This window comes from Adhaeribacter pallidiroseus, assembly GCF_003340495.1.
GTDB lineage: Bacteria > Bacteroidota > Bacteroidia > Cytophagales > Hymenobacteraceae > Adhaeribacter > Adhaeribacter pallidiroseus.
Map to the genome: position 1 here is coordinate 519043 of NZ_QASA01000001.1, position 57671 is coordinate 576713.

Here is a 57671-nt window from a genome sequence, read left to right on the forward strand (position 1 = left end):
TTTGGCCCGCTTTAGTAAAAACCTGACCCCTGCTGCGCAAAAAGATTTACCCGCCATTAAAAAACAAATCGGGCAGTTCGCCGATGAGTTGTTAGCGGGAGTGGCCGAAAGATCTTACCGTACCGTCATGGGAAAATCCGAAAGAGATTATATCTGGGGCAGTAGTGCCGTAGCAGCTAACCAGGGCATTGCCTTAGTTCAGGCGTATAAGTTAACCAACGATAAAAAATACCTGCAAGGCGCGCTGAGTAACCTGGATTATTTGCTCGGCCGCAATGCGGTAGGTTATTCGTTTTTAACCGGCTTTGGTAAAAAATCAACCATGCACCCGCACCATCGGCCCTCCGTAGCCGACGGCATTGTTGAACCGGTGCCAGGATTGCTTTCCGGTGGTACCAACGCCCGCGCCAAAGAACAAGATAAATGCCCCGGTTACACCGCCACTTCCCCCGACGAAGTATACCTGGACCAGGATTGTTCGTATGCTTCCAATGAAATAGCTATTAACTGGAATTCGCCGTTTGTGTATCTGGCCTCGGCTATAGAAGCTTTGCAAAATCAGGTAGGTGCCACGGCTTCCGTTAAGTAGCCAGATGCAGGTTGCCTATTTTTAAAAAAAGCCCTTGGTTTACAAGTAGATCAAGGGCTTTTTATATAAAGCCAACCGGGAATTAATTCCTGGGAAAAAGTATTTTAAAAGGTAAGAGCTTAGTGCTTTTTTAAAATTTAAATTATTGAATGCTTTGCGAAGCCGTTGTGCGTTTTTATTGCTGATTATCGGATTTAGTTTATGGGGTGGGTGTAAAAAAGCGGAGAAAAAACTCCCGGTAACTCAGCCGGAAGCTAACTCACCGAATGCTTTGTTTACCTTATTATCGCCGGCACAAACCAAGGTAAATTTTATTAATACCCTCACCGAAAGCATGTACGGCAACGTGCTCATGTACCAGTATTTTTATAACGGCGGGGGAGTTGCCGTGGGCGATGTCAACAACGATGGCCGGGAAGATATCTACTTTACCGGCAACATGACGCCTAACCGTTTGTACTTGAACCAAGGCAATATGCAGTTTACCGAAGTGGCCGAGTACGCGGGCGTGATCGGGCGCCTGAACGCCTGGAAAACCGGGGTAACCATGGTGGATGTAAACGGCGATAACTTGTTGGATATTTACGTTTGTTATTCGGGGCACCTGCCTGCCGAAGCCCGGGTAAATCAGTTATTTATCAATCAGGGCGTTACTAAACAAGGCCACCCGCAATTTCTGGACCAGGCCCGGCAGTACGGCTTAGCCGATTCGGCCTACAGCACCCATGCCAGTTTCTTTGATTACGACCGCGATAACGACCTGGACCTGTTGCTGCTGAATCATAATCCGCGGATATTTAACAACCTGGACGAAGTAAGCATTGCCGAAATTTTAAAAAAACCAGAGCCGAACATGCGGGTGAAGCTCTACCAAAATAACCAGGGCCATTTTAAAGATGTATCCGACCGCGCCGGTTTAGCTAAGTCGGGTTTGTCGTATGGTTTAGGAGTGGGTATTGCCGATATCAACAGCGATGGTTGGCCGGATATTTACATTTCCAACGATTACTCCGCCCCCGATTACCTGTATTACAATAATGGCAACGGTACGTTTACCAATAAATTAAAAGCCGGCATCGGGCATATCCCTATTTACTCCATGGGCAACGAAGTAGCGGATATTAACAACGATGCCCGCCCGGACATTTTAACCCTGGACATGCTACCGGAAGACAATAAACGGCAGAAACTGTTATTTGCCCCGGATAATTACGAAAAATTTGAAATTAATACGCGTTCGGGCCTGCACTACCAGTATATGCGCAACATGCTGCAGGTAAATAACGGCGATGGTACCTTTAGCGAAGTAGGGCAGCTGAGTGGCCTTTCGAACACCGACTGGAGTTGGGCGCCGTTAATTGCCGATTACGACAATGATGGTTGGAAAGATGTATACATTACCAACGGATTTCTGCGCGATTTTACCAACATGGATTTTCTGAAGTACCGGGGTGGTTACCTGCAACTGAAAGGCAATAACATCAGCGAGCCGGAAATGATGGCTTTGGTTAAAAGCATGCCTTCTTCCAACGTAATAAATTATGTATTTCAGAATACCGGAGGAACGCAGTTCCGGAATCGCGGTAAGGATTGGGGCATTACCCAACCTTCTAACAGCAATGGCGCCGCTTACGCCGATCTGGATAATGATGGTGATTTAGATTTAGTAATCAACAATATAAATCAACCGGCTTTTATTTATCAGAATCAGAGTAATAATTTTAAAAAAAACCATTACCTACAAGTAAAACTGCAAGGAGCCGGTAAGAACACGGCTGGTATAGGAAGTAAAATCTGGGTGTATGCCCAAGGAAAACAGCAATACCTGGAGCAAATGCCTTCGCGCGGTTATCAATCGAGCGTGTCGCCGGTGCTGCACCTGGGTTTAGGAATTAGCACCTTCGCGGATTCGGTACGGGTAATCTGGCCAAGCAGTAAGCAACAAATCCTCCGGAATATAAAAACCGATCAGGTAATCACTTTAAAAGAATCGGCAGCCGTTGAAGCGGTACAGCCCATCCGGCAAAATATTATTCCCGTTTTTTTACCTATTAAATCTTCGCTGGCCTTTACCCACCAGGCTACAGCAATAAACGATTTTAAACGGCAACCGCTTCTGGTTAATCCATTGTCTTTCGATGGGCCTTGTTTAATAAAAGCCGATGTAAACCAGGATGGCTTAGAAGATATTTTTGCGGGCGGCAGCGCCGGCCAGGCGAGTCAAGTTTATTTACAACAAAAAAATGGTTCGTTTAAGCCCAAAGCTAACCCCGATATAACAACCGATAAAAACAGCGATGATGTAGATGCTTTGTTCGTGGATGTAAACCAGGATAAAAAACTGGATTTGTACGTGTGCAGTGGGGGCTACGGTAATTTTACTCCCGATGATCCTTTGCTCCAGGACCGGCTTTATTTAGGCGACGGGCAGGGAAATTTTAAAAAAAGCCAAAATGCCTTACCCGACATGCGCACCAGTTCGAGCTGTGTGCGCGCCCAGGATATTAACCACGATGGCGCTCTGGATTTATTTGTGGGCGGCCGGGTTATTCCGGGTCGTTACCCCGAAGCGCCCCGCAGTTATATATTACTTAACAACGGCCAGGGGCAATTCCGCGATGCTACCAAAGAAATAGCGCCACAACTGGAGCGTGTGGGTTTAGTTACCGATGCCGCTTGGGTGGATTTAAATCAGGATAAAAAATCAGAATTGGTACTAGTGGGCGAGTGGATGCCCATAACCGTATTCAGCAATACCAATAACAAACTAATCGAAAATACTTCTGCGTACTTTTTTAAGTCGTGCCGGGGCTGGTGGAACAAACTGCTGGTCGGTGATTTTAACCAGGACCAGCAGCCCGATCTGCTCATTGGTAATTTAGGCCTGAACAGCCAATGTAAGGCCAGCGATAAACAACCCGCTACGTTAATTTTTAAAGATTTCGACGATAATGGTTCCGTAGATCCTATTTTGTGCTTGTATATGCAAGGCAAAAGTTACCCGTACGTTAGTCGCGATGAATTGCTGGACCAGATAAGCGTGATGCGTACCCGGTTTCCGGATTACAAAAGCTACGCCGATGCCGGATTAAAAGATATCTTTACACCGGAGGAACTCCGGGGAGCGAAAAAGTTGTCGGCTAACTGTTTCAGCACAAGTTTGTTTCTCAGTGCGAGTCAGCATAAATTGCAACCGGTAGCATTACCCTTGGAAGCGCAATATGCGCCGGTGCAGGCGCTAAGTGTTTTGGATTATAACCACGACGGCAAGGTAGATGTGCTGCTGGCCGGCAACCAGAACCAGGCCCGCTTACGCTTTGGGAAAGCCGACGCTAACTACGGTGTGCTGCTGCAAGGCAATGGCCAGGGAAAATTTACGTACGTGCCCCAGCCAAAAGCAGGTTTGCAACTAAAAGGCGACGTACGAAGCATTTTGTCCGTGAATAATCTCTTGCTGGTTGGGATCAATCAGCAACCGGTGAAAGCATATAAATGGAAATAATAACCCTCATGAAGCAATTTTTAAATTTTTTGGTCACGCTGCTGGTAGTTGTTAGCTGTACGCCCAAAAAATCAGAAGTTCAGTTCAGTAGTCAGCAGATCAGTCAGGTATTGGCCCAAATGACGGATATAATGGTGCACGATGTCACCAATCCGCCGCTGGCTTCCCGTTTTTTTTCTTATGCCTGTTTAGCGGGGTACGAAGTGGTAGCCCAAAATAATTCCACGAGTAAAAGCATGCACGGTATTTTAAATAAATATCCCCAAATTGAGAAGCCAGCTGTTTCGGGTTATGCTTACCAATTAAGTACTTTGCTGGCTATGATGGAAACAGCTAAAAAAATGCAGCCTTCGGGTCCCTTACTGGAAAAGTATGAACAGCAATTTTTAGATTCCTGCCGCCGCGAAGGTATTTCGGACGAAGTAATTACGGCTTCCTTAACCTACGCCCAAGCCATTAGTAAAAACATACTGGCCTACGCCAAAGCCGATAAGTACAACCGCATCAGTAATTATCCGCGTTATACCCCCACCAACCAGGAAGGCACCTGGTACCCGACCCCGCCCGGCTATTTTGCCCCGGTAGAACCGTATTTTAATACCGTGCGCGCCTTTACCCTAGATACCTGCATACAGTTTAAACCGGCACCTCCCGTGGCTTTCTCCAAAGAAAAATCTTCCGGGTTTTACCAACTCATGCAGGAGAGTTACCAGGAAGGCGTGCGCTTACCAAAAGAACATCAGGCAATTGCCGCTTTCTGGGATTGTAATCCGTTTGCCTTACAGGATAACGGGCACATGCTGGTAGGGATGAAAAAAATATCGCCGGGGGCGCACTGGTTGGGCATTACGGGTATTGCGTGTCAGCAAGCCAAAGTTTCTTTTGCCGAAGCCATGCAAATAAATACGCTGGTTTCCATTTCGTTGATGGATGGCTTTATTGCGTGCTGGGACGAGAAATTTCGCAGCAACCGCATTCGGCCGGAAACCGCAATTCGCAAATACCTGGATCCACGGTGGAAACCGCTGCTGCAAACGCCGCCTTTCCCGGAGTATTTAAGCGGTCACTCTACTATTTCGTCGGCGGCGGCTGTGGTGCTCACGCATTATTTGGGCGATAATTTTAAGTACACCGATACTGTGGAAGTACGTTTTGGTTTGCCGGCCCGCCAGTTTAAATCCTTTCAGCAAGCGGCCGAAGAAGCGGGTATTTCGCGTTTTTACGGTGGCATCCATTTCCGCGACGCCATTGATAATGGCCGGAAACAAGGTTTGCAGGTAGGCGCGTGGGTGGTAAATAAAGTAAAATCCAAAACAAATGGGCCGGCTCTGGCTGAAGTACAATAAAGTTAATGCAGGGGCAAAATTTACCTGAACTGAATTGCCTTTCGGAGTAAAAAATTAAAAAATGGGTTTGCGCTCTTGTGGCTGGCTAATTTAAGGCTTATAATGCTGAATTACTGATTTTAGCTCCATTTAAAACGGGTAACGGCAACTTCGCTACGCAAAACGGTTGGTGCTTTATTGCGGGACGAATCTGAAAAATAAAGTATATTTCAGGGATAAACCAGAAACCTGCACCATGGCCGTCTTCTATAATCCTCAAAACCTAGCCCGGTTATTTATTTTTACTTTGTTTATAGCCTTTCCCGTGGTAACCCACGCGCAGGCACCAGGTAAAAACGAGGTGCTGCTTTTTGCTTATTTTAAAGGCAACGGTGACGGCTTGCACCTGGCCGCCAGTACCGACGGCTTACATTGGGAAACGTTAAAAAATGACAGTATATTTTTAAAACCGCAGGTTAGCCAAGATAAACTCCTGCGCGACCCCTGCATTGTAAAAGGACCGGATAACTTGTACCACCTGGTCTGGACGGTAAGCTGGAATGCCAAAGGAATCGGTTATGCTAATTCCCCGGATCTGATTCATTGGTCGGCGCAGCAGTATATTCCGGTAATGGAGCACGAAGCCGGCGCCCGCAACAGCTGGGCCCCCGAAATAACTTACGATCCAAAGCAGAAGAGCTATCTTATTTACTGGGCCACTACCATTACGGGCTTGTATCCGGAAACGCAATCGAAAGAAGAAAACGGTTATAACCACCGGATGTATTACACCACCACCCCGGATTTTAAAAAATTTAGCCCCACTAAATTGTTATACGAGCCCGGCTTTAACGTAATCGATGCCACCATAGTACCGGATAAAAACCGCTACCTGCTGTTTTTGAAAGATGAAACCCGGGAACCGCCCCAAAAAAATCTCCGGATTGCTGAAAGCCAAAACTTGACCGGCCCTTATAGTGTGGCCGGACCACCCATTACCGGTAAATATTGGGCCGAAGGTCCCACCGCACTAAAAATGGGCAACAACTGGATTGTTTACTTTGATAAATACACCGAAGGAAAAATGGGCGCCGTTACTTCGCCGGATTTAAAAAACTGGACCGATATTTCTGAAAAAATCCATTTTCCGGCTGGCGTACGCCATGGTACGGTGTTCAAAATTTCCCGCCAGGAATACGAAAAATTAAAAAAAATCTGATTGCGGTCCGTTCTTACCGGTTACATAGCGCTACTAGGCATCTTCCATAAATGATAAAACAAGCCCGCGCACTTTCTCACCAGGATTAACGTTTCATGTATACTTACAGGAATACAGTGTTGCGGGAAAGAAATTGTTTAAAGGTAATTCCACGAAATCCCAACCTCGATGGCCTGCGTACACTCAGAATGAATTTTAGGATTTTTCTAGCCTTTATATTTCTAACTTTTACTTTTTCAGGGTTGTCTGCCCAGCCAAACCGCTACAAATTTGTTCGGGTAGGCAATGATAAAGGTTTATCGAATAACCAGATAAATTGTATTCTACAGGATAGTCAGGGATTTATGTGGTTTGGCACTATGACGGGCTTGAACCGTTACGATGGCAACACTTTTAAAACTTTCCGACACGATATCCGGGATAATACCTCGCTGCGCAGCAACTACATTCTGGCTTTTCAAGAAGGGCCCGAACAAAAATTGTGGGTTTTTACCCGAGCAGGTTTAAGCATTTATAATCCGTTAACCGAATCTTTTTACCCGCATTCAACCCGGTTAGTACAAAAATACGCTCTACCGGATTCGGCTATTACGCAGGTGGTAAAGGATAAGGCTGGTAATTTTTGGTTCGTGCACCAAACCAAAGGTTTGTTTTGTTACAATACCGCTACCCAGCAAACCCAGGTATATACAGACCGGCTAAAAACCGGACCTGCTCTTCATTCCAACCAACTAGCCGATATAGCTGCAGATGCAACCGGCCATATCTGGCTCATTTACACCGACGGCATTTTAGAAAAACGCGACAGCAAAAACGGACAGGTTCTATTTACATCCAACTATTTACAATCCCAAATAGCTGCCTCCCCGCAAAAATTTAAATTATTTGCCGATAACTCCGGCGACTTGTGGATTTACGGAGAAGAAACACCCAATGGTTTATTTTACCTGAACGCGCAAGAACAGGTATTTAGCCATTATTACCGCAATGCTCCGGCCTTAAAGTTAAATAACGACTTGGTGCGGAGTGTGGTGCAGGAACCAAACGGTAAAATTTGGGTAGGCACCGATCATGGCGGCATTAACGTGATTGATAAAGCCACTAAAACCGTCGACTATCTCCTGCAAAACCTGGATGAGGAGCAAAGCATCAGCCAAAATAGCATTTACGCGCTGTACCGCGATCGGGCCGGAATTATGTGGGTGGGTACTTTTAAGGCCGGAATAAGTTATTATCACCCCAACAGCATTAAATTTCCGGTATACCGCCACCAGGCTTCCAATCCGGGTAGTTTGCCTTTTAACGATGTGAACCGGTTTGTAGAAGATGCGCAGGGTAATATTTACATTGGTACCAACGGGGGTGGTTTGCTCTACTTTAACCGGGCTACTAACCGCTATCAGCAATTTACCCACGATCCGCAGAACAAGAACAGCCTGAGTAATGATATCATTGTCGGATTATACCTGGATAAACAACAAAACCTGTGGATTGGTACTTATTACGGGGGGCTGAATAAATTTGATGGTAAAACTTTTACGCATTACCGGCATAATCCAAAAGATCCCCGCAGTATTGCGGATGATCGGGTTTGGGAAATTTTCGAAGATTCGCAGCAAAATTTATGGGTAGGTACGCTGGGCGGGGGCTTAGATGTGCTGGACCGGCAAACGCAGCAATTTCGCCACTACCGGGCTTATGAACCCGGTTCGGTTCATTCCAATTATATTTCGTCCATCACCGAAGACAAAGCGGGTAACTTGTGGGTGGGCACCGCTTACGGCATTGATAAGCTGGATCGTAAATCCGGTAAGTTTACGCAGTACGTTAACAACAATAACGATCCGCAGGGATTAAGCAATAACAACGTTATTACTGTTCTGGAAGATAGTCGGGGGCTTCTGTGGATCGGGACAAACGAAGGTTTAAATATTTTTGATCCGGGTAAAAATAAATTTTACAGTTTCCGGCAAGAAAATGGCCTCCCCGATAATTCCATTCAGGGAATTGTAGAAGATAACCAGCATACCCTGTGGTTATCTACCCAGAACGGTATTTCTAATGTAACTGTCCGGCAAGCGCCTACTTTTTCCGGGTATACCCTTCAATTTAAAAATTTTGATGTATCAGACGGATTGCAGGATAAAGCTTTTAATACCAACGCGATGCTTAAAATGCGTTCTGGCGATTTAATATTTGGGGGTAGTAATGGTTTTAATCTGTTTCATCCGGGTAAGCTGCAAGCAAACAAACAAGCGCCGGTGGTGGTACTTACCGAATTTCAGCTATTTAATCAGGTGGTGCAGGCCGGAGATACGCTGAGCGGCCGGGTATTATTAGCCAATGCCCTTAACCACGTGCCCGAAATAACGCTGCGCTATCACGAAAACATGTTTACCATTGCTTTTGCCGCGCTCGATTTCCTGCAACCCGAAAAAAATCAATATGCCTATAAACTGGAGGGCTTCAACGAGCAATGGTTATCCGTGGACAATAAGGTGCGCAAAGTTACTTTTACGAATCTAGATCCGGGTAGTTATACTTTCCGGGTAAGAGCCGCCAATAACGATGGGGTTTGGAACCCCAATGGCGTGGCACTGCGCCTCACTATTTTGCCGCCCTTCTGGAAAACCAATTGGGCCTTTGCACTTTATTTTTTAATTATTTTACTGGCTTTATGGCTGGCACGGCAAATTTTGTTAGGGCGGGAGCGGCTAAAATACAAACTAGCCCAAGAGCGCCTGGAAGCTCGCCGGCAACACGAGCTGGATATGCTCAAAATCCGGTTTTTTACCAACATCAGTCACGAATTTCGCACCCCGCTTACGTTGATTTTATCTCCCTTAGAAAGATTATTAAAAGAAAACAACAGTACCGGCTACCAGAACAAACCATTGCAATTAGTTTACCGCAACGCCCGGCGTTTGCTTAATCTGGTAAATCAGTTGCTCGACTTTCGTAAGATGGAAGTGCAGGAAATAGCCTTGCATCCTACCGAGGTGGATGTTATTCCTTTTATCCGGGAAATAGTGTATTCCTTCTCCGATATTTCGGAAACCAAAAATATCCAGCTTACTTTTCAGGCCGCTGTAGAGCACCTGCTGACGCAGGTAGACCAGGATAAATTGGAGAAAATTCTTTTTAACCTGCTTTCCAATGCTTTTAAGTTTACACCCGAAGGCGGCAAAGTGGCGGTAGAAGTTACCATTGCCGATTTTACAACCGATCCTAAAAGCAAGAACCTGGTGATTCAGGTAAAAGATACGGGCATTGGCATTCCATTAGAAGATCAGGAAAAAGTATTCCGGCGCTTTTTTCAAAGCGATGTACCCGGTACCATGATAAACCAGGGCAGTGGCATTGGCCTGGCTATTACCAAAGAATTCGTGAAACTACACCAGGGCCAGATTACGATGGAAAGCTCGCCCGGGGCCGGCACTTGTTTTACCATTATGCTGCCGGTGGTGCAACAAGAAATAGTGGTTATACCGGAAAGTAGCCCAACGATGAACGAAGTCCGGATGTTAGCTCCCAACAACCTGGTAGATAAAGGCAATCAACCCTCTAAAAACGGCCGGAAAAAACCATTGATTTTACTCGTGGAAGACAACGAAGATTTTCGGTTTTACCTGAAAGATAATTTAAGTATGGTTTACCACATAGAAGAAGCAGCCAATGGCAAACAAGGCTGGCAGCAAGCGCTTACTACGTTACCGGATTTAATTGTAAGTGATGTAATAATGCCCGAAATGGACGGCATAACCTTAAGTCGGAAATTAAAAAAGATCCCCGTACTACTCATATTCCGGTAATTTTGTTAACCGCCAATGCCACCGAAGAACAACGTTTAATGGGTTACGAAACGGGTGCCAGCGATTATATTACCAAGCCTTTTAATTTTGAAATTCTGCTTTCCCGGATCAAGCATTTAATAGCCCAACAGGCTGCTTTCCGGTCGGCGTTGCAGCATAAGATAGAAGTAAAACCGCAGGATATTGCGATTACCCCGCTCGATGAAAAACTGATTCAGAAAGCTATTGCGTTTACCGAACAAAACATCGCTAACCCCGACTTTTCGGTGGAAGAACTAAGCCGCGAGTTGGGAATGAGCCGCGTGTATTTGTACAAAAGATTAGTAGCCTTAACCGGCAAAGCACCCCTGGAATTTATCCGGACGGTACGTTTAAAGCGGGCTGCGCAGCTATTAAGCGAAAGCCAGCTGACCGTAGCCGAAGTAGCGTATGAAGTAGGTTTCAATAATCCCAAGTATTTTACCAAGTACTTTAAACAAGAGTTTAAAGAATTACCTTCGGCGTATGCAAATAATAAACGGGTAAAGGTGTAAGGCGGAATCTGGTCGGGGAATAGTTGGCTAAAGTGAGTATTAAAACGGATAGGCTCCTCTACAACTTTCGCGTATTAAAGCTTAAATCCATAAATTTAAGTATATTAAATGGCGCCCATTTTTTAAATTTAACTACCTGCAGGAGCTTTTTTTAAATTTATTCTTTAAGTTACCTGAATAGTATTCCCGAGCCAACCGACAACCAGTAGCTGACGAGAATTTTAACCTCTTATTCAGGTGAAAAAAATAAAATCAATAGGGATTGTAATTGCCCGCAGAAGTACATTTAATCCGTATAAATACTGGCTTGCCGCATGGAATACTTAGTTACCTATATTGCAGATGCTGGCTGTAACCCGTATATTTGTTAAATAACAACTTATTCGTTTCATTTAATAGCTTTTCTTTTTTAAGGATGAGCTTAAACAAGTTTGAACAAATTGAAATGAGCGTATATTTTGTATGAACTAGCAGATTAGTAAAATTTAAAAAATTAAACAACGAACAACTAAAAATTAATAACACACGGCTTTAACCAAAGAATAAACATTTGATTTTGCTGAAACAGGCGGATTTACACTCCCTTCATTTCCGATATACTCTTATAGAATGTGATTGTATTCCAATTTCTCCTGTTTAGCTGCGTAATTATTTAGGAAATTTACCGGAATTTTTTAAATAAATTTTACGGGCGTGCGTAAGTAAAAGCACCATAAAGTAATGAATAGTTTACGAAGTACCACCGGGAAGTGGTTTAAAATTATGAAAGTTCTTTACCCTTTTTTATGTTTGTTAAGCTGTCTGCTGAGCAGTTTAACCCTCCTGGCCCAAACGCAAAAGAACATTTATTTAGGTTCGGTTGCTAACGTAACAGCCGCCTACAGAGCCAATTTTAGAGCTACCCAAACCGCCGCTCAAACCAGTAAAATCAATTATGCTATTCCGGGGCAAAAAGTCCTGCAACTAACGGTACGTAAAGTATCCAGGTTAGCTAATGAGGAAGTGTTTACCGGATCTGTTGGTACTGGTAAAAACAACCCTTTCTTTCTGAAAGTGAGTCAGAATAAAGCATTCGGGTATGTTGTTTTAAAAGATCAAAAAAAAGCTTACCAGTATACTTCTACCCCTACCGGTGAGGCTTATTTGCAAGAGATAGATATCGATAAAGCTATTTGCTTTGATTACAAACGCTTTAACAGTAAAACTGCCCCAGCACCTCGCCAAACTTCGGCACTTACGGCTGCTATTCCGGAGCTGCAAAGTTTACCCGGTGCCCAGGCGGTAGTATACCTCGATTTTGATGGCGGAAAAGAAACCCATAAATATTGGAACGATAGTGTAACCATTGATGCCAAGCCCGCCAACTTATCGCAATCCGAAATAGTAGCGGTTTGGAAGAAAATAAGTGAGGATTTCCGACCATTTGCTCTAAATATTACCACTAGCCCGACCGTTTATAAAAATGCGCCGGCTAAACGCCGTATGCGGGTAATATTTACGCCTACCGATACTGTTTATCCGGGGGTAGGTGGCGTAGCGTGGCCCACTTCTTTTACCTGGGGCGACGATACCCCTTGCTGGGTATTTAATAGCGGCATTATAACAGCTGGCGAAGCGGGTTCCCACGAAATTGGGCATACTTTGGGCTTAAGCCACGACGGCAGAATCTTAGCGGATGAAAGAGTTGAAGAATATTATGATGGTGGACAGTTTGGTAATTGGGCGCCTATTATGGGAATAGGTTATTACAAAAATCAGGTGCAATGGAGCAAAGGCGAATACCCGCAAGCGAATAATCAAGAAGATGATTTAAAGATTATTACATCCCGGAACGGCTTTACTTACCGTACCGATGATCATGGTAACTCCAGCAGTAATGCCCGGCCACTCGTGGCTTCCAGTACCGGAATAGTGTTAGCGGAGAAGAATAAAGGAATGATTACCACGCAAGCCGACCAGGATGTTTTTTCTTTTACGTTGAGTAATAGTGGTTCTATTAATCTGCAAGTAAAACCACCCTCAGAATATATTAACGCAGATACTATATTCACTAACTTAGATCTTTTACTCACTCTTAAAAACAGCGCCGGTACCACGGTGGTTACGGCTCCTTACAATTACAAAATCCAGATGGCTTCCTTAACGCCCTTACTACCGGCGGGTACGTATTATTTATTTGTGGCGGGAGTAAAAGGCGAACAAGGGGCCCAATCAGATTATAGTTCTTTAGGGGAATACACTATTTCGGGTAATCTATCGGCTACTTATTGTTTGCCGGTAGTTACCGGCGATTGTAGTAGCGATTACATTAATGATTTTAAATTTAACAGTTTAGTAAACAGCAATTCGGGCTGTAACGGGCAGAAAAATGCTTACAACGTTTATGCACCAACGGGTACTTTAACTACGCAGGTAAATCGAGGTCAGACTTATAATATTAGTTTAAAGGCTGGACCGGAAAACCCCGAAGGGTTTGGCGTTTGGATTGATTATAACAACGATAATGATTTTAATGATGCCGATGAATTTGTTTACCAATCCCCTTCAGCCATAGTAAACGAAACTTATACGGGCAAAGTCACTATTCCCAAGAATGCCGTACTGGGGCAACGGCGGTTGCGGGTGCGGGCGCGTTATTATGAGCGGGTTACTAGCACTGATTTTTGCTCCGAATTTGACTATGGCGAAACAGAGGATTATACCATTACAATCGCTAATCCGTCTACAGCTTCGCAATGGGATGTACGCTACGGGGGTTCCGGGTCAGAGGGGTTAGCCGAAACCATTAAAACCACCGATGGCGGCTATCTTTTAGCGGGTTATTCGGGCTCCGGCGTAAGTGGGGATAAAAGCCAGGCCAGTAGGGGCAGTAATGATTACTGGGTACTAAAGACAGACGCATTAGGTAATAAAATCTGGGATCAGCGGTACGGTGGTACCGGGCAGGATTATTTAAACCGGGTTATTCAAACGCAAGATGGCGGTTATCTACTGGCTGGTAGTTCTGAATCTGGTTTAAGCCGTGACAAAAGCCAGAGCAGCCGCGGCAACCGGGATTATTGGATTGTCAAAATTTCGGGTTCGGGTGCCAAGCAATGGGATAAACGTTATGGTGGTTCTGGTTACGATGAACTCAAGAAAGTCATGCAGCTCTCTACCGGCGAATATCTTCTGGGAGGATACAGTGATTCGCCGGCAGGCGGCGATAAAAGCCAGGACAGCCAAGGCGGTCTTGATTATTGGCTGGTAAAAATAAATAGCGCCGGCGGTAAAATCTGGGATCAACGGTACGGTGGCAATATGGCAGACAGCCTGGAAAACTTTATCCTTACCAGTGATAATGGCTTCTTACTAGGAGGTGCTTCCCTGTCGGGGCAAAGCGGTGATAAGAGTCAGGCCAGCCAAGGAGGAGAAGATTTCTGGCTGGTGCGCACCGATAAAGACGGTAAAAAACTTTGGGATAAGCGCTATGGCGGAAGCCGGGCCGATCATTTATACTCCATAAGTAGTTTACCAAACGCCGAATTTTTAATTGCTGGTTGTAGTGTCTCGGGTAACGATGGCGATAAAAGTCAATCTAGCCAGGGCGGGAAAGATTTTTGGTTACTTAAATTGAATAACAACGGGGCTAAAATTTGGGATAAACGCCTGGGTGGTACCGGTGACGATGAGCTCCGTTCGGTTGTTCGCACCTCAGACGGGGGCTTTTTGCTGACTGGTAAATCAGCCTCGGGAGCTACGGGTGATAAAAGCCAGAACAACCAGGGAGGCACGGATTACTGGGTAGTGAAAACAACCGCCGATGGCACCAAGCAATGGGATAAACGTTTTGGTGGCAGTGGGGCAGAAGAGCTTCGTAATGTGCTTATTACCTCGGATAATGATTATTTACTATGCGGGCGTTCGGATTCGGGTATAAGCGGTGATAAAACGCAAAGTAGCCGGGGCAGCAGCGACTTCTGGTTAATTAAAATAAATGCTAACATACCCAGTGGCAGCAGTATCGCCCGCGCGAGTGAGGTTTCCCCTTCCGCCATTGCGCGTTTGGGTAATCCGGAGCAAGCCTGGAACACTGGTTTAATAGCTTACCCAAATCCTTTTACCGACCAGATAACGGTACGCTTTGCTTTAGAACAAACCGAGCCGATTGTTGTGCAATTATATAATAGTTTAGGACAATTGGTAACTACGCTTTACCAGGGCGAAGCCCGGGCTATGGAACCGTATACGCATACCTGGCAACCTGCCCAAAAAGCAACCGCCGGCATGTATTTTATACGCCTGACCACTCCAACCAAAACCTACCAACAAAAAGTATTGTTGCAACGTTAATATTTAAAAAATTACTTAATTGTTTCCCCATTATGGTACCACACACCATAGTGGGGATTTTTTATGCGAAGCAAAGTAGCGTTTCAGGATCTGAACCAAGCAGAATATAGTAAAATTCTAAATTTGATTGGTTTAGTTAGTAGATAAACGCCTTTTTTGCTGGCAGTAAGGTGTCCCTTACCATTCTAAGTACTTCTTATTAATTGGTGTTGCTCTATAAATAGCTAATTTATAAACACTTATGACCTAATAAAGCTTTATGTGAGATGCGCTGCGGCAATCAAATATCTTATTTTAATAGCAATATGAAATAGATTGTAGACTTTATCTTAGAAAAATTATGGTTATTTTAGAACAAAGATTTTTTTTAATAGTATCAATACGTATCTTTCTTGTATAACTACGCTCTAAATCTACGCTTATGGTTGTTTTATTAGATACTATCCGTGGTAGTAATACCCGAATATCTCCGGATTTATTATTTTGTTCTGATTTTATTAAAATTTGGTACGAAGCTAAATATCAATGGCTCTACGTGGAATGGATGGGGCCTCAGCACTTATATACCGTTCGTAAAGGTGGCCAGCATATTCTGCAGTTTTTAAAAGAAAAGCAGTGTGCTAAAATATTAAATAATAATTATCAAGTAAAAGGTCCTTGGTTAGATGCTTGCCATTACTTGGCAGAAGAATTATTGCCGCAACTTGCCGAAGCCGGTTTACAATATTTGGCCTGGGTGCTATCACCTAATCCGTATAGTCAGTACTCTACTGAGCAAACGTTGGAGGCAACCAACCTGGCTATTAGGAATCATATTAATACTTTTCATTCATTACCGGTAGCCCGGGAGTGGTTAAAGTCAGTTTAAGCCTAACAGGCTCCGTGGATTAGTAAAATTTAAAAAAAACGCCTGTAAGTATGAGCAGGCGTTTTTATTTTTATATGGAAAATCAACAAATAAGGCGAGCTTTTTCTTCACGCGGCTGTTTTTTTCTTTTATTGCCGGTAGTTCTTTCTTTATAAATTAAGATAAACGATCAAACGCAACCTATTTTACTCGTGCTTTCTAAAGCTAAATGTGAAAAGTAAGAATCTGGTTGTGCTTCTCCCGTATAAATGATTCGATTAAGTTTGATGGAAGAAGTTAGTAACCGGACAAATATAAAGGATACCATAGGGTTGTTATTGTGGAAGTGTTTTCTGGCAACGAAGGGGTAAGAGTAGAAATAGAAATAAGTTTATTTCCTCTCTACCCCTTACATACTTCTGATTTCATCAGCTGCTAGTACTTGCTACTCCCAAGATTCTTCCAGAATAACATAGAAAAAAGAACTAGTAACACCATCTATTTGGGGCCACTTACTTAATCAAAAAAAATTAATTCTAATTTTTAATTCAGCATTTTTAATGAGGCAAGCAAAAATATAAAAAGCCCGGTAAATAGTGCCTCAACAGGAAAATACTTACCGGGCCGCTAGTTAAAAAAGAAGAAAGTAATTACAATTTTAGGCGTTTAAAGTATTTACAACGAGCCGCCCTTAAGTATACGGCCGGTTTGTACCTGATTATTTTGATGCACTTGGTACAAGTATAAACCGGGTTTTACGGGTGCCTGATTCGTGTCCGTGCCGTCCCAAGATAGGCGATGCTGACCGGCTTTTAACATGCCAAAATCTAATTCTTTCACTTTTTGGTCAGCGTTGGAGTAGATGCTGATAGTAACCGCCGCCTGTTGGGTTACTTGTACCTGAATAGTCAAGGCACCCGAAAAAGGATTAGGAAAAGCAATTGGTTTGGTAGCAATACTATTATTTTCTTGTATGGATTTTTCCGGCTCGGAACTAGCAACCACTGGATCGGTAAAGGCCGGAACAACGATAAAATCAGCATCAGAAGTGGCTTTGCCGCCGCCCGCTAACAGCACGCTTATTTTACCCGAAGTGGCGTTTTCGGGTACTTCGGCAATTACCAGCGCTCCAAAGTACACGTTAAAATCAGCGGCTTTTACGCCGTTAAAGTATACTTCCTGCGTAGTGCCCAGGTGTTCGCCCCAAAGCACCACCTTGGAGCCAACTGCACCAAACTCGGGCGCAAAAAAGCTCATGGTGGGTTGTAACACCGTAAAGTCTTTGCTGCTGACCACCGTTCCTCCAGCCGTTTTTAGAGTTATTGGCCCGGTGGTAGCACTGGCTGGTACGGTGGCTAGTACCTCCGTATCGCTCAAAATTTTAAATTTTGCCTCTTGGCCGTTAAATAAAACCTGGGTAGTAGTGCCTAAGCCTTTATCGGTGAGCGTAACGGTAACCCCCGGTAAACCTTTTTGCGGCGCAAAAGAAACTAAGGTCCGGGCGGGCGGATTTTCCTTTAAGCCATAAAGGATTATGGTACCGCTAATCTCGTTGGCTACGGCAATGTAATTTTTCTGATCCGGGCTATCCTGTTCCGAGATGTAAATAATTCCTTCCGGTCCATGATCGCCGGCAAACTCTGTTAAGCTGCGGTTGTTTTTGTAATCTATAAATTTAACTTTATTCGGATTGGTAACGTCGTAAACCATAACCCCACCAATGCGTTCCAGGGTAATAAAAGCGTAGGTTTTATTTTTGATGGTGGCTATTGTTATACCTTCCGGCTCCGGACCCTTGGCGCGGCTGCGGCCTTTAAAATCATTATCTTCGTTATCGGCGTTAAAAATTGGCGCTACGCTGGGGTCGGTGGCGGTGATAAACTCAAAATTATCTTTGCTGTCGTACACTAAGGTTTTGGTAGCAGCATCCCAGATCGAAAAAGACCGGGCACCCACCATGTAGAGTTCATCTTGGTCGCCATCATTATCAGGGTCGCCTTGCAAATTGGTAATACGTAAGCGACCCAGATTATAATCTTGTTGCAACTCAGCGGCATTCGGAAATTTTACGGGGTCCAGTACCACATCGCCCACGGTAGTGCGTTCGTTCAGGCCTTCGTATTCTTTTTCGTCGCCTTCGTTGGCCGTAACCAGGTAGGTTTTATTATTAATTTTAAAATTTGCCACGGCATCGGGCAGGTAAAACGATTTAACCGGGTAATTGGCCAAATGTACTTCCTTGCTCTTATCTGAGGCATCGAATCCATTGCCGAACAGGCTAAAATCTTTGGTGCCGAAAGCCCAAACCGAAGTAATGGTTTTGTTTTCCAGGTTTATTTCGGCCATGGCGTTATTTTCCTGCAAAGTAACCCAGGCTTTTTTAGAATCGGCGGCCACGGTAACGTATTCTGGCTCAAAATCGCGGGATAAGGTGCTGGTAGCTTTGGTTTTGCGTACCCCAGCCGCCAATAAACTTGCTTCTTTGGCGTTAAAACCCGTAAATAAAAGCGTGTTCACTTTACTTTGATTTACACCGGCCAAACCACCGCTGATATCAATGATGCTAATCGATCCTTCTGGGTCAACCGTGTATTCGTCGTTGGGTTGGCCTTCGTTGGCAGTTAAGATTTTTTTGCCATCGGGTGTAAAGGTAATCATATCGGGTAAGGCCCCAACCGTTACTTTTTGCTTAAAATCCCCGTTAGTGCTAAAAAATACGACCGATCCGTTTTTCTGTTCGTCGGCATTAGGGCTAGCTACCGCTACTACTCCGTTTTTCACCGCCACGCTCGTAATCCCTCCGTAAGGAGTCATATCAATAGATTTAATCAACTTAACAGCGGCCGGATTCGAAAAGTCGGCAATATCTAAACGGTTCTGGATGGCACTGGTCATAAACAAGCGCTGGGTGGCCGGGTCGTGTACCACAATTTCGGTGGTGCTGCCTTCGGTGGAGTTAGGCTTAAAGCTGCTGATGTATTCTAACTCTAACTCTTTGCTGGCATGGGGCCCTTGCCTTTCGTTGTCTTTAATGTAAACCGTCAGGTATGGTTTCCCCGCTAAGCTGATATTTTTTAAATTTTCGAGGCTCAATACAAAATATTCATCCATTTCCCGAATGGCATCGTTGCGCAACGGGATCGTAATAGTTTGCGTAGCGTTACTGTTACTGGTAAAATGCAGGGTTTGCCTGGTAAAATTGACGTCAGTGGCATCGGTAGTGCTAAAAGGCGCTCCTTTTAGTACCAGGTCCACGCTGGCAACGCCCGGATTTTGTAGTAACAAGGTTATCTGCACCGAACCTTTCGTTTCTTTTACTGACAAATACTCGTCTTTAAAAGAAATCTGAGGCATTGGGCTTGGCTGCATTGCCAGTAAGGAAGTTGGGCCAGTAACTCCTAAAAAGAATAATAATAGCCCATAAAGCGTAATGAATAAATTTTTTCTCATAGTGTAAACATTGCGTAGTAAGTTAGAATAGGCTAAGTTGAATGTAGTGTGTTAAGAAATAGTAAACAATTCATCATCAAATTGTTAAGTTATTCGACTTACCCGTAAATAAGTAGCTGACGCTGACTACTAAAAAGCAGCTAGCAAGATAAAAATTTAAAAAATAGAATTTCAGCTTAAGCAGAAGGAGAAACTAAGGATTAGTCTGTTGGCAGAAGATGCTAAGAGCCTCATAGCTAAAAGATAAGGATGTGTTTTGTTAGTTGGTATATTCTTAAACACGCTCTATTTAAATAGTCATTTTCCTTTCTGGTCGTATGGCATTAAAGGAAAAGTAACAATTTAGTAATCTAACGGCAGGAGCTCTTCTTTGCGGATTGTGCTTACTTTGCCGAAGTAACCTTGTAAAGATTAAAATAAACAGAAACTTGTTCTGCTTGCTTTAATTTTTACATAATAGTTGCTGATTGTTCTAATGGCATCTGTTATCTACATCGCTTATAAGTTTAAATTTTTAAAATTTTGATGAAAATTACTTATTCCTTGCTCTGCCTTTTTTGTGCATCCACTAAAATTTCCGGATAAGCCTTGTTGTAACTGGTTACAGGCTTGCCTAAAGATTAAACCGCCCACAGATTAACGGATTCCTTTAGTTAAAAATGCTTTTATCCTTACAAACCTTCTGAATGACAATCTTGTATCATGAAACAAAAACTACCTCATTTTTTTAAATTTTTGCTGCTGCTTTTCACTTTGATGAGTGGCAAGGCATGGGCACAGACCGATTTATTTTTTTCGGAATACATAGAAGGCTCCAGCAATAATAAAGCCTTAGAGATTTACAACGGAACGGGGAGCGCCATTGATTTAGCCGCCACTGGCTATGTTATTCAAATGTATTTTAATGGCGGTACTACGCCAACTACCTTTACCCTTACTGGTACGGTAGCAAATAATGATGTATTTGTATTTGCCTCCTCCAGCGCTAACGCTACAATACTGGCGCAAGCCGACCAGGCTACCGGGGCAGGTCTTTTTAATGGCGATGATGCGATTGTGCTTCGCAAAGGGGGCGCTACCGGAACTATTTTGGATGTTATCGGCCAGATTGGCGTAGATCCAGGTACCGAATGGGGGTCCGGTTTAACCTCCACCGCCGATAACACCTTGCGCCGAAAATCGGCGGTAAATAGCGGTGACCCAATTGGGAATGATGCATTTGAGCCTGCTGACCAGTTTGATGGTTTTGCCACGGACACTTTTGATGGATTAGGCCAACACCAGGTAAGTAATTCTCAAAACCCAACTCTATCGGTGGCCAGTGTTACCCAATCCGAAGGAAATAGCGGAATTACTAATTTTAGTTTTACCGTCACTCTTTCCAAACCGACCGCTGGAGCGGTTACGTTTGATATAGCTACCGCCGATGGTTCTGCCACTGCTGGCAGCGATTACACCACTACAACTTTAACGAACCAAACTATACCGGCGGGTAATACTACCTATACGTTCTTGGTACCAGTAGCTGGTGATACACAGTTAGAGTCTGATGAAACCTTTGCGGTAAATATTACCAATATTAAGGGTGCTTCGCCGGGCAGCCTTACGGCTACCGGCACCATCACCAACGACGACGGTACGGCTATCACGTCCATTTATACCATTCAAGGCAGCGAAGCCGCTAGTTTCTTGGTTGGATCAGTTGTAACTACTTCCGGGGTAGTGGTGGCAGATTACCAAGGCAATACGGGCCTGAACGGCTTTTTTATCCAAGATATTCTGGGCGATAACAATACGGCCACGTCCGATGGTATTTTTATATATGCTCCTAACAGCGTGGAGGTAGCCGTGGGGCAGGTGGTGCAGGTAACCGGTACGGTAGCCGAAACTTTCGAGCAAACGCAAATTCGTTCCATAACCAACATTTCGATCAATGGCAATGCCAGCGTAACACCTGCCACAGTTAATCTGCCGGCAAGCAACTCTACCGCTTTAGAACAATACGAAGGCATGCTGGTTACAATTCCGCAAAAATTAACGGTAACGGAAAACTTTACCCTGGCTCGTTATGGCGAAGTATTACTATCCGCAGATTTAGATTACCCGTTCGCGGAAGCAGACGGCCGTTTGTATAACCCCACCAACTTCATCGACCCTACGGATAACCCGGCTACTGGTGTCGCAAATAACGAAAACAATAAAGCGGCCGTTACCGCGCAGCAAAATTTACACAACCGCGCCACTATTTTGTTAGATGATGCCAGCAGCGTGCAAAATCCGGGTACTGTACCCTATTTAGGCTCTGATTTTACTCTGCGCGTCGGCAGCACGGTAAATAATTTAACCGGGGTTATCAATTACGATTTTGGCGTATACCGGCTTCAGCCTACCCAAACGCCCTCCTTTACTTACGCGCCACGGCCCTTAACTCCTCCAAGCGTGGGTGCCGCTAACGTAAAAGTTGCCAGCTTTAACGTTTTAAATTATTTTAACGGCGATGGTAATGGCGGCGGGTTTCCTACAGAACGGGGAGCGAACACGGCATTAGAATTTGCACGCCAGCGTACCAAAATTGTGGCGGCCATTAAAGGTTTAAATGCCGATATAGTGGGATTGCTGGAGATTGAAAACGACAATGACGGTTCAACTTCAGCAATTGCGGATTTAGTAAACGGCTTAAACGCAGCTACCAGCCCCGGCACTTACGATTACATCCGCGACCCCGGTAATGGCGGTACCGGTACCGATGCCATTAAGGTAGCGTTTATCTACAAACCCGGCGTGGTTACGCCCGTGGGAGCCGCACTTGCCGATGTAAATGCGGTGCACAACCGGCCGCCTTTAGCCCAAACTTTCCGCTTAAATGCTTCCGGAGAAGTAATCACGGCTGTTATCAACCACTTTAAATCGAAAGGAGGCTCCGCCTCCGGCGCCGATGCCGATCAAAATGATGGTCAGGGTTCTTTTAATGCTACCCGGGTAAAACAAGCCCAGGCCTTAGTTGCTTTTATAAATAATACCATTATTCCGGCCGCGCAGGATAAAGACGTTATTTTGCTGGGTGATTTAAATGCTTACCTGGAGGAAGATCCCATTGATGTATTACGCCAGGCTGGTTTTATCAATCTTTTCGGCCCGGAAAGCTATTCGTATGTTTTTGATGGGCAATCTGGTTCTCTGGATCATGCTTTGGTTTCGCCCAGCTTATACCAGCAGTTTACCGCGGGTGGCAAATGGCACATTAACGCCGATGAGCCGCTGTTTTTAGATTACAACACCGAGTTTAAAACAGGTACCCAAATTAATCAATTTTATCAGGATAACGCATTCCGCTCTTCCGACCACGACCCGGTAGTAGTTGGATTTAAGTTGTCTACCCCCAGCATCAGCTTTGCTACTGCCACTGCTACCGTAAGCGAAGATGCCGGTACGTATAAAGTAAATCTCACTTTAACGGAAGCCACCCGCGAAGATGCAACGGTTACTTTATCATTAACTGATGGACCCGGGGCTGTTTACAGCACGGATTATACGACTACGCCCGATGGCTCGGCCAATAATTTTACAGTATCTATTCCGGCGGGCAGTACCTCCGCTTCGTTCGCGGTTAACTTAATTAATGACCAGGTAGACGAGTTTAACGAAACAATACACTTTGCCATAACGCAGGTAAGCACCGGACTTAAGTTGGGCAGTCAAACTACGTCATCTTTAATTATGGAAGATAACGATGTGCCGGTGATAAGCTTTACGCAACCATGCGCTACTATTAACGCGGGATCAGGTACTTACACGATTACTTTAACAAGTTCTATTGCCCCAATCACCGCGCAAACCGTAACCGTTAGTATTAACGATTACGCTTTTGAATACGGAAGCAAAAAAGGTTACGAAACCAATCCTAACGGAGCGAAAGGTAGCTTTGCTGTAACCATTCCGGCAGGCCAAACTACGGCTTCCTTTACTATTACCACTGATAAAAACATGGTAAAAAAGAACAATAGTCCGCAGAAAATTGATTTTGCTATCAGCCAGGTTAGTGCGGGCGCCGCTATAGGTTCACCGCAAATTTTTGACTTGAATATTAATGACAAAAAAGGAGTTTGGGCGAGCCGCGTAGTAACTTATCCCAACCCGGCTACGCAGCAGGCTACCGTAGAGATAGAGAATGCCGGGGCTGGTGATGTGTTCGTAACTTTATACGACCAAACGGGTAATGTGGTATTAACTAAAAAGGTGCTATCTGCCACCGAAAACCTTCAAACGCAACTACAAGTAAGTGAGCTGAAAAGAGGTAATTATATATTACTGATAACCACACCCCACGGAATCAGCAAACAACATTTACTGCTGCAATAAACTTAATTAACCCATTTTATTAAAAGCCCGGCTATGCAATAGCCGGGCTTTTTTATGCCTACACTATGATGCTTGAAGAGGTGAAATTTTTAAAAATTTAAAAATTCTGCTGATTGAAAGGCGTTTAAATCAGAGCTTATTTCAGTTTTGAAGGTTATATAGAGCTATCCCCCTCAAAATCTAGCAGCCAATCAGATGCTATTTTCCTGCGCGTTAATTAATTCTATGCGGCAGTTCCGTTGTACTTAAAGATCAACCAGCTGGTAATCTGCTCAGAAGTTAATAATTGCTTAATTCCAAAGTAACACTCCGATAATACTGACTTTACAACTTTGTGTAAATCTTAATTATCTCTGCTAAACTATAAATGCCGAGCGGAGAAGTTACAAAAAACAGAAAAATTTAAAAAAACAAGCCTTTGTAGCCTGCCTTTCTTCCTAGAGCCTATTCTTTATTTTATTATATATGAAACACTTGTACCCTGCATTGCCTAATACTTTTTTTAAAAAAATTACCTTCGTCTTGTTTCTGCTTGCCTGCTGCGCCCAGCATAGTTTCGGGCAAGCCGCAGTGGGGATGATTACCGGTAAAATCCGGGATAAACAAACCGGCGATTTCTTGGTAGGCGCTACCATCGTTATTAAAGGAACCTCCATTGGTGCCAACACCGATATAGAAGGAGCTTTTCGGGTAACCAACGTGCCCGTGGGGAGCCACACCTTAGTCATTTCTTACCTGGGTTTTACCAACCAGGAAGTACCCGTTACCGTGCAAGGCCCCACCATTTTGCCGGATGTGCAATTAGAAACGAATAATGCGGCGCTCGGCGAAGTTTTAATTACCGGCTTGCGCCGCAGCCAATTGCAAAGTATCAGCCAGAAACGCGAAGGCTTAGGGATTAAAGAAGTAATTACCGCCAGCGAATCAGGTCGTTTGCCCGATATAAACGTGGCCGAAGCGACGCAACGGGTTTCCGGGGTCTCTATCGAAACCAATCGCGGCGAAGGGCAGTTTGTGTCAATTCGCGGTATTCAGCCTTCGTTAAATAACGTTACGCTGAATAATACCACTTTAGCTTCTACCACTGATAGCCGGGCTACGGCCCTGGATTTAATGCCCACCGAAGTTATTTCGAGCATCGAAATTATTAAAACCACTACTCCCGATATGGAAGGCAACGCCATTGGCGGTACCGTAAACATTAACACGCTTTCGGCTTTTTCCAAAGACAAACCTTTTGTTACGGCCGCGCTGGACGGTATTTACCAACCGCAACAAGTAGATTTATCGAACTTTGATAAAACCAAAATGCCTTTCCGGGCCGCGGTTACGGCGGGGCAACGTTTCGGTAAAAAGCAAAACTTTGGCGCGGTGGTTTCGGCCAACTTTTTCCGCCGCGATTTCAGCGCTTCCATGCTGGACCCCGATGGTTGGGAATGGAACAAATACTTTTACCCGAACGAGATTGAGTTACAAATTGAAGACATCGAACGGGATCGTTTAGGCTTATCCGCCGATTTTGAATTCCGGCCCACCGATAAAAATTCTATATATTTTAAAACGCTGTATACCCACACCAACGAAATTCAGAAAAACTCGGAATTTGAGCTAACCATGCAAATTGGTGACGCGCTACCTTTAGAACAAACGCCATACACCGGCCGCTTTGCCCGCGGTTCCGGAGAATTAGACCAGGCGTATACCGATCAAAAAGAAAATTTATACAGTTATACTTTGGGTACCCGCAACCGTTTCGGCCGCTTATCCACGAATGTGTACGGTACCTTTTCCCGGGCTTTTACCAGCTTAAATAATTTCGATGCTACTTTCGAGAACCCTAAGAGTACCGAGCCGCAACTATCCTTAAAGTATAATACCCAACCGTTTTTCTTCGAGATTTTGCCGGAAAACCCGGAACTGGCCAGTAATCCCGAAATTTACAAACTGCGCAACCTAAACTTTACCGACGGCATTATCACCGAAAATGTGTACGAAGTAAGTGCTGATTTAACCTACGATTTTAAACTGGGCGCTACCCCGGGTTATATCAAGTTCGGTGGCCGCCACCGCGATCGTTCTAAATCCGTGGATCAATCCCGGGATGCCTACGATTTAAGTTTTGGCGATGTTACCGCGGAAAACCCGTATTCGCTTACGCCATTTTTACTGCCCACTTTTGAGCCGACTCAGGGCGGAGCCAGTCCGTTTGTGCACGGCATTGTAAACAAGTTCCGGGATTTTGCCCGGAACCCCGTTAACTTACAAGACCCTACCCGTTTGGTTTATGATCCGGTGGTTTCCGAAACCGAATCGTATACCAATGATTTAAAAAACAGCGAAACCGTAACGGCCGGATACGTAATGGGTGTGTTAAATTTTGAAAATTTGGCGTTTATAGCCGGGGCCCGCGTCGAAAGAACGCGTACCGAGTCGAACAACGCCGTGGTTACCTTGGACGATGATGCCGAAGAATTAACCGTGGGCAACTCTCGATTAGTAAATACCTATACGAACTTCTTGCCGTCGGTGCAGTTAAAATTTAACGTAACCGAAGATTTCCTGATGCGGGCCTCCTGGACCAATACTTTAGGTCGACCCAATTACGCGGAGTTGTCCGGTACTACCAACTTGTCTTTTGCCGAAACCAGCGATGCGGGGCTTTACGAAGGTAGCTTAGAAATTGCGAACCCGAATTTAAAACCGTACATCTCCCGCAATTTAGATATCTCGCTGGAGCATTATTTCCCGAAAGGCGGTATTATTGCCGTGGGCGGATTTTACAAGAATATTTTAAACCAAATTTACACCGTGGAGAATGAGTATAACGATACTTTGTACGCGGGTAAGCAATACGCCGAATTAGAAACTGTACAGGTTCGCAACGCCGATGCGGCTAAGTTGTACGGCATCGAGTTCTCGTACGACCAAGCTTTTACCTTTTTGCCGAAAGCTTTAAACGGGCTAGGTTTCAGCGCCAACTTTGCCTTAATTGGTTCGAAAGTTAATTTACCGAATCGCCCCGGCGAAGATTTGCCGTTGTTCCGGCAAGCCAAAAACGTGTACAACCTGGCCTTGTATTACCAGAAAAAAGGTTTTGAGTTCCGGGCCGCCAGCAGCCACCGCAGCGCTTTCTTAACCGAAGCCGCCAGTGTTTCCAGTTACGAAGACGCCATAGAGGCCGGCATTGCCGTTAAAGAGTTTGACCGTTACGACGCTGCCCGCACCACTTACGACTTATCCGGCAGTTACCAGTTTTATAAAAAGCGGCTGAAAATAACCGCGCAATTGCGTAACCTCACCAACGAACCGGAGCAAGGTTACCAAGGCAATACCAGCCGCTACGACCGCCACGATTTAACTGGCCGTAGCTTCTTTTTAGGCGCTTCTTTTAACTGGTAAGTAAAAATACACAAGACTGATTTGCAGATAATCTGCTGATTTAAAATTATCCATAAAAAGTACCTGCTCTGGTGCCAATCTTCGCAAAGCGAGACGAGTGCCAGAGTAGGTCTATTAACAAGATACTATTAAACAAGTTGGCTTAATGAGGCTGATTGGCTAAGAAAAAGCGATTAAGCCAATAAGTAGAAATTTTTAAATTTTAATGCTGATTACAATCTTAAACTAATTAACTTTCATCTACTTACAGACTGAATTTTTTTAAATTTTTCAAAATTCTATACATGAAGAAATTAATTTTTACCCTTTTTACCGGCTGCGTGTTGCTGCTCCTGGGATGGAATTTCCCCGAGAAGAACATAGCAGGGCAGGAGGGTATGGTTAGTTATTTTCAAAAAGAAGCCAAAAACTTTTCTGCTTCGGCCGTGGCCTTAGAGCAAGCCGTTATAGCCTTGCAGGAAAAAGATCCGACCTCGCTACTTAATGTAAAAAACGCTTTGGCACAATGCCGGCGTGATTACAAAAAGCTGGAATTTTTCCTGGAATATTTTTTTCCGAGTACTTCCAAAGTTTACAATGCGCCCCCCGTGTTTGAGGTAGAAGAACCGTTTTTGGAGTTTCAGGAACCCATGGGTTTACAGCAACTAGAGGCTTTGCTTTTTGCCGAAAACCCCTCAACCAACAAAAAAGAATTGCTGTTGCAAGCCGAAGCCGTGCGTACTTCGGCCAGCGATTTGCCGGCACTTTTGTATCATTTTAAAGCTACGGATGCCCAAATTCTGGAAGCCTTGCACCTGGAATTAGTGCGAGTGATTTCGCTATCTATAACGGGCTACGATGCGCCGGAACTAAAAACGGGCATTACAGAAGCGGCGGCTGCTGTTTATTCTATTCAGCAAATTTTAAATTTTTACCTGGAACCTGGCCACGCAGAACATAATCAGTTAAAAGCCACTACTACGGCGGCCTTAACTTATTTGCAGGCGCATCCTGATTTTGACTCTTTTAACCGCTTGCATTTTTTAAAAAATCTGGCTTTGCCCCTGCAAAAACAATTAAGCAGACTGGCTACCGATTTAGGTATAGTCTTAAACCCGAATTCTGTTTTAAATTACCAGGCCGAAAACTTATTCCGGAAAAATGCTTTACGGGCAGCCGCTTTTTCGGGCCACGATTCGGTACCAACGGCTATGGTAGCGTTAGGCGAAAAGCTGTTTTTTGAAAAAAATCTGTCGGGTAACAATACCCGCAGCTGCGCTACCTGCCACAATCCGGAAAATTACTTTACCGATAAATTGCCGAAAAGCGTGGCCCTGAACGGACATTCTTTGGTAAAACGCAATGCACCCAGCTTGCTGTACAGCAGTTTGCAGCACAATCAATTCTGGGACGGTCGCTCCGAGAGTTTAGTAAACCAGATTCAAACGGTTCTGCAGGATTCTTTAGAGATGAACGGTAATGTTGCGGCTATTGAACAAAATGTAATTCAAAACGCAAGGTACCAACCCGCTTTTCGGGCGGCTTTTCCTGAATCACCAAACCCGACTACCCAACACGTAGCCCAGGCCATTGCGGCGTACGTAAGCACCTTAAATTATTTTAATTCGCCTTTCGATAAATACCTGCAAGGCGACAACCAGGCTTTAACTGCCTCGCAGAAGAATGGTTTTAATTTATTTACCGGTAAAGCCAAATGTGCCACCTGCCACTTTATGCCGGTATTTAATTCGCTGCTGCCCCCGGATTATAAAATCACCGAATTCGAGGTAATTGGTACTACCGCTTCCGACGATTTAAAGCACCCTGTTACGGATAATGATTTAGGTAGGTTTAATAATTATCCGGTAAAGTTTTATAAACAAGCATTTAAAACACCCACGGTGCGCAATGCCGCCGAAACAGCGCCTTACATGCACAACGGTAGTTTTAAAGATTTAAAATCGGTGGTAGAATTTTACAACCAGGGCGGTGGCCACGGGCTGGGATTAAAGAACGAATTGCAAACGCTTTCGGCCGAGCCGCTTTACTTAACCGAACAGGAAGCAACGGATATTGTCCAGTTTATTCATGCTTTAACCGACGAATTGCCAAAAGATAAAAAATTATTTTCCCGCCTAACCCATTAATATGAATACCCGAAATTCTTTACTGATTTCTTTGCTCCTGTTGTTAAACGCGATTGTGCTTTTAACCGCTCCCGAAACAAGGGCCCAGACCAAACCGGCTGCTCCGGCCAAAGTCCGGAAACCTGGCTTGCAACCCGACTTAATCCGGGGTCCGTATTTGCAAATGGCTACGCCTACCGGCATGACCATCCGGTGGCGCACCAACGCCTACGACCGCAGCCGGGTGATGTACGGCACCAGCCCCGAGCAACTTACCCAGCTGGTAGATGATTCTACATTGGTAATGGACCACGTGATCCGGCTTGAAAATCTAAAACCTGCTACTAAATATTATTACGCCATCAGCAGTTTTGCCGATACCATTCAGTGGGGCCAGGATAACTACTTTTACACTTTCCCGGAAGCCGGTAAAAGAGACGTAACCTACCGCATTGCCGCTTTGGGCGACTGCGGCAATAATTCAATGAACCAACGCAACGTGCGCGACGAGCTGAACAAGTATTTAGGCAACAACTATTTAAACGCCTGGATTTTGCTGGGCGATAACGCTTACTCCGACGGGACCGATGCCGAGTTTCAGGCTAAATTTTTTAATATTTACAAAGACGACCTGCTCAAAAATACCCGCTTTACCCATCGCCGGGCAACCACGATTACCACGATTTAGTTACCGCGGGCAGAAAAGATCAGTACAAAATGGCTTATTTCCAGCAGTTTACCATGCCGCAAAAAGGCGAAGCGGGTGGCGTAGCCTCAAACAGCCAGGCCTACTATTCCTTCGACTTGGGCAATGTTCATTTTATTTCTTTAGATTCTTACGGTAAGGATGAAAAAGGCATGCGCCTATACGAGCAGCAAAGCGCCCAGGTAGCATGGCTGAAAAAAGATCTGGAAGCGAACAAAAACAAAGAATGGGTAGTGGCCTACTGGCACCATCCGCCGTACACCAAAGGCTCCCACGACTCCGATACCGAAGATTTACTGGTAAATATCCGGGAACAATTTAACCAGGTTATTGAAGATTACGGCGTAGACCTGGTACTATGCGGCCACAGCCACGTGTACGAAAGATCGCGGTTAATGAAAGGCCACTTTGGTCCGGAAGCTACTTTTAACGCCGAGAAACACAACCTGAGCTCTTCTACCGGCTTATACGACGGCAGTAAAAATTCTAGTCCTTACATGAAAAGCACTTCGGAAACCCAAGGTACCGTGTACGTGGTAAGCGGATCGGCCGGGCAGTTAGGTGGTGCCAAAGCCACTTATCCGCACGATGCCATGTATTATTCCAACAACGAAGTAGGCGGCTCTTTAATGCTGGAAGTTACCGGCAACCAACTGGACGTAAAATGGATCTGCGCCGATGGTAAAATCCGGGATAATTTTACGATGATGAAAAACGTGAAAAACAAGGACAAAGCCTCTCTGAAAAAAGACAAGGTTTTAACCCGAAGTAACTCCAACGAAAAAGAAAAATTAAGCTCGTTACGCTAAAATTTAAAAAATCAAAGAATCAAAAGAGACCCAAAGTTTAGGCGGGTCTCTTTTCAGTAATATCTATTTAAAAAGAGAAGCTCCTGTTGCAAGCATTCGTAATCACTGCTTTTTATCAACCGCTGGTTTCTCTTTTTCTCTTAACTTCTTCATGAAAACCTGTTCTGCTTCTATTTGTATTGCGCTTATTATTAGTCTTTTATCCTGTAAAAAACAGCAATCGAGCCAACCCGAAGCTAAGTTGCAAGCCGGCGATAAAACGGTGACTACGGAAACCGTAAAGCCTTTTTTAATTACCGATACCGTACAATTTGATACCGACGATCCGGCCGTGTGGATCAATCCCACGGACCCGGCCCAGAGTTTAGTGATTGGCACCGATAAAGAAGCCAACGGCGGTTTGTACGTGTTTAACCTAACGGGCAAAATCATTCCCGAAAAAACTAAAAAACTCCAGCGCCCCGATAATGTGGATGTGGAATACGGCCTAAGGCTCAACGGCAAACCCACCGATATTGCCGTAACCACCGAACGCCTCACGCATAAACTGCGCATCTACGCGCTCCCGGACATGCAACCGCTCGACAACGGCGGGGTAGAAGTTTTTGCCGGCGAAACCGGGCCGGAATTCCGGTCTTTAATGGGCATTGCTTTGTATAAAAATAAAGCCGGTAAAATTTACGCGATAGTGGGTCGCAAAAGCGGACCCACCAACGGCACCTACCTTTGGCAATACTTGCTCGAAGATGACGGCCAGGGCCAGGTAAAAGCTACGCTGGTACGTAAATTGGGGCAATACAGCGGCAAAAAAGAAATTGAAGCCATTGCGGTGGATGATGCTTTGGGCTACGTGTATTATTCGGATGAAGGCGTTGGCGTCCGGAAATACTACGCCGATCCGGAAAAGGGGAATCAGGAATTAGCTTTATTTGCCACCACCGGTTTTACCGAGGACCACGAAGGCATTTCCATCTACCAGTTAACCGATAGTACCGGGTACATTTTAGTATCGGACCAGCAAGCCAACCAGTTTCACATTTTCCCCCGCGAAGGTTCCGCCAGCAACCCGCACCAGCATTCCTTGATAAAAGTAATAAAAGTAGCTACCAAAGAGAGCGACGGTTCCGAAACCGTGTCGGTACCCTTAAATGCTTATTTTAAACACGGCTTATTCATTGCCATGAGCGCCGATAAAACCTTCCAGTTCTACCGCTGGGAAGACATCGCCGGCAAAGATTTGCAGAAAATCAACGTTACAGAATAAAGTGGTTTCTTGAATTTAGTCAAGAAACAGAAAGCTGGCAAATTTTTAAATTTCTATCTTTTTTACTCCTCTAGTAAGTCATTTTCTTGGAGCTGATGCCAACTTTTAGGTTGAGTGATTTACCCCTCCGCCTGCGGCACCTCCCCTAAAAACAGGGGAGGAGATGCAGCAGTTGGTTCCTTTTTCATCTCCTCTCAACCGCGGATTTACTTCCTTAACTTTCCATTTCATATAGATAATTAATAAGAAATTGGTGTAGCAAGGCACAGAAGTAAACCCACGCTATATAGACTCTGCATTCTTACAATGTGTACCTGAAAAGCTGAAGCTACAAGCAGATGACATCAGTTTGGCTGTGGAGCACCTGCCAGGGTTCCGGTGCCGCAGGCATTCCGCAGCGGAGCGAGGAAAGGAAGGCTGGCGAGTGCGGAAGAGCCAAACTGGGCCCGCCGGCCATGAGGCAAAACTTGAAGTTAGCAAGCTAGATAGCACCAGAGCCTGGAGACTTGAAAAGGCTCCAAAGATAAAATTTCACAAATTCAATCTTATGTAGACCGGGTTATTCTACCTAACCACTATCCATCTATTAACCTTATTAAACGGCGTTTCCAACACAATTTTGTAAAAATCGGAAGGCATAGAAGTTACATCTAGCGTAGCTTTACCGCTTTTTACACTTACTGTTTGGAGCAATTGATAATCATCTTTGCCGCCGGTTTTATAGTTATTGGTACGCGTTACCCAAATCTTCACGTCTCCTTTGGGGTCCAGAACCTGCCAGCTAAGGTTTAGTTTGCCGTTTTGGTAAACGGCCGTAGGTTGCGCCACCGAGACATTCCCAATAAAAGGCACGCCATCCACTTCTATTTCGTTGGCGCGGGAAATGGAAATATTTAAAAAACGGGCTATGCTGGGCATAATATCCACTACCCCGGGATTTTGCTTAAAGTGCGCGTTTAAATCTTGGGCGTTGGTGGTAATCCAGGTGGTACGTTCCCGGTCCGATTGGCCGCCGTGGTGTTTGCCCTGGGCATCGCGGCCATGGTCGGTAGTAATTACGATGAGCCAATCTTCGGGATAATTTTTTTGCCGGTTTTCAATAGCTTGCCAGATGCGGCCGATTTGAGCGTCGGCGGTTTCAATGGCCTGGTAATATTTTTCTCCGTCGCCGTAACGGTGGCCCATATCGTCGGGGTATTCCAGGTACACCCAGGATAAATCGGGTGCTTCGGCCTGAATGTAACGAGCGGCTTCGGTAACAACGTGCTCGTCAATCTGGTGAATGTAGTGGCTTTCTTTATCGTGCGGAAATTTTACGGTATCCAGTTCAAAGCCATCTTGGTGGTAATCGAGCTGCATGTTCTGGGTTTGCGGTAAGTTTTCGCCGACCAGCTTGGTGCGGTTATCGAGCCAGGTAGAAAAAATCGCGGTTTTCTTATTGGGGTACTGGGTTTCGAAAAAACGGAAGATGGTGGGGTAATAATAATTAGGATCGGCAATTTTGTTATCTGGTACGTTGTGCTTGTTTACCCAGGTACCCGTAAGTAAACTGTTGTAGCCCACTGCCGAGATAGTGGGGGTTTCGGAGTAGCCGCCTTTTTCGCCGCCCACGTGCGCGCGGGTATAGCCACCCACCGCCGCAATTTTTTTTAGGTTAGGCGTATTTAGTTTTTCCAGCACATCCGCCGAGATACCGTCTACAATTATAAATACTACTTTTTTTTGTTTGGTTTGGGCTTGCACGAAACTGGTGGCACCTAAAAAAATTAAAAAAAGCAGGTACTTATAATACTGTTTTACTTTCATTCTGGAGAAGAGGTAAATTAAGTTAATGGTAAGGCTACCCGTGATTTTTAAATAAATGTTGGGTAAGATAATCAGTTTCCGGGTAAGTCTTGGATTGATGACGCAATTTGAAGCCGCCGTGTTAGTAAATCGTGATCAAATAGTAAAGCAATTGTTAAATCCGGAATGCTTGATTCTGTATTTCTAACACGGGTTATTTGTAGTTTTAACAAATTGTTAAATTTAGAAATCAACTGTTTTACTAATCGGGTTTCCTCTAATTTTCCTCCGGAAACAATAGCAAAGTTTCCTGCCTTTTATTCATTCAGTAAAAGCCACCTTTAATTTTTTACTTGTCCGGCGAATGCCCGGTCTAGACCAAAGATTACCTAATTATCTAACACCTTTGCAATTTAAAAACCTAAGCCAGTGGCAGACGGCTACCGCTATTAGTCTTTTTGTGGGCTATAGTGGTTATTATTTGTGCCGAAGCAATTTAGCCATTGCCACTCCTTTAATTATTCAGGAATACGCGGCTGCCGGCTTAAACAAAGAAGTAATGGGCCAGATAGCCGCCATGGGAGTAGTTTTTTATGCCGTCGGGAAAGTAGTTAATGGCGTATTGGGCGATTTTATTGGCGGCAAAAAAGTTTTTGTGCTGGGCATGCTGGGTTCTATCCTGGCTACCGTTTTGTTCGGGTTCGGGGAAGGAGTATTGTTTTTCGGGGCCATTTGGGCTTTTAACCGGCTTATACAATCGATGGGTTGGGGCGGCTTACTTAAAATTACGGCCAATTGGTTTTCGTACAAGAGTTACGGTAAAATCATGAGCTTTTTAAGCTTAAGTTTCCTGGTCGGCGATATCGTAGCTAAATTACTACTGGGTCATTTTTTAAATTTAGGCATGGGTTGGCGCGGCTTATTTTACGTGGCCGCCGGCTTGCTGGCGTTAATAGCACTTATAAATGTAATTTTTTTAAAAAATTCGCCGGAGCAGGTGGGTTTTGCCGCACCTCCCACTAATCCGAATAACCTCCACGCCCAAACCACAAACCAAACGGCGGCACCAACCAGTTTGCGCGAGCTGTTAACGCCGTATTTTAAAAATGTTTCTTTTCAGTTAGTTCTGGTAATGTCTTTTGGGCTTACCGCCATCCGCGAAGCATTTAATTTCTGGTTACCCACTTACCTCTTCGAAACCTCTCATCAGTCCGAAGGTTGGGCGTCGCAGATTAGCGCTTTGTACCCGGTTTTCGGGATGGTTTCTATTCTGGCTACGGGTTATTTATCTGATACTTTTTTAAAAGGCGGGCGTGGCCGGATTATTTGGGTGGCTAGTTTATTACTGGCCCTGGTGTTAGGTTTAATGGCAGCGGGGTTTACCGGCGAGTATCTGCCTTTAGTGTTTATTTCTTTAACGGGCTTGCTGTTGCTGGGGCCTTATTCTTTTTTAGCGGGCGCTATGTCGTTAGATGCTGGCGGGCATAAAGGCGCGGCTACGGCCGCGGGTTTAGTAGATGCCGTAGGTTATTTAGGCGGCACGCTGGCTTTATGGTTAACGGGTTTTTTAGCCGAACACGCCGGCTGGAATACGGCTTTTTTGTTTTTAGCCGGCTTAGCCTTAATTACAGCTATAACCGCTTTGTATTACTACCGTTCGCAGGAGTTACCTGCTTTACAGTCCCGTACTCAAGAGTCTTAGGTGTTTATCATAAGTAAACACGTATCTGTTCCAACCTTTTTTCCTCTCGTAAAAGCTATTTTTTAAATTTTGAGCTAAAGTACTCATGTTGAAAAGTATAATACGGGTAAAATTACTTATGTGAATTGTTTTAGAAAACAGAATTGGAAAATAGAACTGGCATTTACTTCCGTAGTATTGCCTTTTATTCAACATAATTTAACCTTCCGGTAACAATTTTATAACCTTCTCACTTAGGTGGCAACCCGGAAAAACTAGCACCTTTGTTCTACAATCAGCCTTGATTCAAAGGCGGTAAACAACAAAAAAATTTAAAAATTAAGATTTGCCGGAGCTTATACCAATGTCCAAAAGGGGTTTGGCTTTTATTAGCCACTTGCCAGGGTGGGACAAGATGAAGTAACGAAAAGATTATTAGATAAAGCGGAACACGCAACCAGTATTTTTTCTAATTCGGACCTTTTAAACCAGCCTATGGAATAAAAACTTACTCGTAATCCCCTTTTATGAAGAAGTACAGTTGGGTGATCAGCCGGAGCTAGTAGGACAGAATTTTTTGGTCTGGTTCTCAACTTCCGGAATGCTTTCATCAGATTTTTTAAATTAATCTAGCCTCCTTATTTATAACATGCATGGCAACAGCTACTTCAACTATTAATAAAGCTGCTGCAATTACTGAACTGCTTACTGGTTTTTGCTCCAATACCCAGGTTTAATCTAACAACACTAACAATGAGAAACATTTTACAAAAACAAACCCGCTGGTGGCTTTATTACGTCAGTCCGGTGGTATTCATGTGTTTAACTTTTCTGCATCCGGCCTTGGCCCAAGACTTAACCGTGCAAGGCAAAGTAGTGTCTGTGCAAGACGAAGCGCCTTTACCCGGAGTTACTATTCTGCTAAAAGGAACAACTACCGGTTCTGTTACGGATGCTAACGGTCAATATTCCGTGAAAGTACCTTCCGGCGAGGCTACCCTGGTTTTTTCCTTTATTGGTTTTGAACCGCAGGAAATTCGGGTAGGCAACCAGGCTATTCTGAACGTGAAACTAACGGTAGATGCCCGCCAATTAAACGAAGTAGTAGTAACCGCTTTAGGGATTGAGAAAGACAAAGCCAAGGTTGGTTATGCTACCCAGGAAGTAAAAGGGGCCGAACTCGTGAAAGCGCGCGAACCTAACCCACTCAATAACTTAGTGGGTAAAGTGGCCGGTTTAACCGTAGCGCCATCGGCGGAGTTACTGGGTCCGCCTTCTTTGCTGTTACGGGGCAATCAGCCCTTGTTTGTGGTGGATGGGGTACCTATAAACTCCGACACCTGGAACATTAATGCCGATGATATTGAAACCTACACTGTTTTAAAAGGTCCTTCGGCTTCGGCGTTGTACGGCTACCGCGGGCAGTTCGGGGTAATTATGATTACTACTAAACGCGGTTCTAAAGACAAGCGCGGCTTTTCCGTGGAAGTAAATTCTACTACTCAGTTAGACAACGGGTTTATTGCTATCCCCAAAGTGCAGGATTTATACGGCCCCGGCGACCATGGTAAATACGCTTTCGGCGACGGGAAAGGCGGCGGCACCAACGACGCCGATTACGATATCTGGGGACCCAAATTTGAAGGCCAGCTCATCCCGCAGTACGACAGCCCCGTCATTAACGGCGTTCGGCAGGGCACTCCCTGGGTAGCCCGCGGCAAAGACAACATTAGCCGGTTTATTCAAACCGGGGTCCTTTCTACCAACAACATTGCGGTATCTTCCAGCTCCGACAAATACGACTTGCGGTTTTCGGCTTCTAACTCCTACCAACGAGGTTTGGTGCCCAATACCCAGTTAGGAATTTTTAATTTTAACTTATCGGCGGGTTATAATTTCTCGTCTAAGCTCCGCTTCGACTCCAATATTAACTTTAACCGGCAGCATACGCCCAACATTCCGGACGTGAGTTACGGCCCGAACAGCATGATTTACAACATGGCTTTGTGGGGCGGCGCCGACTGGAATGTAGACGATATGAAAGATTACTGGCAGCCCGGTAAAGAAGGTATCCAGCAGATTTACGCCGAATATACCCGTTACAACAACCCGTATTTTATTACCCACGAATGGTTGCGCAGCCATTACAAAACCGATGTGTACGGCTACATGCAGTTAAAATACAAGTTTACCGATCACCTGGATCTGGCGGTCCGCACCCAGGCGACTACCTATGACTTATTCCGGAGCGAAAAATTCCCACAATCGGCAACGGTTTACGGCCGCGAAGAAGCCAAAGGCGATTACCGCGAAGACAAACGGCATTTGCTGGAAACTAACTCCGATGTGCTCTTAACTTTTAACAAAGATGTAGTACCCGATTTAAACGTACGGGCTTCGGTGGGGGGCGCTTACCGCGATTTTGAGTATAACTCCAGCTACGTGTCTACCAATTATTTAAACGTACCCGCTTCCTCGCTTAACCCATCGGGCTATAACTTAGGTAACACCCGCGATCCGCTGATTGCCTCCAGCTATACCGCCCCCATGAGTGTAATTGGCGCGTATGCCTTATTAGATGTTACGTACCGCAACTTTTTAACTTTATCGGGTACCGGTCGCCAGGATATTTTATCCACGTTGCCCGCTAAAAGTAACTCGTATTTTTATCCGTCGCTGGCCTTGAGTGCGGTGCTTTCGGATGTCATTCCAATGCCGCGGGCCATCTCCTTTTTAAAATTACGCGGATCTTACGCGAATGTAAAAGGCGCTTTAACGCAACGGACCATCGGGGCCACTCCGGCTGGTAACTATCCTTTGGATTATGGCTCCCAATATCAGTCGTCGTACGAAGGACCTTCTTACGAGAACAGTGCGGTTTACACCACGCCTTTGCTGTATAACAACCAGGTAGCCGGCTATTACACCAATACCATTAACAACCCTAATTTAAAACCTTTTAGCCGTACCAATTACGAAACCGGCTTAGATGTGCGGTTCCTGCAAAATCGGTTGGGCTTAGATGTGAATTACTTTATTTACAACGATGGGCCGCAAATTTTCCAGGTGCCAATTTCGGAAACGTCCGGGTATAATACTTTGTTAATTAATGCCGTGGAAACCCGCAAAAACGGTTGGGAAGCTACTATTTCGGGTAATCCGGTGCAAACCACCAGTGGTTTTCGCTGGGATGTTACCGCCAACTGGTCGACGTACAAAGAAGTGTACACCAAATTACCGCCGGGCTTGGATGTATTGTATAATTTTTACAAAGTAGGCGACCGTACCGATGCGTATTATTCTTCGTCTTATACCCGGGTAAAAGGCGGCGAGTTCGACGGCCAGATGATCAACGATGCCGGTGGTCGGCCGATTGCTTACCCCCGGTCGCAGTTTTTAGGTAATTCCAACCCGGACTGGGTATGGGGTTTAACCAACCGCTTTAGCTACAAAGGCTTAAATTTTGGCTTCCAGTTCGATGGCCGGGTAGGTGGGGTAATGGTGGATTATGTAAAACGCCAGTCTTTCCGCGGCGGCCGTCATATTGCTACTACCCAAGGTGCCATGGGCATTGCCCGCGAGCAGGATGTAAAAGGCGTTAAATCGTGGGTAGGCGAGGGCGTGCAGATTGCCAACGGCGCCGATATTAAATACGATCCGGTTACCGGGTTAATCACCAACTACAGTGAACTGCAATTTAAGCGCAACGATACCCCCACCTTTTTGCAGGATTATATCAGCCGGTATCATTCCATCGACGAAGGTGATTTAATCAGTAAAACCTACGCCAAACTACGGGAAGTTACCATTGGCTATTCGCTGCCGGCCAGTATTCTGGGTAAAAGCTTTATTCGCCAGGCGGGCATTACGTTGGTGGGCCGCAACCTGCTGTACTTTGCCAAAGAAAAAGACGTGGATATTGACCAGTACGGCAACAATAACTACTCTACGCTGCAAACGCCAACCACCCGCCGTTACGGCATTAACCTGAATTTTACTTTTTAAATAAAACAGATAGCTCCCGGACTTCTATCGCCAATTGGTAAAAGTTCGGGAAGCTTTCGGGCTAAAAATTTAAAAAAATGACACGCTATATCACGAAATCATTTTATTGTTTACTCGCACTAAGCCTGGCACTGTTTACCACCAGCTGTGACGATTTTGAGGAACTGGAGAAAAACCCGAACCGGCCCAGCACGGTACCCGCTTCTTTGGTATTTAACGGCTTACTCAACGATATGTCCGAAGGAGCCTGGAACAGTACCCAGCAGTATAATCAGTTCTGGGCCAGTAATTACAATTATTACAGCAACCAGGAATACACCTGGACGACCACGGGTTTAAATTATTTTACCCTGAAAAACGTGGCCAAGATGGAAGAAGAAGCCATTCGCAACGGCGCCGAAGCAATAAATCCGTACGCGGCCTTAGGTAAATTTTTCCGGGCTTATTTCTTCGTGAACATGACCCAGCGCGTGGGAGATGTTCCTTTAATGGATGCTCTAAAAGGCATTGATAATGTGAGCCCCCGGTACGACTCGCAAAAAGCCGTGTACCTGCAAGCTTTGCAATGGCTCGAAGAAGCGAATACCGAATTAACCAGCCTGATTGCGGCTGGTAATAACACGTTGAGCGGCGATATTTACTTTGGCAACGATTTGCAGAAGTGGCAAAAAGTAGTGAATACCTACAAAATGCGCGTGCTGATCAGTTTGAGTAAAAAGAAAACGACCCCGAACTAAACATAAAACAAAGATTTGCCGCCACGCTCGCCGACCCGGCCAAGTACCCCCTGATGACGGCCCTGACCGATAACATGCAATACGTGTATAATACGTCGGTGAATAAATACCCCTTAAACCCCGACGAATTCGGCAAAACGGCTTTGCGCAACAACATGACCGCCGCCATTATTACCCCATTGCGCGAACTCAAAGATCCGCGCTTATTCGTGTACTCCGAGCCCGCTCCGGCCAAAGTGGCTGCTGGTTTAAGCCCCTTGAATCACCAGGCTTATCAGGGCGCTCCTTCCGACGAAGGTCTGGATGATATGTCCACGAAAGTACAGGCGGGTCAATATTCGCTTATTAACCGTTACCGCTACTACGGTACCTACATCGGCGAACCTACCATTCAGATTGGTTACCCCGAACTTTGCTTTAACATTGCCGAAGCATTAAACCGCGGCTGGGCTACCGGCAGCGCCGAAGAATATTACACCAAAGGCATTCAGGCTTCGCAAAATTTTTACGGGATTAAAGAAGGCGATAACAGCGTGTTTTTTTTAAAAAAAGACGGGAAAATTGGTGAATACGATACGTATGCTTTAAAATTTAACTTCACGGATTATTACGCGCAGCCCAGCGTAAAATACGCCGGCAACAACGCAGAAGGCTTAGAGCAGGTGCTCACGCAAAAATACATGGCCTTTTTCCAAAATTCCGGCTGGGAAGCTTTCTATAATCACCGCCGCACGGGCATTCCTAAATTTGATGTAGGCGGCCCCGGCACCGGTGGAGGCCGCACCAGTTTACCGCTGCGCTGGCAATATCCCGACAACGAGCGTAGCACTAACGCCGCTAATTATACCGAAGCCATCAAACGCCAGTTCAACGGCCAGGATGACGTAGACGCCGTGATGTGGTTGCTGCAGTAAAATTTAAAAATACCTGGTTGCGGCAACGCAACCAGGTATTTTTTATAAGCTAATTTGATAATTCCCGAAACTGATTTACGGGGTTAGTTATTGGCTTCTTTAAAATTAGGTCAATATCAATTAACTGAGAAATTCTCTCCCTATCTCCTTGCTATAAGTAGTTTTAAGCCTATTATTACGTGGGTATACCACTAAGTTATTACAGAGTGAAATACCTCTGCTGCGTAGCTAAATAGGTTCCTCCTGAATGACAACACCTTTGGTAGCTTAAGTTTTTAAAATTATTAACAATTCTATAGCTATAGAACAAGCAGCTTAAGCCAGGTGCAGGCATTGACGCTAAACTGTTCGAGCGTTCAGCGAGTTTTTAGCGTCTTGATTTTCGTTGGTTATTTTTGTATCAAGACAAAAAGAACAAATACTTCAGCAATGAAACAGCTTCACTCGGCAATAAAGCAACGGCTGAAACTATGGAAACAAGAATCAGCTAGCAATAAAGCATCAGCCACAGCTATACCAACAAGAACCAGCTAGTAAAAACAAAAGCATTTGCAAAAAAGAAATCCTCATACATCTGCAAAACGCAAATAAAAACATGAATAACCGCCTTATATTATTATCACTTCTCTTATTAACCTTAACTGTAAATTCTCAAGCGCAAAAACTTAAAACCGAAAACGTAGTACTGATTACCCTGGATGGCATGCGCTGGCAGGAGGTGTTTAACGGGGCCGATTCTACTTTATTTAAGCAGCAAAAAGTTTTCAAAGGACCCAATGGCCAGGCCGAAGTTTTTGCGAAAAATACGCCGGAAGAACGCCGGCAAGCGTTAATGCCATTTTTGTGGAGCGAAATTGCCACCAAAGGCCAGATTTACGGGAACCGCAAGTACAACAACAAGGTAAATGTAACCAACGATCAATGGTTTTCTTACCCAGGCTACAACGAGATTTTAACCGGTTTTGCCGATAAGCGGGTAAACAGCAACGATAAAAATTATAATGCCAATACTACGGTACTGGAGTACATCAATAAGCAACCAAACTTTGCCGGCAAAGTAGCGGCTTTTGCCTCCTGGGAAGTTTTCCCGTACATCGTTAACGACAAGCGCAGCAACATTCCGGTAAGCGCCGGCATGCAGCCCGCTACCGGAACCAACTTAACCGAAACCGAAAAAACCTTAAACGAGTTGATGCCGCGGGTGCCTAATCCGCTCGGCGAAATTCGGCTGGACGCTTTTACCTTTCAATACGCCCTGGCGCACGTAAAAAAAGCTCGGCCGCGGGTATTATTCCTGGCCTTCGACGAAACCGATGATTTTGCCCACCAGGGTGAATACGGCGCTTACTTGCACGGTGCCCGCAATGCTGATTACTTTATCCAACAGCTCTGGCAGTATATGCAAACCGATGAGCAATACCGCAATAAAACTACTTTTATCATTACCACGGACCATGGTCGGGGAGCAGCGGCTAACGGAACCTGGAAAGATCACGGCCAAAAAGTAAACGGCGCCGACGAAATCTGGCTGGCGGTTCTGGGTCCGGATACGCCGGCAACCGGCGAAGTAAAAGCGGCTAGTCAGTTGTACCAGAACCAGGTAGCTAGTACTTTGGCTACGCTGTTAGGTCTTTCTTACACCAATACTCCCAAACCCGGCGGCGCCATAAATTCGGCGTTTGCTGCTCCAATCCGGGCGAACCGGTAAGAATATATTAGACTAAATAATAGCTTTAGCGGATTGAGTACAGCAATTATTTTAAATATCTAGTTTAGCCGAGGCAAAGAATCAACCACCCCTAACCCCTCCTTATCCAAGGAGGGGAGCTTTTTTTAATTTCTATTTCATTATAGCTTAGACAATTATAAACCAAGGTTACTTCTTCACCTTTTTACTTATAATTAAAAATTAACGGTTGCTAGATAGATAATCTGGGCAAGTCACGGAAGTAAATCCGCGCCATGGTGTTCAATTATTCACATTAATGGTAAAGGGCATTTGGTACCTGGTAAATTCCCAAAAGCTCCCCTCCTGTTTTAGGAGGGGCAGAGGTGGTAAAAACACCTTCTGGTAACTAAAGTTTTAGAGTAACCGAAATACAATGGTTTGAGCTCGCGCAAAGAAAAATTTAAAAATTTACTTCGGCAACGGGCAATTTTACCATCAGATGGTTCTTTTTTAAATATTGGTGCACGGCGGTTAAAGAAGGAAATAAGCCATTGTTAGGATATTGTTGCAGTTGCTGGTGGGTATGGGTGCCGTTCGTAACGCCAAAACTGGCTGCGCAGTCAGCGTTTAAACCCGAGGCTAAATCCGAAGGGGTATCGCCAATGTTAACTACTCTTTTGGGATCCGAAATGCCCAGAGTGGCCATGGCTTTCTGGATCATTAAGGGACTGGGGCGGCCTTGAGCCACTTCGTCGCTGGCAATGGCTATGGCCAGCAAAGAATTACTAGAACCAATGTAATTCTGGTCTAAACCGATGTGCCAGCCGAGTTTTTCCAGAATAATATTGGTTACCCGGCGGTAAAAGCCGGTTGTTAAAGCAATTTTAACTTGCTGTTTTTTTAAAAAGTCAAACAGTTCCAAACAACCTTCCGTTGGTTTTACCGGGTGATTTTGGTAATGGTGTTCCAGAATAGATTTAAAAACCTGGTAGGAGTGTTCTACTTTATCCTGGAGGGCTGCTGGGTGTTCGTTGGTTTGTTCTTGCCAGAGCATCTCGAAAACCGCTCTTTTGGCCATGCCTTGTACCGCTAATATGCGTTCTTCGGTGGCGAGTAAGCCGGTTTGCCGGGCAGCCTCGGCAAAGCAGGATTCTACTTCTTTATGATCCTGCACCGTTGTACCGGCCATATCAAACACCAATAATTGGATGGGTTCCATGCTGATTTTTTTAAATTTGTTTACTAATATGCACTAAATTTAAGCATAAATTTTATTCACTTTCTGTTATTTAATTATTATCAAATGATGAAACCCGACAAACTTAGCCTGATTGGTATGCGCATTTTGCAGTTAAGAAAAGAAAAAGGTTTGAGTTTACGGGAGCTGGCCCGGCGCAGCAATCTGTCGGCCGGGCTCATCTCTAAAATAGAAAATTACCGCACTATTCCTTCCTTGCCGGTACTCCTGACCATTGCCGATTCGCTGGAAGTTGATGTAGCCGTTTTGGTTAAAAATATGAATGGCAGCCACCAGTTGCCTTACTTGCTGGTGCGCGAAGGAACTGGGCAAATAGAACCTCGTACCGATTCTAAAGGCTTAATTTATAAATATTTGTTATCTCAAAACTTAACCAATTTTAATTTGCGGGTTAACGAAGTTATAATAAATGCATACACCCACCGCAAGCCCATATCAACCGATGCCTTGGAGTTAATTCACGTACTGGAAGGCCAGGTTACTTATGGGTTAAAAGGCGAAAACGTTACTTTACTGAAAGGCGATACTTTGTATTTCGACGGCATTGTACCGCATTCGGTTATCAACGAAACCGATTTACCTGCCCGCTTATTTAAAGTTTACCTGATCCGGTCCACGGAGTAATTTAACTTACTACACACTAAAATTAACAATAAGATAAACGTTTGAAATGTTTACTTATAGGAAACAGTATTAACTTCGTTTTAAAAGAAGCATCCCTATTTACATGAACCATCAGGCAAAATTTGATTTAATTATAGTGGGCGCCGGCGTATTAGGAGCTTTTCACGCGTACTTTGCTTTGCAGCAAGGTTTAAAGGTGTTATTGCTGGAAAAAGATCCACGCCCGACGGAGGCAACCGTGCGTAATTTCGGGCAAATTGTTCCTTCCGGTATGGCCGATGGGGATTGGTTTACTTACGGTAGAAACAGCCTGGATACGTACAAAAACATTCAGGCGCAATACGATATTTCTATCAGGCAGAATGGCTCCACGTACGTAGCTTCTTCGGAAATGGAAATGCAGGTACTTCTGGAAAAGCAGCAACAATATCAAGAGCAGGATTATTCTTGCCAGATATTGACTGCGGCGCAATGCCGGGAGCGCTTGCCGGTTTTAAAAGCAAGCTACTGCGCAGGCGGGTTATTTTTTCCGCAGGAGGTTACCGCGGAGCCCACTACTTTAATACATCGTTTACTGGAGTTTATGGTAACCCGGTTGAGTTTAGATTACCGGCCCGCTACTCCCATCATAGGCTGCACCGCCAATGATTCAATTTGCGAAGTGCGGGATGTTTTTAACAATAGTTATACCGCAACGCGGGTAATTATTTGCAGCGGTCGCGATTTTAAATTTTTGTTCCCCGACGTATTCCGGACGAGTGATTTACAGATTTGTAAACTACAGATGCTGGCTACTTATCCTTTGCCGCAAGTGGTGTTACCCGGTTCTATTTTAACGGGTTTATCTATCCGGCGGTACTATGCTTTTAAAAGTTGTCCGTCGTACGCGAACCTCAAGCTCGCGGAAGTAGCAGCAGATTTGCAACAATGGGGCATTCATATTTTGTTTAAGCAAGCCCAGGATGGTTCTATCATTATTGGCGATTCGCACGAATACGCCGACACAACGGCTTCTCAGGAGTTAGATTACAGCGTAGAAGATGAAATTAATTCCGCTATTTTGCGGGAGGCGCAGCAAATTTTAGATTTACCGGACTGGCGCATGAAGCGCAGCTGGAACGGGTATTACTCGCAATCTAAATCCGCCGAAATCTTTGAACATGTGATTGACCAGAAGATTCATATAGTTACGGGCATCGGGGGCAAAGGCATGACCACTGCCGCTGGCTATGCCCAGTACCATCTGCAAAGATTAGGATACTAGAGCTAAGCTGGGCAATAATAATTTCCGTAATTTCAACCTTCCGATTTTTAAATTTTTAGAATTTTTATGTCCTGGACTAATTACCACAGCCATTGTGCGTACTGCGATGGCTCCGACCTGCCGGTAGTTTATGTAGCAGAAGCCATTGCGCAAGGGTTTGCGGCTTATGGTTTTTCGTCGCATGCACCCATCCCGTTCCCGACTACCTGGAATATGCAAATGGATAAATTGCCTGCTTATGTGGCGGAGATCAAGGCTTTGCGAAACCAGTATCAAGCACAAATTCAGATTTACGTGGGCCTGGAAGTAGATTTTATTCCGGGGTTAATCGGGCCCAGAAGTAAGTTTATACAAGAGGCCGGTTTAGATTACACGGTAGGTTCGGTGCATTTTGTGGATGTTCTGCCGGATGGCCGCCACTGGGAAATAGACAACAAGCCGGCAGTATTTGCGGAAGGTTGGGAGCAAATTTTTAAAAAAGACACTCGGGCAGCGGTTACGCGTTATTTTGAATTAACCCGGCAAATGGTGCGCGAGCAATGCCCTACCATTGTGGGCCACCTGGATAAAATAAAAATGCAGAATACCAACAGGTTTTATTTTGCCGAAACCGAAGATTGGTACCAGGAAGAAGTTTTAAAAACCCTTCGGGAAATTGCCGCGGCCGGGGCTATTGTGGAAGTAAATACCCGCGGGCTGTACCAAAACAAAACCACCGAAGTGTACCCCGGCCGGTGGATTTTAGCACAAATGAAGGCGCTGCAAATTCCGGTAACCATCAATTCGGATGCGCATAAGCCCCGCGAAATAGCGGGTAAGTTTGATTATGCCGCCCAGTTACTCCTGGAAACCGGCTACCAACAAGTACAGGTATTGCTGAACGGAACCTGGCAGCCAATTAAATTAACTACCGCGGGTATAGGCCGGTAAAATATTAAAATCCATTATTTTTTTGAATGTAGCGCTTGCGCAAAGTAGCCTTGGAAATTGTTTGTGAAGACACAAACAATGGCGCCGGAATGTTGGTGACGATTACCAAACCCACGGCTCCGCCAATTGCTCATGAGCAATGTTTTCCATGCTAACTTTAGCGCAATTTTTTAAATTATTGGTTGGCCAGGTGGCGGATAAACATTTCTTTTATTTGCGCTAATTCTACCACTGGCTGATCTGTTTCTTTGCCAAGTTCGTCCCAGCGGCGCATCCGGATACTAAGGTTAAACAAGTCATCTTGCTCAAAGGCAGTAGCTTCGGCAGCGGTCATACGGCCGCCCTGAAACTCCAGGGTTTGCTTGCTGGCTTCGGATAGCTGATTGTAGTATTCCGGGTCTTTAAAGGTAAGGTAGCGTTTGGCGGGCACGTGGCTTTCTACTAAGCGCGCTACCCGCTCCGAGAACCCTTTCGAACGCAGAAAATCGGCGCCCACTTTTTCGTGACGGATTACTCCAAAACCATCCATGCTTTCTTCGGCGCGTTTTTGCTGGCTGCAAATGTGCCCAATGTCGTGTAAGAAAGCGGCCAGAATTACGTCATCGGCGTAGCCTTCCTGCTGCGCCAGCACCGCGCATTGCGACATGTGTTCGAGTTGCGATACTGGTTCGCCCACGTAATCATCGGCTCCGTGCTGCACGTATAGTTGGATAATTTCTTCGGCAATCGTATTAATTTGTTCCGGATTCATATACCTGAGTTTTACTGCGGAATGACTAATAATAAGATTTAGAGGGTTAAAGCAGATTTTTTTAAATTTTTCACTTTTTTACGGTCACCGGATTCAGCCGGCAGTACGATTGATCCGGGAAACTAATCTGGTAATCGGATTTAAAATGGGTGCTGGGTAGGTAATAATCGGTGGAAATAATTTGGGCACCCGATTTACAGGCGGCCTCGAAAGTCGATTTGTCGTTGCTACGGGCTTCCACGGTATTAGCGTCGGCACGGGTCCGGATTAAATACCCTTTTTTGGCCAACTCCTGAATCTTAGCTAAATCTTTCTTCGGATCGTTCAGGATCAGGAAAGCTGCTTCGGGTGTGCCGGGTTCGGCATTGGCAAATAAAACACGGCCTTGTAAACTTGGGTGGTTTTGAATATAAGTGGCACGTTTGGGACCAGTTTCGTCCAGGATAAAAACAAACTTGCCTTTAGCAGTGCCTACCTTAGGCCAACCTTTTTGCAGGATAGCAGTTTCCAGCGTCTTACTTTTTCCTCTTACCATATCCGGTGTAAGCAATTTTTCGCTTCCTAAATTATCCTGAATGGTTTTATCCAGTAAGTCGTACACCTCCGCCGTAAATTTTTCGGGAATGGTAAAACCAGGTTTGCTCAGCGCTTCGTCTTTGGCGTTTACGGTAATAAAAACGGGTAAATGGTTCGGGTGCTTTTCTGACCAGCTTTTGAGTTCCTGCAAACAGTTTTTAAAGGTTAAGCAATTACTCCGGAAATCAATATCCTGAATGTGCATTACTTTAAAGCCCGGTTCTCTCATTATTCCTTCTGGATCAAAGGGTTTTACTTGTCCAGCCGTTGACCATTCCAAACCTTTCGGATTGGCGTATTTGCTGCCTTTCACATCTGCGTAAATATCAATTTCCAGGTTCAGCAAACCGCGGTCGAGTTGCTCCGATAAACTTAAATGGCTGTAATCAATGGCTTTTACCAGCGTAGAATCTGCTTTTTTGAGCATTTGGTAAACCGGCGGATCTAAGGGCTGTTTGTAGCTGTTGTGCGAGCCAATCACCTGAATTTGATTTAACGGCAGGTTATCCGCAGAAGGAACATCTACTAAATATTTTTTGTGATTTACAAGGGAAGTGGCTTGTATTAAGTGGTTTTCTTTTGGTGGAGTTAAGCCAAAGCTCCCAATAGCACTAGTAAGAATTAGCGACCAAGCAATATTTTTCATTCGAATAAGTCTTGAGAGTAAAGGTTTTTGTTTAACTGATTTTTAAAAAAAGTATTAAGACAGCGACCCTGTTTTGGGTAAGGTAATCTAATTTTTCACTTGGAGTAAACCTGATTTTACTGATGTGATAACTAAATTAAAAAAGAAACAAACCCGGCAAGTTTCCAAAATCTGCCGGGTTTAAGCCACGATTAAAGCACTTTAGGATTAATATCCTTGGTTTTGCACTAAGAAATCTTCTTCGCTGGAAGCGCCATCAACTGCTCGTTGCGGAAGCGGGAACAATCTTTTATGGACATCGCCATCGGTCTTCCCGGTCCAGCCGCCTTCGTATTTGCCAAACCGGATTTGATAGTTTCTTCTGAACCCTTCCCAGTACAGCTCAAATCCCGATTCCCGGAACAGTACATCCAGGTCAATAGTAGTTAAGGCATCCGGCGTTTGATCCGGGCGGGCATTCCGGGCAGTTCTTAAGGTATTCACATCCGCTAAAGCCCCGGCATTGTCGCCATTTCTTAACTTGGCTTCTGCCCGCATTAAATAAATTTCTCCCAGGCGAACCAACACCAGATCCACACTACTGTAGCTGCAACAATTGGTGGCAGTATGGCTGAACTGGTATTTGGAAAACCGGTAACCGGTATTATGTAAACTTCCCTCCGTAGTAAAATCAACCTGGCGGGTATGATTAACATATTGGAGGTTGGCGCCACTGGTTCTTCTGTTGATAACGGGATAGATTCTTACTTTACCGTCATCGCATTTGAGAATATTACCGTTGGCATCTTTTCTAGGACCCCAAATAACACCCCGCAGGATTCCCCGATCCTGTTCAAACGCGGTAGCATCCACGCAGTAGTAATGCTCCGCATCATTTAAAGGAGTCATGCCGGTAAGATCTTTCAGGTTATCCGGCACCATGGTATTTTTTTTAAAAAAACGGGCATCGGCATCGGCCGGGTCGGTATTACCATAAGCATCTACCCAAGTCTGGTAAAAATCAGGAGTAACTGCTACGGCATCTGTGCCCCGGGTATTCGGGAATTCCGGTCGGGGAACCTGATCACCGGATATGGACCAATAAGCCCACCGTTGGTGCTCGGTTTCCAATACGCCTCTTTGATCCAGGGCAAAGATAAGTTCCGGATTCGTGTGGTTATTATCACTAAACAAATCAAAATACTCCGGCGATAAGGCATATGGTCCGGAAATAATATCGTTGGTATATTGGATTACCTTATCCATGTCCGCTTTTCTAAAATCAGGTTTACCGTAGGGATCGCGGTAAACCGCTGCATTTAAATACAAACGGGCCAAAAAAGCCTTCACCGCTGCCTGGTTTAACCGGGCTGGGTCTTTATCGTTTTTAATAACATCCACTACCGACAAAAGCTCGCTTTCGAGGTAATCCACGGCTTCTTGCCTTCGAAGAATTTGGGATCTTTCGCTGGAAAGCTCTTTTTTGAAAACCAGGCCCCAGTTGTCCAGGGCCAGCATATTCAGGTAAGCTTTCATGGCTACCATTTCGTAATAAGCATCCTGCGCACCGGCATTACCCTTTTTAGCTTCCTGACTTAATCTTTCCGCCGCAATTTGGGCTCTGGATAAAGTTAAGGTTATTTGGGTCCAGGTATCGGTTACCAAACCATTGCTGGGAGTCATTAAATGTTGGTGAACCGCAATGAACTTGCCGCCATCGTACCAGTCGGTACCGCCCCGGTAGGGAAGAATGCCTTCATCTGAAGCTACCTCTTGCAAGCCAAAATTAACCGTGTGCATCCATACCCCCGCCCGGAGAAGACCGTAAACCGGCGCTATGGACCCGCTTACAATTTCCGCCTGGCCGGTTCCGGTTAGTGACTCATCCAGAACCTCTTCTTCTAAATCAGTACAACCTAAAAAAGTAAATAAAATTACAATTAGAGGTAAGGTTTTATTTAGTCTTATATTTTTCATTTTATTTAAAGTATTCACGGAATAGTAACTGAATCGTTTGTTTTCTTTTAGAAAGTTAGATTAACACCCAGCAGAAAGGTTCTGGATCTTGGGTAGGTAAACCGGTCGATACCAAAGGTTTGGATACCTCCAGCAGCCGATCCAGTATTCACTTCCGGGTCGAAGCCGGTATAATCGGTAAGCACAAACAAGTTTTGGCCGGTTAGGTTAAGACTGATGCGCTGGAAAACATTGGCCAGTTTAGTACCGGCTAATTTTACATTATAAGCCAGCGTAGCGTTGTTCAATCGTAAGAATGAGCCATTCTCCAGATAACGGGTCGAGACAATATTGGCATTGCTCAACACCTCGTTGGGATACTGCACGGCAAAATCGGTGGCGTTATTGGATTTGGCCAGCAGGGCTTTACTGAACAGGGTCATGTTCGTGTGATTGTACACCTTATTGCCGGCTACCCCATTAAAGTTTAAACCTAGGTCAAAAGCTTTGTACTTTAGGTTTAGATTATACCCATAAATAAATTTAGGAATCGCACTGCCTACTACCACGCGGTCATTGTCCAGGATGGCGCCATCGTTATTGGTATCCCGGAAAATGTTTTGGCCCGTTTCATTAATGCCATCAAATTGGTACATATAGAAGGCGCCTAGCGGCTCGTTGTTAATATAGCCGTTAATGGTGGCGCCTGTTTGGCCAGCTCCTTGGGCAGCCCCCGTTGCCAAAACCGAATACGGTGATTCTTTTACCTGATTTTTAATATAAGTGATATTTCCTCCCAAGCTATAAGAAAAGTCGCCTTGGGGATCGCTGCTGTAATTCAAAGATAACTCGGCTCCATTGTTCTGGATTTTCATGTCCGGAATATTGGTCCAGTAGGTAGAGGTAGGCTGCACCGGATCGGCCGGAACAACTTCTAATAATATATTGGATGATTGTTTATTAAAATAATCCAGCGTACCAGACAACCGGGAATTAAAAAGGCAAAATCAATTCCTACATCTACCTGGGTGGAAACCTCCCATTGTAAATCCGGATTGGCCAGGCGGGTAAAAATAATGCCGTAAGGATAACCTTCTAATGAGGTAGCATTCGGGGCAATAGGATAGGTACTGGTACTGCCGGTTCCCGTTAATAATCGTTGCTCTAAATAACTGGCTTTGGTGATTTTAGAGGGAATTTCCTGGTTACCGGTCTGGCCCCAGCTGGCCCGCAGCTTTAAGTTGTTGAAAATGGAATTAGTCATAAAATCTTCGTTGCTGATGTTCCAGCCAGCCGCAAAAGAAGGAAAGTACCCGTACCGGTTATTCTGGCCAAACTTAGATGAACCATCGGCTCGCAGCGTAGCGGTAAACATGTATTTATTGGCGTAAACGTAGTTTAAGCGGCCGAAGAAAGATTGCAACTCGTTTTTAATGGCTTCGGAATTTACCGCTGTTGGGAATTGAACGGTACTGGTATGGTCCTGGTAAATAGGATCGATGTTATTATTGGCAAAGCCGCGGTAAGTAGAAATCCGGGTTTCATCCATAAATTTCTGGAAAGAATGGCCGGCCAAAACCGTTACGTTGTGCGCATCCTGGTTCCAGTTATAATTAAGCGTATTCTCGATTAGTTGATTGGTATTCGCGTTTACGCCCGCATCCAGCACCCCATTGGAAATATCGGACTCGTTAATAACGCCCAGAAAAGGTTTGTACTGCTGGTTCCGGTTAGTAGCCGAATAATCAAGCCCGAAATTTAATTTATAAGTCAGGCCTTTTACTATCTCCAGGGAGGGGGAAACATTGGCCAGAATACGGTTGTTAATAGCATTGTCGCTATATAAATTATACCGGGTCAGTGGATTTAAGGCGTTAGTAGGTAATAGGGATGGCACCCCATTCGTATACGCCGGAACCGTGGGGTTCAAACTCAGCATATCACTGATGGTGGAGGTAATCTCGGGACGTAAATTCTCGGTGTGGGAGGCCGTAATATTATAATCTATATTTAAGCGGCCATTGAACGCCCGTTGGTTCATGTTTAATTTTCCGGAATACCGTTTCAGCCGGCTGTTTTTTAAAATTCCTTCCTGATCCTGATAGCCGGCGGATGCGTAGTAGGAGAAATTATCCGTGCTGGCGCCGCTCATAGATAAATTATAGTTTTGGGAGATACCTTTTTGAGTCAATTCCTCTTGCCAGTTGGTATTGCCTCCTAAGTCTTGCAAGGTTCCTCCCACGGCTGCCACTTGTTGGCGAAAAGCGTCCGCATCGAAAACGTCTATTTTTCTGGCTATCGACGACACTGCGGCGGAAGCGGAAAAATTAACTTGCGGTTTTCCCTTGCCTTTTTTAGTGGTAATTACAACCACCCCATTGGAGGCTCGGGAACCATATACGGCCGTGGCACTGGCATCCTTCAGCACATCAATGCTTTCAATATCGTTGGGGTTGATAAAGTTCAGGGGATTGGTGGGAACTCCCGTGGCAGAATTGTCCAATACAAATCCATCGACTACGTAAAGCGGCTGCGTTCCGGACCGTAAGCTACCAATACCCCGGATAACGATATCCTGGGTGGCTCCTGGCTCCCCACTATTGGCGGCAATGGAGACACCGGCCAGTTTACCCTGCAACAATTCGCCGGGGTTGGTTACCACGCCTTTATTAAAACTTTCGCTGTTAACCGAAGCAATGGCCCCCGTAACATCGGACCTTTTTTGGGTACCGTAACCCACTACCACCACTTCGTTTAATTGCTTGGTATCGGCTTTTAAAGTAATAGCTATTTGGCCGCTGCCTACCACTTGTTCCTGGGCCTGATAACCGATCATGCTAAATACCAGCACATCGCCCCGATTCGCCTGTAACCGGAAACTGCCGTTGGCATCGGTGGTGGTGCCTTTGTTGGTATTTTTAATTAAGATAGAAGCCCCGGGCAAAGCTCCCTGATCATCCCGCACCGTACCAGTAACGGTAATTTCGTCGGTTGTCTGGTACAATGCCGTTGCTGCTTGTTTTGCTAATGCGTGGGCTTGCAAGGGAGCCGTGGGCGGCAAACTCAGCAGAAACGCCGTAATAATGGATACGGGAGGTAAGATTTTTACCGGGTAAAGTTTAATCTTCATATTTTTAAATTAAAGTCTTTGTTTGGGTATTCTGAAGCAGTTTTCGCACAGCTAAAAATGGCTGATCGGTCAGGTGGTTAGAGGTTATCCCTTCATGGTAAGGGCAGCACAAGTAGAACCCCATGAAAGGCTCCTTTGCGAGAAAAATCAGCACCAGGGCATTCTTAAACGAAGCGGATTACTTGTTTTTAACCTTACCTGAATAATTTTTAAAAATTACCCGGGATAACACTGTGTTCTGGGGCTTTTGCGTTTGGGGCAAATCCGTGGAAAAATGAGCTACTCTTACTAAAATCATAGAGGTTTATTTTCTGAGTGCAAAGAGAGCATTTCTGTGTTAAACCAACTTTAGCTAAAAGTTATGATTGTGTTAAGAAGGGTGGATTGGTATTAAGTAATTGTTACAGGTGAAGAGTAGCAGTAAAAGAAAATTTTAAAAATTTCATGCAGGTGAGTAAAACTTAGGAAGAAATCAACCACTCCCAATCCCTCCTTATACAAGGAGGGAAGCTTTCTGCAAGTACCATTTACCAAGAACCAGTTATCATAGAATTAGGGACAAAAGATCATTAGCGTCAATTCTTTACTGCAAGCTAAAGTTATCAGTTCCGCTTAGTATGGTAAATGGTAAATGCAAAAAGCCACATCTCCTTCCCTGTTTTTAGGGAAGGTGCCCGGAGGGCGGAAGGGTTCTCTATTCTTCCAGGGTAATGCGGTCGAGTAACAACTGCGTGGCGCTGGATATATCTTTTACATTCATAATCAGCAAACCATCCAGGGAGTTTGAAAATTTAGGATCGATGTTAAAGCCGATAATCTTGGCGTTTTGTTTGAGATATTTTTTCAGTAAAACCGGTAGGCGCAAATGTCGGGGTTCAATTTCCGCAATAAGTTCGTCGAGGGATTTTACGGAGTGAATGTTCTTCTTCAAAATATTTTCGGAATAATAAGAGGAACTTCGGTACCGAAACTTTTTCCGGGGAGTTACCAACGTGGCTAAATCGTGATCGAAGTAGTGTTCCCGGATAAATTCGACAATTAAGCTTTTAGAAGTAGCGGAAAAATAATCGCTGATGCTTACCGGACCCAGTAAGTATTGACAATGTTTTTTGCCGGTTAAAAATACCGCAATGCCTTTCCAAAGCAGCAGCAAAGGCAAGGTTTTTTTCTGGTATTCGGCGCGCACAAAAGAGCGGCCCAACTCCAGCGATCGCTCCAGGATAGGAATAAAATGTTTTTTTAACTTAAATAAAGAGTGCAGATAAAAACCGCTTCGGCCAAATTGCTGAAATATTTCTTTGCCGATGCCTAACCGGTATGCCCCCACTATTAATTGAGCGCGGGTATCATACATAAACAGATGTTCGTAATGTTGATCAAACACATCCAGATCGGTTTCGTGGTGGGTGCCTTCGCCTACTTCCCGGAAAGTAATTTCGCGCAACCGGCCTATTTCCCGTAAAATGTTTGGAATCTGGGAACTGGCTGCTACATAAACCTGGTAATGCTGGTGGGTAAAAAGCAAATTTTCAGTTGAGAGCTGGGCTAGTTCTTGTTGCAAAAGTAAGGCATCGGTTTCCGGAATAATAGGTTTATTGGCGGGGGAAGTTAGTTTAGAAGGCCAATAATAATTATTTTTTAAAAAACGGGTACCTAAAGCGTATGTTTTCGCGCGTAAATAGGGGAGCAGTTCCGGGGCTGGCAGCTGGCTTAACTCGGAGTACGGAATTGGTTTGCCAATCCGGATTTTTACGCACAAGCCTTCTTTGTTTAATAATTCGGCCGGCAAACGCAAGGTTCGCAAAAACGGATGAAAAATGCCTAATACATTAAAATAAATACTGTTGCCACCGCTAAAATAAATAGGTACCACCGGTACACCGGCTTTATGAATGAGCCCGGCTAAGCCCGCGTGCCACTCCGGATCCATTACTTTATGGCTTTTTTTTTGCCAACTAGATACTTCGCCGGCCGGAAATAAGCCTACCGGCACGTCATCCTGGAGCAAGCGTAACGCTTTGCGAACCCCCGGTACCTGGTTCTGGGTGGGCGTTTTAAAAGGATTAATCGGAATTAGAAAATCTTCAATATTTGGTAATTTTTTGAGGATAGGGTTGGCGAGCATCTTAAATTCGGGCCGGAGAGCCGCCAGAATCTTCAGCATCAGTAAGCCATCCAGGCCACCGTAGGGGTGGTTGGCAATAGCTATAAATGCACCTTTAGCGGGTATTTTTGCGAGTTCCTGAGCGTCTATTTCGTATTTTACCTGTAGTTGCTCCAGAATGTTGTCGATAAAAGGCAAGCCATGTAACGTGTGGGATTGTTGGTAGATTTGATTTAATTGGTCTAGTTGAAGCAGGCGCATGAGCCAGGGCGCTAAGAACCCGAGGTTTTTTTTAAAAAAAGCAGGTGTTTTGGCAAATTCTTCGCGGGAAATAATGTCCATAGGCGCCTGGTTGCTTAGGTGGTGTTTTTCCAAATGATAATCCTTTCGGGCCCAATTTGCTTTATCAATATTATTTGATTATTACCGCTATATTAATCTTAGATTATATTCCTTTATTAGTAGCTAGCTTGCCTTGAGGCAAATCTGGAAGCCTGTTCGTTAGTCAGCATTAATCCCGGAAAACGGAAAAACTCCGCAAAACAACCATGTAAGGACTAAGTTTTGCCCATTGCGCTCCACTAAATGGTGGTGGCTTATTTAAGAGATTTGAAATAAAACAAGACTTACGCAGAAATTGACCGGGAAGACAGTAATAACGGGCCTGCGCTTTTGGTTGTTTCTTCACAACCAGCTTTAAAGATCTTTGGCCCAAGTCCTGTAAAATTCCTTTTTTCAAACAACTATTCTTAACATAGGCGCAATTAAGTAGTTGGTTGTTTTTAGTTGTTCGTTGTTAGATCGTTAATAAATTAATAATCAAATACTTAAACTCAGGTTTTTATCAACTTAATTTTGTCCTGTTACTTACAATTAAGAAAGTAGGCCGGTATTAGTAAAATGAGGCGCATAAGCCATTTAAAAAGCATTTTTTTAAATTTGGCGAAACCTTAATTATTTCTTAACCCTGCTAAATAAGAGGGGCGTGTTCCGATATACTATCTTGAGGGTGTTTTTAACAACCCGCAGGCCGTATGTTCGAGTCCATTATTCTTTCGTTAATTGGCGGTTTAACTTTGTTTTTGTACGCGCTGCATTATCTGTCCGAGAGCTTAAAATCGGTGGCAGGCGGTAAACTGCAATTTTACCTGAATAAGTTTACGGGCAATTTATTTACCGGCATCGCTTCGGGCACTATCATCACAATTTTATTAGATTCTTCTTCGGCCGTGATTATCATGACCATTGCCTTGGTTAAATCGCGGGCGCTTACCTTCCGGCAAGCCATGGGCATTGTAATGGGAGCCAATATTGGTACCACTATCTCCAGCCAGATAATTGCTTTAGATGTCGGTAAATATTCGTCGGTGTTAATGGCTATTGGTTTTTTGTTACTAATGTTGGCTAAAAA

General features: G+C 44.7%; 30 protein-coding genes and 2 pseudogenes (2 of these 32 only partly in view). 22 read left to right on the forward strand and 10 right to left on the reverse strand.

What is annotated here, in order from left to right; genetic code table 11:
* The 7 genes and pseudogenes from AHMF7616_RS01970 to AHMF7616_RS02000 form a co-directional block, all read left to right on the forward strand.
* Positions 1–589 carry the end of a glycoside hydrolase family 9 protein gene (locus AHMF7616_RS01970; protein WP_115371358.1) on the forward strand. The gene continues 1202 nt to the left of window position 1, outside the view, so the window shows 589 of its 1791 coding nt (coding positions 1203–1791); its start codon lies off the left edge, out of view; its stop codon occupies positions 587–589.
* A gap of 145 nt (positions 590–734) precedes the next feature.
* The gene (locus tag AHMF7616_RS01975) at positions 735–4091 is read left to right on the forward strand and encodes a VCBS repeat-containing protein (RefSeq protein ID WP_317047573.1); all 3357 of its coding nucleotides are present in this window, start codon (positions 735–737) and stop codon (positions 4089–4091) included.
* Positions 4092–4099: 8 nt separating this feature from the next.
* Positions 4100–5437: a vanadium-dependent haloperoxidase gene (locus AHMF7616_RS01980; RefSeq protein WP_115371359.1), complete on the forward strand. Its 1338-nt coding sequence runs from the start codon at positions 4100–4102 to the stop codon at positions 5435–5437.
* A gap of 235 nt (positions 5438–5672) precedes the next feature.
* A complete protein-coding gene (locus AHMF7616_RS01985) occupies positions 5673–6635 on the forward strand; it encodes a glycoside hydrolase family 43 protein (protein ID WP_115375418.1) in 963 nt (320 codons plus the stop codon).
* A gap of 316 nt (positions 6636–6951) precedes the next feature.
* A pseudogene (locus AHMF7616_RS01990) lies at positions 6952–10980 on the forward strand (response regulator transcription factor).
* A gap of 762 nt (positions 10981–11742) precedes the next feature.
* Entirely contained in the window at positions 11743–15312 is a 3570-nt protein-coding gene (locus tag AHMF7616_RS01995; protein ID WP_158546075.1) for a GEVED domain-containing protein, read from the forward strand.
* Positions 15313–15733: 421 nt separating this feature from the next.
* A complete protein-coding gene (locus AHMF7616_RS02000; protein WP_115371361.1) occupies positions 15734–16180 on the forward strand; it encodes a hypothetical protein in 447 nt (148 codons plus the stop codon).
* A 654-nt stretch (positions 16181–16834) separates the two neighbouring features.
* Here the strand turns inward: AHMF7616_RS02000 and AHMF7616_RS02005 are convergent.
* Positions 16835–19609 (reverse strand): choice-of-anchor I family protein, encoded by a 2775-nt coding sequence (locus AHMF7616_RS02005; protein ID WP_115371362.1) that lies wholly within the window; start codon positions 19607–19609, stop codon positions 16835–16837.
* A 702-nt stretch (positions 19610–20311) separates the two neighbouring features.
* Between AHMF7616_RS02005 and AHMF7616_RS02010 the strand changes: the two genes are divergently transcribed.
* From AHMF7616_RS02010 to AHMF7616_RS02030, 6 genes and pseudogenes are all read left to right on the forward strand, one after another.
* Positions 20312–23968, forward strand: coding sequence for an ExeM/NucH family extracellular endonuclease (locus AHMF7616_RS02010; protein ID WP_115371363.1), 3657 nt, complete (start codon positions 20312–20314; stop codon positions 23966–23968).
* A gap of 465 nt (positions 23969–24433) precedes the next feature.
* The gene (locus AHMF7616_RS02015) at positions 24434–27367 is read left to right on the forward strand and encodes a TonB-dependent receptor (protein ID WP_115371364.1); all 2934 of its coding nucleotides are present in this window, start codon (positions 24434–24436) and stop codon (positions 27365–27367) included.
* Positions 27368–27651: 284 nt separating this feature from the next.
* Entirely contained in the window at positions 27652–29493 is a 1842-nt protein-coding gene (locus tag AHMF7616_RS02020) for a cytochrome-c peroxidase (RefSeq protein ID WP_233507258.1), read from the forward strand.
* Between the two features lies 1 nt (position 29494).
* Positions 29495–30160, forward strand: coding sequence for a fibronectin type III domain-containing protein (locus tag AHMF7616_RS26615; protein ID WP_199474053.1), 666 nt, complete (start codon positions 29495–29497; stop codon positions 30158–30160).
* A gap of 14 nt (positions 30161–30174) precedes the next feature.
* Positions 30175–30987, forward strand: a pseudogene (locus AHMF7616_RS26620) (metallophosphoesterase); the annotation flags it as partial.
* Positions 30988–31138: 151 nt separating this feature from the next.
* Complete coding sequence (locus AHMF7616_RS02030) at positions 31139–32251, forward strand: phytase (RefSeq protein WP_115371365.1); 1113 nt, start codon at positions 31139–31141, stop codon at positions 32249–32251.
* A 564-nt stretch (positions 32252–32815) separates the two neighbouring features.
* Here the strand turns inward: AHMF7616_RS02030 and AHMF7616_RS02035 are convergent.
* Positions 32816–34057 (reverse strand): alkaline phosphatase family protein, encoded by a 1242-nt coding sequence (locus AHMF7616_RS02035; RefSeq protein WP_115371366.1) that lies wholly within the window; start codon positions 34055–34057, stop codon positions 32816–32818.
* Positions 34058–34442: 385 nt separating this feature from the next.
* Between AHMF7616_RS02035 and AHMF7616_RS02040 the strand changes: the two genes are divergently transcribed.
* The 5 genes from AHMF7616_RS02040 (at position 34443) to AHMF7616_RS02055 (ending at position 43081) form a co-directional block, all read left to right on the forward strand.
* Positions 34443–35738, forward strand: a complete 1296-nt coding sequence (locus AHMF7616_RS02040; protein ID WP_158546076.1) for an MFS transporter — start codon at positions 34443–34445, stop codon at positions 35736–35738.
* A gap of 732 nt (positions 35739–36470) precedes the next feature.
* Positions 36471–39722 carry a SusC/RagA family TonB-linked outer membrane protein gene (locus tag AHMF7616_RS02045; RefSeq protein WP_233507260.1) on the forward strand — a complete coding sequence of 1084 codons (3252 nt, stop codon included), beginning with the start codon at positions 36471–36473 and terminating at the stop codon, positions 39720–39722.
* Positions 39723–39799: 77 nt separating this feature from the next.
* Positions 39800–40459: a SusD/RagB family nutrient-binding outer membrane lipoprotein gene (locus AHMF7616_RS27650; protein WP_317047574.1), complete on the forward strand. Its 660-nt coding sequence runs from the start codon at positions 39800–39802 to the stop codon at positions 40457–40459.
* 50 nt (positions 40460–40509) lie between these two features.
* Positions 40510–41373 carry a SusD/RagB family nutrient-binding outer membrane lipoprotein gene (locus AHMF7616_RS27655; protein ID WP_394335770.1) on the forward strand — a complete coding sequence of 288 codons (864 nt, stop codon included), beginning with the start codon at positions 40510–40512 and terminating at the stop codon, positions 41371–41373.
* 595 nt (positions 41374–41968) lie between these two features.
* A complete protein-coding gene (locus AHMF7616_RS02055; protein ID WP_115371368.1) occupies positions 41969–43081 on the forward strand; it encodes an alkaline phosphatase family protein in 1113 nt (370 codons plus the stop codon).
* A 421-nt stretch (positions 43082–43502) separates the two neighbouring features.
* On the opposite strand, the gene AHMF7616_RS02060 is transcribed toward AHMF7616_RS02055, so the two are convergent.
* Positions 43503–44261: an HAD family hydrolase gene (locus tag AHMF7616_RS02060; protein WP_115371369.1), complete on the reverse strand. Its 759-nt coding sequence runs from the start codon at positions 44259–44261 to the stop codon at positions 43503–43505.
* Positions 44262–44345: 84 nt separating this feature from the next.
* Here AHMF7616_RS02060 and AHMF7616_RS02065 point away from each other — a divergent pair, with 84 nt between their 5' ends.
* The 3 genes from AHMF7616_RS02065 (at position 44346) to hisJ (ending at position 47118) form a co-directional block, all read left to right on the forward strand.
* Positions 44346–44924: a helix-turn-helix domain-containing protein gene (locus AHMF7616_RS02065; protein ID WP_115371370.1), complete on the forward strand. Its 579-nt coding sequence runs from the start codon at positions 44346–44348 to the stop codon at positions 44922–44924.
* A gap of 103 nt (positions 44925–45027) precedes the next feature.
* Positions 45028–46188 carry a TIGR03364 family FAD-dependent oxidoreductase gene (locus AHMF7616_RS02070; RefSeq protein ID WP_115371371.1) on the forward strand — a complete coding sequence of 387 codons (1161 nt, stop codon included), beginning with the start codon at positions 45028–45030 and terminating at the stop codon, positions 46186–46188.
* Between the two features lie 66 nt (positions 46189–46254).
* Positions 46255–47118 carry a histidinol-phosphatase HisJ gene (gene hisJ, locus AHMF7616_RS02075; protein WP_115371372.1) on the forward strand — a complete coding sequence of 288 codons (864 nt, stop codon included), beginning with the start codon at positions 46255–46257 and terminating at the stop codon, positions 47116–47118.
* A 175-nt stretch (positions 47119–47293) separates the two neighbouring features.
* Here the strand turns inward: hisJ and AHMF7616_RS02080 are convergent, their stop codons facing one another.
* From AHMF7616_RS02080 to AHMF7616_RS26150, 7 genes are all read right to left on the reverse strand, one after another.
* Complete coding sequence (locus AHMF7616_RS02080; protein ID WP_115371373.1) at positions 47294–47869, reverse strand: phosphonate degradation HD-domain oxygenase; 576 nt, start codon at positions 47867–47869, stop codon at positions 47294–47296.
* 70 nt (positions 47870–47939) lie between these two features.
* Positions 47940–49091 (reverse strand): phosphatidylinositol-specific phospholipase C1-like protein, encoded by a 1152-nt coding sequence (locus AHMF7616_RS02085; RefSeq protein ID WP_115371374.1) that lies wholly within the window; start codon positions 49089–49091, stop codon positions 47940–47942.
* A 207-nt stretch (positions 49092–49298) separates the two neighbouring features.
* Positions 49299–51047: a RagB/SusD family nutrient uptake outer membrane protein gene (locus AHMF7616_RS02090; protein WP_115371375.1), complete on the reverse strand. Its 1749-nt coding sequence runs from the start codon at positions 51045–51047 to the stop codon at positions 49299–49301.
* A gap of 47 nt (positions 51048–51094) precedes the next feature.
* Complete coding sequence (locus AHMF7616_RS26955; RefSeq protein ID WP_233507263.1) at positions 51095–52012, reverse strand: SusC/RagA family TonB-linked outer membrane protein; 918 nt, start codon at positions 52010–52012, stop codon at positions 51095–51097.
* Positions 51961–54156 carry a SusC/RagA family TonB-linked outer membrane protein gene (locus AHMF7616_RS02095; protein ID WP_233507267.1) on the reverse strand — a complete coding sequence of 732 codons (2196 nt, stop codon included), beginning with the start codon at positions 54154–54156 and terminating at the stop codon, positions 51961–51963. Before AHMF7616_RS02095 ends, AHMF7616_RS26955 begins: the two co-directional genes overlap by 52 nt.
* Before the next feature lie 694 nt (positions 54157–54850).
* Positions 54851–56635 carry a lysophospholipid acyltransferase family protein gene (locus AHMF7616_RS02100; RefSeq protein WP_115371376.1) on the reverse strand — a complete coding sequence of 595 codons (1785 nt, stop codon included), beginning with the start codon at positions 56633–56635 and terminating at the stop codon, positions 54851–54853.
* Between the two features lie 136 nt (positions 56636–56771).
* Positions 56772–56999 carry a hypothetical protein gene (locus AHMF7616_RS26150; RefSeq protein ID WP_147275589.1) on the reverse strand — a complete coding sequence of 76 codons (228 nt, stop codon included), beginning with the start codon at positions 56997–56999 and terminating at the stop codon, positions 56772–56774.
* Between the two features lie 295 nt (positions 57000–57294).
* Between AHMF7616_RS26150 and AHMF7616_RS02105 the strand changes: the two genes are divergently transcribed.
* Positions 57295–57671: the beginning of a Na/Pi cotransporter family protein gene (locus AHMF7616_RS02105; RefSeq protein ID WP_115371377.1), read on the forward strand. 601 nt of this gene lie beyond the right edge of the window; the window shows 377 of its 978 coding nt (coding positions 1–377); its start codon is at positions 57295–57297; its stop codon lies off the right edge, out of view.

Excerpts from the sequence above, each read along its gene's own strand:
- AHMF7616_RS01980 (WP_115371359.1), top strand. The coding sequence starts at position 4,100 with ATGAAGCAATTTTTAAATTTTTTGGTCACGCTGCTGGTAGTTGTTAGC.
- AHMF7616_RS01985 (WP_115375418.1), top strand. The coding sequence starts at position 5,673 with ATGGCCGTCTTCTATAATCCTCAAAACCTAGCCCGGTTATTTATTTTT.
- AHMF7616_RS01995 (WP_158546075.1), top strand. The coding sequence starts at position 11,743 with ATGAAAGTTCTTTACCCTTTTTTATGTTTGTTAAGCTGTCTGCTGAGC.
- AHMF7616_RS02000 (WP_115371361.1), top strand. The coding sequence starts at position 15,734 with ATGGTTGTTTTATTAGATACTATCCGTGGTAGTAATACCCGAATATCT.
- AHMF7616_RS02005 (WP_115371362.1), bottom strand. The coding sequence starts at position 19,609 with ATGAGAAAAAATTTATTCATTACGCTTTATGGGCTATTATTATTCTTT.
- AHMF7616_RS02010 (WP_115371363.1), top strand. The coding sequence starts at position 20,312 with ATGAAACAAAAACTACCTCATTTTTTTAAATTTTTGCTGCTGCTTTTC.
- AHMF7616_RS02015 (WP_115371364.1), top strand. The coding sequence starts at position 24,434 with ATGAAACACTTGTACCCTGCATTGCCTAATACTTTTTTTAAAAAAATT.
- AHMF7616_RS02020 (WP_233507258.1), top strand. The coding sequence starts at position 27,652 with ATGAAGAAATTAATTTTTACCCTTTTTACCGGCTGCGTGTTGCTGCTC.
- AHMF7616_RS26615 (WP_199474053.1), top strand. The coding sequence starts at position 29,495 with ATGAATACCCGAAATTCTTTACTGATTTCTTTGCTCCTGTTGTTAAAC.
- AHMF7616_RS02030 (WP_115371365.1), top strand. The coding sequence starts at position 31,139 with ATGAAAACCTGTTCTGCTTCTATTTGTATTGCGCTTATTATTAGTCTT.
- AHMF7616_RS02035 (WP_115371366.1), bottom strand. The coding sequence starts at position 34,057 with ATGAAAGTAAAACAGTATTATAAGTACCTGCTTTTTTTAATTTTTTTA.
- AHMF7616_RS02045 (WP_233507260.1), top strand. The coding sequence starts at position 36,471 with ATGAGAAACATTTTACAAAAACAAACCCGCTGGTGGCTTTATTACGTC.
- AHMF7616_RS27650 (WP_317047574.1), top strand. The coding sequence starts at position 39,800 with ATGACACGCTATATCACGAAATCATTTTATTGTTTACTCGCACTAAGC.
- AHMF7616_RS02055 (WP_115371368.1), top strand. The coding sequence starts at position 41,969 with ATGAATAACCGCCTTATATTATTATCACTTCTCTTATTAACCTTAACT.
- AHMF7616_RS02060 (WP_115371369.1), bottom strand. The coding sequence starts at position 44,261 with ATGGAACCCATCCAATTATTGGTGTTTGATATGGCCGGTACAACGGTG.
- AHMF7616_RS02065 (WP_115371370.1), top strand. The coding sequence starts at position 44,346 with ATGATGAAACCCGACAAACTTAGCCTGATTGGTATGCGCATTTTGCAG.
- AHMF7616_RS02070 (WP_115371371.1), top strand. The coding sequence starts at position 45,028 with ATGAACCATCAGGCAAAATTTGATTTAATTATAGTGGGCGCCGGCGTA.
- hisJ (WP_115371372.1), top strand. The coding sequence starts at position 46,255 with ATGTCCTGGACTAATTACCACAGCCATTGTGCGTACTGCGATGGCTCC.
- AHMF7616_RS02080 (WP_115371373.1), bottom strand. The coding sequence starts at position 47,869 with ATGAATCCGGAACAAATTAATACGATTGCCGAAGAAATTATCCAACTA.
- AHMF7616_RS02085 (WP_115371374.1), bottom strand. The coding sequence starts at position 49,091 with ATGAAAAATATTGCTTGGTCGCTAATTCTTACTAGTGCTATTGGGAGC.
- AHMF7616_RS02090 (WP_115371375.1), bottom strand. The coding sequence starts at position 51,047 with ATGAAAAATATAAGACTAAATAAAACCTTACCTCTAATTGTAATTTTA.
- AHMF7616_RS02095 (WP_233507267.1), bottom strand. The coding sequence starts at position 54,156 with ATGAAGATTAAACTTTACCCGGTAAAAATCTTACCTCCCGTATCCATT.